We start from the raw sequence: 56775 nt of genomic DNA on the forward strand, positions 1-56775 counted from the left end.
GGGTCCGACCGCTGCCAGCGTAGCCGACGCTTCTACCATTCCTAACCGTGATGCGCGCAATATTCCGCTGCGGGTTGAACTGAGCCGCGACGGCAAGCAGTGGCAGGATGAAGTGCTGATGATCCACCAGGGCAGTTGCTGGGTAGTCGATGATGTTCGCTATATGGCGAACCCGGCACATGCCGAGGGTGGCAGCCTGAGTCAGATGCTTGAAAAATCAAAAAAATAATCACCCGTTCGGCGAGTGATAAAAAGCGCGAGGTACTGATACCCGCGCTTTTTTTGTTTCCGCTAGCCCGGCATTCGTCGGGTCATCCCGCCGGACAGCACATGATATTGTGCTAAGCTTTAGCGGTTTTCCCGGCTGTTTCATAAATTTTAACCCACCTCAATTGCATAACTATTCTGGTGACGTTAAAATCCGCGACACTAATAGCTATTCAAATCTGGCGCATGAGTATTCAACTAAACGCAATAAACTGCTTCTACGGTGCTCATCAGGCGCTGTTCGACATTAATCTTGAGTGTCCGCAAGGCGAGACACTGGTATTGCTGGGTCCCAGTGGTGCCGGTAAGAGTTCGTTGCTGCGGGTGCTGAATTTGCTGGAGCAACCCCGTTCAGGTCAGTTGCAGATCGCCGGTAATCATTTCGATTTCAGCCAGAAGCCGGCTGAGGCCGCGATCCGTGAACTGCGCCAGAACGTCGGAATGGTGTTCCAGCAATATAATCTCTGGCCGCATCTGACCGTGCTGCAGAACCTGATGGAAGCGCCCTGCCGGGTGCTGGGTCTGAGCAAGAGTGACGCGCGTGCCCGGGCAGACAAGCTGCTCGATCGTCTGCGTCTGACGCCCTACAGCGACCGTTTTCCGCTGCATCTCTCCGGCGGTCAGCAGCAGCGGGTGGCGATTGCCCGCGCCCTGATGATGGAGCCGCAGGTGCTGCTGTTTGATGAGCCGACCGCTGCGCTCGACCCGGAAATTACCGCTCAGATTGTCACCATTATTCGCGAACTGGCCCAGACCCGGATTACGCAGGTGATCGTTACCCATGAAGTGGAAGTGGCGCGTAAAACCGCCAGCCGCGTGGTCTACATGGAAAATGGTCACATTGTGGAACAGGGTGATGCCAGCCGCTTTACACAGCCGCAAACCGAGGCGTTTGCTCACTATCTTTCGCACTAAGTCAGGATGCTAACAATGAAAAAAGTCGTACTTGCTGCACTGCTTGCTGGTTTTAGCCTGAGCGCCACCGCGGCGCAGACCATTCGTTTCGCGACCGAAGCCTCTTACCCTCCGTTTGAGTTCGTCGATTCAGACAACAAGATTCAGGGCTTCGATGTCGATCTGGCGAATGCATTGTGTAAAGAGATTGATGCGACCTGTACTTTCACCAACCAGGCGTTCGATAGCCTGATCCCCAGCCTGAAATTCCGTCGCTTTGATGCGGTGATGGCCGGCATGGATATCACCCCTGAGCGTGAAAAACAGGTGCTGTTCAGCAAGCCTTACTACGACAACTCGGCGCTGTTCGTGGCGCAGAAAGGGAAAGTGGCCAGCATTGAGGCGCTGAAAGGCAAGCGCGTCGGCGTACAAAACGGCACCACTCACCAGAAATACCTGACCGAAAAGCACAGTGAAATCACTACCGTGCCGTACGACAGCTATCAGAATGCGGTGCTGGATCTGAAAAATGGCCGTATTGATGCGGTATTCGGCGATACGGCGGTGGTTAATGAGTGGCTGAAGCAGAACGCGACGCTGGCGCCAGTGGGCGAGAAAGTCACCGATAAAGCCTACTTTGGTACCGGTCTGGGCATTGCAGTGCGTACCGGCAATACCGATCTGCAAACCAAATTCAACGGTGCGCTGGATAAAATCAAAGCCGACGGCACCTATAAGACGCTCTACAGCAAATGGTTCCCGCAGTAATTTCTGATGAATGAAATGATCCCACTCGCAAGCGCCGCCGGCATGACCGTCGGCCTTGCCGTTTGTGCGCTTATCGCCGGCCTGGTGCTGGCGATGATTTTCGCTGGCTGGGAGTCGCTGCGCTGGAAACCGCTGGCGTGGATCGGCACCGGTCTGGTCACCCTGATCCGCGGTCTGCCGGAAATTCTGGTGGTGCTGTTTATCTACTTTGGCGCCTCTCAGCTGCTGCTGACCCTCTCCGACGGTTTCACCCTCAATTTCGGCCTGTTTCAGTTACCCATTCAGGTAGAAATTGAAAACTTCGACGTCAGTCCGTTCCTGTGCGGCGTGATTGCGCTGGCGATGCTGTATGCCGCCTACGCCTCACAAACCCTGCGCGGGGCGCTGAAAGCAGTGCCGATCGGCCAGTGGGAATCGGGTCAGGCGCTGGGAATGAAAAAATCGGCGATATTTCTGCGTCTGATTATGCCGCAGATGTGGCGGCATGCCCTGCCAGGACTCGGCAATCAGTGGCTGGTACTGCTGAAAGATACCGCACTGGTGTCGCTGATCAGCGTCAACGACCTGATGCTGCAAACCAAAAGTATCGCCACCCGAACTCAGGAGCCGTTTACCTGGTTCCTGGTGGCTGCGGCTATCTATTTAGTGATCACCTTGTTCAGCCAGGCGGTATTGCGCCGCATTGAGCTGCGCACCACCCGATTTGAACGGGGGAACAGCTGATGCTGGCGTATCTGCCCGAATTACTGAAAGGATTACACACCAGCCTGACGCTGACCGCGGCCTCGCTGGTGCTGGCGCTGCTGCTGGCGCTGCTGTTCACCGTGGTGCTGTCGCTGAAAACGCCGGTGCTTAATCCGCTGGTAAAAGGCTTTATCACATTGTTTACCGGCACGCCGCTGCTGGTGCAGATCTTCCTGATCTATTACGGTCCGGGACAGTTTCCGTCGATCCAGCAGATCCCCTGGCTGTGGCACCTGCTGTCGCAACCGTGGCTGTGCGCCATGCTGGCGCTGTCGCTCAATAGCGCGGCTTACACGACCCAGCTGTTTTACGGCGCGGTGCGGGCTATTCCGTCCGGTCAGTGGCAATCCTGCGCTGCACTCGGCATGAACCGCAAAGATACGCTGCGTATTCTGCTGCCTTATGCATTTAAGCGCGCCCTCTCCTCTTACTCCAATGAGGTGGTGCTGGTGTTTAAAGGCACCTCGCTGGCCTATACCATTACCCTGATGGAAGTGATGGGCCACGGTCAGCTGCTCTACGGTCGCACCTATGATGTCACGGTGTATGCCGCCGCCGGGCTGGTTTATCTGTGTGTTAACGGGGTGCTGACGCTGATGATGCGGCTGATCGAGAAACGCGCACTGGCCTTTGAACACCGTAACTGATGGTCAGGCGAGCCTGCTCGCCTGATACGCCTGGACAATCACAACGATTGCATAAAAATTCATTATCTGGCAGGGTAAGCAGCTCTCAGAGTAGTGAACAGGTTGTGATTACAGGAGTCGTATAATGAAAAAATGGATTGTTGCCGCCACGCTGGCTTCGCTGGCCCTCAGCGCCCAGGCCGCTGATAAAATTCGCTTCGCCGCCTCGGCGACTTATCCGCCGTTTGAATCGCTGAATCGTGAAAATCAGCTGGTCGGTTTCGACATCGATCTGGCGAAGGCGCTTTGCCAGCAGATGAAGGCCGACTGCACCTTCACCAACAATGCGTTCGACAGCCTGATCCCTTCGCTGAAGTTCCGCCGCTATGACGCGGTTATTTCCGGTATGGACATCACCACCGAACGCAGCAAGCAGGTCGATTTTACCCAGCCCTACTACGCCAACTCCGCAATCGTGATCGCCCGCAAAGGCCAGTTCAGTGATTTTGCCGCCCTGAAGGGCAAGCGTCTTGGTGTCGAGAACGGCACCACCCATCAGAAATACCTGCAGGAAAAACATCCTGAGGTGACGGTGGTGGCGTATGACAGCTATCAGAATGCGATTCTGGATATGAAGAATGGGCGTCTGGATGGGGTGTTTGGTGACAGCGCCGTGGTGAATCAGTGGCTGAAGACCAACAGCGATCTGGCAACCGTCGGCGAGCACGTTACCGATGCAGACTACTTTGGCACCGGCCTCGGCATTGCGGTGCGCAAAGGCAACACCGAATTACGCGATCGCTTTAATCATGCCCTCGCCGAACTGAAAGCCAATGGCCGCTGGCAGCAGATTAACCAGCAGTGGTTCCCTGAATAAATGCAGATGCGGGCTCAGTGTCTGAGCCCGTCTTACGCTTAGCGCGGCTGGCGGGTTAACAACGCCAGCACTTCAAAATGGGCGGTGTGCGGGAACATATCAAACAGCTGCACCTTGCTAATCTGATAATCATTCAGCCGGGCTACGTCTTCTGCCAGCGTCTGTGGGTTACAGCTGGAATAGAGCAGATAATCGGGTGCCATCTGACTAAGAAAATTACACAGTTCAGCGCCAATGCCGCGTCGCGGTGGGTTAACCAGCACCAGCTGTGGCACCGCGTCCCGGCCGGTGGCAAATTCGGTCGAGTCCAGCGCAGCAAACTGCACTTTTTCCAGTCCCATCATCTGCGCTGAACGCTGGGCGCATTTAATCGCCTCGGCGCTGATTTCAATGCCGGTCAGCGTCATCTCTGGCGTGGCGCAGTGCAGGCCAAATCCCCCTACGCCGCAGAACAGATCCCACATGCTGGTGACCGGCAGCTGCTGCACCCATTGCCGGGCGGTGGCGTAAAGCGTGCTGGCAACCTGTGGATTGGTCTGGAAGAAACTTTGCGGACGAATCCACAGCGGCACGCCGTTAAAATTTTCGGCCAGCGACTGCGCTGGCGTCAGCGCAATCTCCTGCTCCCCTTCCAGAATCGCCATATGTACCGGCTGAATATTGGCGGAGATCACCGTCAGCTGCGGCAACTGCTGTTGCAGCTCCGGCAGTGCCGCGCGCAGCTGCGCCAGCTTGGTGGTCGAACGCAACACAAAGCGCAGCATCATGCCGCCCTGACTACTGCCGGTCAGCAACAGATACTTCAGCTCGCCCCGTTTGCGCGCCACGTTGTACGGCGTCAGCCCGGCGCGGGCGATAAACGGCCGCAGCGCAGCAAACACCGGCTGAAAACTGGCTGGATAGAGCGGACAGTCGCACAGATCAACCGCCTCGCCATTGCGCTGAACCATGCCGAACACCGGACGCTCCACGCTACCGCTGACCACCATCTTGGCTTTATTACGAAACGCCTGCTGCGGCGAGGTGATCGGTGGCAACCACTGCGCCACCGGCCGATCGGCCAGCAGCTGTTCCAGCCATGACTGTTTGTCAGTCAGCTGTTGGGTATAGGGTTTTTCCAGCCACTGGCAGGAGCGGCAACGGTTAGCGTCATAGAGCGCGCAATGCATGGGAAAGCCTGTATTCACGGTGGAGAGGTCGGGCGGAGCGCGATTGTATCATCGCTTGCTGAAAAATGCGCGACTGCTGAGCGGCAGAAACAGCAGCAGCAGTACCAGCAGATCCGGCAGCTTTTGCAGCAGGGTGTGATGGACGATCTGGACATTATTCGCGCCATCAATGCTGAATATCTCCGGATAGATCCAGCCCATGGAGGCCATCAGCATATAACCCAGCACAATCACCTGGGTGGCGACATAGCCCCAGCGTCCCCGGTTGCTGCCGCGCATCAGGGTAAAGGCGCAGCGCAGTTCGAACAGAAAGATCAGCTGGCTGGCGACAAAGATAAAGGTTGAGTCCCAGGCCTGGGCGCTGCGGTGGACAAAGTTGGCGAGCTCGCTGTAGCCAAGCTCATTTGCCAGCATCAGCACGCTCAGGCAGCGCGTCGCGATAATGGCAATGCCCGCCACGGTGACCGGAACCGGTGCCTCGGTCAACGTGCGGCTGCTTTTAAGGATTTCTGACATAGTCCGTGACTCCACCTGATCAAAAAACGGGCCGGTAAAACCAGCCCGTTGTTATAGTGGCAAATGTTACGGATTTCAGCCACGTTTAGCTTTCTGAATATCGCTTAAACGTTGTTTTTCTTCATGTGCCATCACCCGCCAGGCGATAAAACCGACTAAACCGACCACGAACAGGATCAGTGAGGCGAGCGCGTTGATTTCCGGATTGACGCCACGCCGCACGGTGGCAAAAATCGCCATCGGCAAGGTGGTCGCGCCAGGGCCGGTCACAAAGCTGGAAATCACCAGATCGTCGAGAGACAGCGTAAACGCCAGCAGCCAGCCGGTGACGATAGCCGGAGCAATCATCGGCACGGTAATCACGAAGAACACTTTGAGCGGCGTTGCGCCCAGATCCATCGCGGCCTCTTCAATCGAGCGGTCCAGTTCGCGCAGGCGCGAGTTGATCACCACGGCGACATAGGCGGTACAGAACGTAACGTGCGCCAGCCAGATGGTCAGCATGCCGCGCTCGCTCGGCCAGCCAAAGGCGTTGCCCATCGCCACAAACAGCAGCAGCAGCGACAGCCCGGTGATCACGTCGGGCATCACCAGCGGTGCGGTCAGCATAAACGCAAAGCCGTTATGGCCACGGAAACGGCCGAAGCGCACGATAATCACCGCCGCCAGGGTTCCCAGCACCACCGCCATGGTGGCGGAGAGCGCGGCGATACTCAGACTCAGCATCACCGCGTCAATCATCGCGCTATCCTGAAACAGCACCCGGTACCAGTGGAAGGAGAAGCTGTCCCATACCGTCACCAGCTGTGAGCTGTTGAAGGAGTAAACCACCAGCAGCAGCATCGGCGCATAGAGGAACAGGAAACAGCAGACCAGAATCCCGGTACGCCAGGGCGAGCGAATGGTCGGCAAATTGTTCATGCCTTCTCCCCCATCTCACGGTTTTGATGCTTATGGAACCAGATGATCGGCAGAATCAGGATCAGCAGGATAATGACCGCCAGCGCCGACGCGACCGGCCAGTCACGGTTATTAAAGAACTCCTGCCACAGAATACGGCCAATCATAATGCTGTCCGGACCCCCGAGCAGTTCCGGGATCACGTACTCACCGACTGCCGGAATAAACACCAGCATCGAACCGGCGATTATCCCGCCTTTGGTAAGCGGAACGATCACGCTGAAAAAGGTTTTCAGCGGACGCGCGCCCAGATCCAGCGACGCTTCAACCAGCGAGTAGTCGATACGCGTCAGCGCGGTGTAGATCGGCAGCACCATAAACGGCAGATAGCAGTAAACGATGCCGATATAGACTGCGGTATTGGTGTAAAGGATCACCAGCGGATGATCAATCACGCCCAGCCACAGCAGAAAACGGTTGAGGATACCGTTATTGTTCAGCAGCCCCATCCAGGCGTAGACCCGCACCAGAAAGGAGGTCCACGACGGCAGGATCACCAGCAGCAGCAGGATAGTGCGCATCGACGGCTTGCTGTGCGCCACCGCCCAGGCCAGCGGATAGCCCACCAGCAGGCAAATCACCGTCGAGATGGCCGCTACTTTCAGCGACTGCAGATAGGCGTCGACGTAGAGAGGATCGTCGGTCAGCGTCAGGTAATTGGCAAAGTTCAGCACAATACTGAACTGATCGTCCGCCCAGCTGACCAGTTCGGTATAGGGTGGAATGGCGCGCGCAATGTCAGCGAAGCTGATCTTTAGCACCGTCAGGAACGGCAGCAGGAAGAACAGCACCAGCCAGACATAGGGTAAAGCGATCACCAGTTTGCGGCCGTGCTGCATTTTAATTCGCGTAGCCCAGCGTTGCAGCGGCGTGCCGACCAGCCGGGCCGGCGCTTTGCTGCGTTGGAAAATCTGGCTCATGGCGCCTCCTTAAACCGTCAACACCACGCAGCTGTCGCTCTCCCAACAGAGGCGGACTTCATCGCCCCAGGTCGGCAACCCTTTGCGGTAGCGATGCGCGTTTTGCAACTGTGCGCTGATCATCTGTCCGCTGTGCAGACGGACATGGAAAATCGAAAGGTCACCGAGATAGGCGATATGCACCACTTCACCGACGGCAAAGTTGCAGCCATCGGCTGGCACCTCATCGCACAGCATCACTTTTTCGGGACGCAGCGCGACGTGAACCGGCAGGTTATCCACCACCGAGACATCGGAGTCGACCTTCAGCGGGTGCATCAGCCCTGGGCTGTCGATAACCAGACCATCCGCCTGACGTTCGCGCAGCAGCCCTTCAAACACGTTCACCGAGCCGATGAATTCGGCACTGTAGCGGCTGGTCGGATGCTCGTAGATCTCTTCCGGCTCGCCAATCTGCACGAACTTGCCGCGATTCATGATGGCAATGCGGCCCGCCATGGTCATCGCCTCTTCCTGATCGTGGGTAACCATGACGCAGGTTGCGCCCACCCGCTCGAGGATATCAACCACCTCCAGCTGCATGCGATCGCGCAGCTTCTTGTCCAGCGCGCCCATCGGTTCATCCAGCAGCAGCAGCTTAGGCCGTTTCGCCAGGCTACGCGCCAGCGCCACACGCTGACGCTGACCACCGGAGAGCTGATGCGGCTTACGCCTGGCAAACTCCTGCATATGCACCAGCGCCAGCATTTCCGCCACCCGACTGGTGATTTCGCCCTTCGGCAACTTATCCTGCTTCAGACCAAAGGCGATATTCTGCTCCACCGTCATGTGCGGAAACAGCGCGTAAGACTGGAACATCATATTGATTGGCCGCTGATAAGGGGCGACGTGCGACAGATCCTGGCCATCCAGCACAATCTGGCCGCTGGTCGGCGGCTCGAAACCCGCCAGCATCCGCAACAGCGTGGATTTGCCACAGCCCGACGCGCCCAGCAGGGCAAAAATCTCGCCTTTGTAAATGGTCAGACTGACATCATCGACAGCATGCTGTCCGTCGAACGATTTTGTCAGATTGCGAATTTCCAGCAGCGGCGTTAACGCCTTTGCGGTTTTATTTTGAGGACGGGGAATGGCATCGTTCACTAACGTATCTCTCCGGAGCCAGGCGGAACATCGCGGCAAAATCCGCCGCTAAAAATGGCACAACAGAGGCCGACACTGCGCCTCTGTTGCTGATGCGTAATCAGTCAATCCGTTCAGAACGAATTACTTACCACTTTTTACTTTAGTCCATGCACGGGTACGCACACGATCCAGTTTCGGATCCTGAACTTTGAGCACGAACAATTTCGACATCGCTTCTGGCGTCGGGAAGATGCCTGGGTTGTTGCGGACGTCAGCATTGATCAGCGGCAGCGAAGCTTTATTGCCGTTGGCGTAGTTCATCTTGTTCGAGACATCCGCGATCACTTTTGGATCCATGATGTAGTTCAGCCAGGCGTAGGCACCATCAAGATTCTTCGCGTCTTTCGGAATTGCCATCATGTCGAAGAAGGCCAGAGCGCCCTCTTTCGGCACGCTGTAACCGAGATGCACGCCATTTTTGGCTTCATCGGCCCGGTTTTTCGCCTGCAGAATGTCACCTGACCAGCCAATCGCCACACAAATATTGCCGTTAGCCAGATCGTTGATGTACTGCGACGAATGGAAATAACGAATGTTCGGACGCAGTTTCAACAGCAGATCGGTGGCCGCGCCTGAATACTCTTTGGCGTCAGAACTGTTCGGATCTTTACCCAGATAGTTGAGCACGGTAGCGAAAATTTCTTCCGGCGCATCAAGGAAAGAGACGCCACAGCTTTTCAGCTTCTCCAGATTTTCTGGCTTCATCACCAGATCCCAGCTGTTAACCGGTGCATCTGCGCCGAGTACCGCTTTGACTTTATCGATGTTGTAGCCGATACCGGTAGTGCCCCACAGGTAAGGAATGGCGTATTTGTTGCCCGGATCGTGCTGCGCCACTTTTTCCATCAGCGCCGGATCGAGGTTTTTATAGTTAGGCAGTTTGCTCTTATCCAGCGGCTGGAACACGCCGGATTGCAGCTGACGCGCCAGGAAGCTGGAGGATGGCACCACCACGTCATAGCCGGTGCTGCCAGCCATCAGTTTGCCTTCCAGCACTTCATTGGAGTCAAACACGTCGTAAACCACTTTGATGCCGGACTGCTTTTCAAAGTTCGGCACGGTATCTGGCGAGATATAATCAGACCAGTTATAAACGTGCAGCGTTTTATCTTCCGCCATGGTGCTGGCAGACGCGGCCATCAGCACGCCAGCTACCACACCTGACAACCATTTCTGACGTTGGTTGAACATGTTTTCCATCCTCCTGAGCGGGTCATCACAACGCTGCAAACCAGTGATCCATACGTTGCGTTCTGTGTGTAAGGTCAGTGACACAATGAATCATTATTCAGCGGAAGTGTAATAGCAAAAACCATTAGCTGTGGCGCAGTTACGCGGCTGTCACAGCCCCGCAAGAATAGCCCCCCGACTCAGACTGCACCAGACCTCAGCGTAAAAAACGCCTAAACGCGATATTTTATGCATGTTTAAGCTATGAGGTTCGGCTTTACTGGCATAAAGAACGACAAATATCTGGCACTAAAGGGCAAAGTGCAGAATAAAAAATTATAGCTATCCGGTGCGACGGACATAAAAAAAGCCGTCACAGGGACGGCTTAACGGGCAATCGGGTCTGATCAGTGCAGCACGGAGTGCACGCTGGTCACCGGCACATGCTCTTCCTCTTCACCAATCATCAGCAGATTGTTAGCAAACGCCTCAAGGATCACCATTGAGATCTGCTCTTCACTCTGTTTCATAAAGTGAGAGAACTGACCAAAGGTTAACCCTGCGGTGATGGTCATTGACTGACAGACAATCAGCTTCGGCAGGTTATCATCCTGAATGTCGATGAACGCTTTCACCGTCAGCGAACTGGCATTAATTTGCGACAGGTCGCCTACCAAAGGAATCAGCGCCGTGGGCTTCACTTCAGCCAGCGCCGAAAACAGAATGACGTTGTCGACCAGATCGATTTTGGCGTCAAACACCCCGTCGAAGTTTTGCATATGCGGCAGATGTAGTGCCTGACAGGCATCGCATTCGAACCAGGTGATATTTTGCTGATCCAGCCAGCGACGCAACAGGTCGATATCCGGAACGACAAGAGAATCCATCGTAAAATCCCATGGGGTGATAAACAGGCGACTTAGCTTACGGAAAAATGCGCGTCGATGCCACGAAAACCGCTGAAAAGCGCGTGTCAGCCCGCGGTTTTAGGACGGAGCCCGGGGATAGCCTGCTGCTCAATCCAGCCAATCATCAGCCCGGCAATGTCCAGACCGCTGCTGGTTTCGATCCCTTCGAGACCCGGCGAGGCATTGACCTCCATCACCAGCGGACCCCGAGCGGCACGCAGGATATCGACCCCGGCGACGTCCAGCCCCAGCGTGGTCGCCGCTTTGACGGCAATGTGCCGCTCCTGCTCAGTGATAGTGACCGGATACGCCTTGCCGCCACGGTGCAGATTGGAGCGAAAGTCGCCCTCTTTTGCCACCCGCTCAATCGCCGCCACGACCTGATTGCCAATCACCAGACAGCGAATATCACGGCCGCCCGCCTCTTTGATGAACTCCTGCACCAGAATATGGGCATTCAGACCGCGAAACGCATCGATAACGCTTTCCGCCGCCTGGCGCGTTTCGGCCAGCACTACGCCGATGCCCTGGGTGCCTTCCACCAGTTTGACCACCAGCGGCGCGCCGCCGACCATGGCGATCAGATCCTCGGTATCGTCCGGCGAGGAAGCAAAGCCGGTGACCGGCATATCGATTCCCTCGCGCGCCAGCAGCTGCAGCGATCGCAGCTTGTCACGTGCGCGGGTGATCGCTGCCGACTCATTCAGCGGGTAACTGCCGCTCATCTCAAACTGACGCAGCACCGCCGTACCGTAAAAGGTGGTCAGAGAGCCGATGCGCGGAATGACCGCATCAAAGTGGCCGAGCGGTTCACCGCAGTAGTGCACGGCGGGCGAGGCGGGATTGATGTTCATGTAGCAGGAGAGCGGATCGATGATTTGCACCTGATGGCCACGGCCTTCGGCCGCCTCACGCAGCCGCCGGCTGGAGTAAAGCGTTTCATCGCGCGACAGAATGGCTATTTTCATCGTCCGTTCTCCGCCGTTAGCTTAGCGCGTTGCCCAGCCCTGCTGATGCAGATAATCCAGCATAAACGGGCGCGTTTCTTTGATAATCAGGCGCTGAATCAGTTCGCTCCAGGTTTCGCTGCGCTGGTTGCTGTCACGATGCTGATAGTAAAGCTCGGTGCGGCTGTCATAGTCCGCCAGTACCGCCGGATCGAGCGGCTGGTAGCGGTTTTCATGCACCAGCATTGCGTGCGGCATGCGCGGTTTCACATCCGGGCGGGTTTCAGGATGGCCCAGGCAAAAACCAAACAGCGGCAACACAAATTTTGGCAGGCCGAGCAGAGTGGTTACCTCGGCGATGTTGTTACGGATACCGCCAATGAACACCCCACCCAGATCCAGCGATTCGGCCGCCACCATGGCATTCTGCGCCATCAGCGCGGTATCGACACAGCCGAGCAGCAGCTGTTCAGCGCGGCCCAGCTGGGCATCCGGACAGATCTGCAGGTGACGATTAAAGTCAGCGCAGAACACCCAGAACTCGGGTGCATCTGCCACCCACGACTGACCGCCGGTCAGGGTGACCAGCTGGTCGCGCAGCGCACGGTCAGTGATACGAATAATAGAAGAGCACTGTAAAAAACTGGATGTGGACGCCGATTGCGCCGCATTAATAATCGCTTCACGCTGCGCCTCGCTGACGGGCTGGTCGGTGAAGGCGCGAACAGAGCGGTGGCTGCACAGTAAATCAATGGTCGGTGTCATAAAGTCTCCAGCAACATTATCTTTTTTTGTCAGTGTGATTAAACAACTGCGGCGCGATCGCTTTTGCGGTGCGCCACATTAATAGCCAGGCGGCGGGCAGCATCAAAACAATACCCGCGATAAACAGCCCGGTCGCCAGCGTCCTGACGTTCAGCGTGCCGGGCGCGGGCAGCCAGCGGTTCACCAGCAGCAGTGCGGCCAGAATCATCAGGCCGCCAAGCGCTTCCAGCACCAACACCGTGCGGGGTAATCTGGCGACATTCTGCATCGTCCTCTCCTGCCTTAGCCGGTTATTGAGCGTCAATTATGGTTAACAACCCGCAAATTGCCCACCGTTCAGGGTGAGCCACGGACAGAAAAAACCCCGCCCGGCTGATAACAAGGTTCCAGCCGCTATAGGTGGCGGGCATCAGACTAACAGGCAAATCCTGCTTCCTTTAAGCGATACGAGCGGGCATCATGATTGCCATTCTCAGTTTTATTGTGTGATGTAGATCACGCACCACGCTGCAAGGAGTTCTTCATGATTGCTGTAATTTTTGGTCGTCCGGGCTGCCCATATTGTGTCCGTGCTAAAGAGCTGGCGGATAAACTCACTGCTGAGCGTGATGATTTTAGCTATCAGTATGTGGATATTCAGGCAGAAGGCATTACTAAAGCCGATCTGGAAGCCAGCGCCGGTAAGCCAGTCACCACCGTGCCGCAGATTTTCCTGGATGATAAACACGTCGGCGGCTACACCGAATTCGCCGCATGGACCAAAGAAAACCTGGGCTTTGTCGCTTAATTAGCGGTTGCAGGCTGGGTAATGAAAAAGGCGAGACGCGGTTACCGGTCTCGCCTTTTTGCTGGGCAGCGTCTGACTGTTTCTCAGCCCCGGCCCTTTATGCCGGGCCGGGGCGCTTTAGTTCAGCGAGGCCATCACTATCTGCATCAGGCGCACCAATAGCGCGCCGCAACCAGCCCAGAACATGGCGCTCACACTCCAGGCGACCACAAACAGCCCGCTGGCATGGACCAGCAGCGTATTATTTAACAGCAGCACGGCCACCAGGGTGCCCCACAGCGCCATCAGCAAGGTACTTTTTAACGGACTTTCCACCTGCATCAAGGCCATCACGATACCAGGCAGCATAAACAGCAGCAGTTCAGGCTGACCATGCAACGGGCCAGGACCGGTTTGCCAGAAGTGGCAGGTAAAAACAAACACCAGACTATAAAGCACCACCCCACACAGGCGGATCGTCCAGAGATAAGAACGCTGCGGCATAACACCTCACTGACTAAAAATTACCCGGATAAAACTTGCCTGTATCCCTGCTGCGTTCAGGTGGAAATAAAAAGAAACAGTTCGTTTTGATAACGAATGAAATTAGCCAATGGCTGAGGAAGATTTTTCTGATTAGAATAGCCGCCGTTACAACGGTCGCATTTGCAGCACTGATACAACGCACCCCCGACGGCTTGCTCAAGATAGCGAAAAACAAGCCTCTCTTCAACAGGTTACACGTAAACAAGAAGTTAAACAGTGAATATTAACGTCGCAGAATTGTTAAGTAGAAATGACGTTTTGTTATTATTTGTCGTTTTGGCGCTCGGGCTCTGCCTGGGGAAATTGCGTCTTGGCTCGGTTCAGCTGGGAAATTCGATCGGCGTATTAGTGGTTTCCCTGTTATTAGGCCAGCAGCACTTTACGATCAATACCGACGCATTAAGTCTCGGCTTTATGCTGTTTATTTTTTGTGTTGGCGTCGAGGCCGGTCCCAACTTTTTCTCGATATTCTTTCGCGACGGCAAAAACTATTTCATGCTCGCTATCGTGATGGTGGTCAGCGCGCTGATTATGGCACTGGGGCTCGGTAAGCTGTTTGGCTGGGATATCGGCCTGACGGCGGGCATGCTGGCGGGCTCAATGACCTCAACGCCGGTGCTGGTCGGTGCCGGCGATACGCTACGGCAAAGTATCAGCGACAGCAAACAGCTGGGATTGATGCAGGATCAGCTCAGTCTCGGCTATGCCGTGACCTATCTGATTGGCCTGGTCAGCCTGATCTTTGGCGCGCGTTACCTGCCGCGCCTGCAGCATCAGGATCTGCCCACCTGTGCGCAGCAGATCGCTCGCGAGCGCGGGCTGGATGCTGACAGCCAGCGCAAGGTGTTTTTACCGGTGATCCGTGCTTACCGCGTCGGCCCGGAACTGGTGGCGTGGAGCGGCGGCAAAAACCTGCGTGAACTCGGTATCTATCGCCAGACCGGCTGCTACATTGAGCGCATCCGCCGTAATGGTATTCTCGCCAGCCCGGATGGCGATGCGGTACTGCAACTCGGCGACGACATCTCCCTGGTCGGTTATCCCGATGCGCACGCCCGTCTCGACCCCAGCTTCCGTAACGGCAAAGAGGTGTTTGACCGCGATCTGCTGGATATGCGAATTGTGACCGAAGAGATTGTGGTGAAAAACCACAATGCAGTGAACAAACGGCTCAGCAAACTTAATCTCACCGATCATGGCTGCTTCCTTAACCGGGTGATTCGCAGCCAGATTGAGATGCCGATTGACGACAGCATCATGCTGAATAAAGGCGATGTATTGCAGGTCAGCGGCGAAGCGCGACGGGTTAAAAGCGTGGCGGATCGCATTGGCTTTATCGCTATTCACAGCCAGATGACCGACCTGCTAGCCTTCTGCGCCTTCTTCATCGTCGGCCTGATGATTGGTCTGATTACCTTTCAGTTCAGCAACTTTAGTTTTGGCCTCGGTAACGCTGCCGGCCTGCTGTTTGCCGGCATTATGCTCGGCTTCCTGCGCGCCAACCATCCGACCTTTGGCTACATCCCTCAGGGCGCACTCACCATGGTGAAAGAGTTCGGGCTGATGGTGTTTATGGCCGGCGTGGGGCTGAGCGCTGGCAGCGGTATCAATCACGGCGTCAGCAGTGAGGGTGCGCTGATGCTGCTGTGTGGACTACTGGTCAGCCTGATCCCGGTGATTATCTGCTATCTGTTTGGTGCGTACGTACTGCGAATGAACCGCGCGTTACTGTTTGGGGCCATCATGGGCGCCCGCACCTGCGCGCCGGCGATGGAGATTATCAGTGACACCGCGCGCAGCAATATTCCGGCGCTGGGCTACGCCGGAACTTACGCCATTGCTAACGTGCTGTTGACGCTGGCGGGTACGCTGATCGTGATTATCTGGCCGCTTTTGCCCTTATAAAATTTTTTTGTATACGTCCAGAACTTTTTTGTTAAGGGGTAGTCTGAATAAGTGCCACTGCTTTTCTTTGAAATCCCCAAATTGTGGAGCCCGCTGGTCTTTTTCCCGGCGGGTTTTTTTATGCCCTTTTTTCCGCCATGACGCCCCCACTCCGGATTAAGGCGCGGCCGTCCGGCTGTCAAACTTAAACAGTCAGGCAACCCGTGAGCAGATTAAGAGCCTTGCTATGGACGAAACCCAGGGTAAAAAGCAGGATAGTGCGCCGGTGCTGTTAGCAATTTGTGCTGAATATTTTGGTTAGCGCGTTGTCGCTGACGTTTGATTTGCCGCTGTAGTCAGTCTGTGTCTGCCCGTGCGGGTAGCGTAGCCGTTGACTGGCGGCCTGTTTGCAGAGGAATGTCCCCCATAATGGAAGAGTTAAACCGCTCATTGTTTATCGCCATCAATGCCACGCCTGCGTCACCCGCCTGGCTGCTGCAACTGGCAACCTTTATCGCCAAAGATCTGATTGCCATCGTGCCGCTGTTAATCGTCGCGCTGTGGCTGTGGGGACCACGCGACCAGGTCTCTTCACAGCGGGTGCTGGTGCTAAAAACCGGCATGGCTTTACTGTATGCGCTGGCGATTTCCTGGTGTGTCGGCCAGCTGTTACCGCACCCTCGCCCGTTCGCGATTGGACTCGGCCATCAGTTCCTGCACCACGCAGCGGATGATTCCTACCCCAGCGATCACGGCACCACTATCTTCACCTTTGCGCTGGCCTTTATTTTCTGGCATCGCCTGTGGTCAGGGGTGATTCTGATGCTGGCCGGTATCGCCATCGCCTGGTCGCGCATCTACCTTGGCGTCCACTGGCCAATGGATATGCTGGGCGGTTTCCTGGTTGGCTTACTGAGCTGTCTGGCCTCCCATCTGGCCTGGCAGATCTACGGCGAGCGGATGCTGGCGGTGATTAATCCGCTCTACCGATCGCTGTTTGCCCTGCCGATTCGTAAAGGCTGGACTCAGGATTAAAAAGAAGGGACGCCGCGGCGTCCCTTCTTTTTATCAGAATTATGAGAACCACTTCCCGAACCAGCCGTTGAATTTCATCATTACGAAATCCACCATCCGGCTGAAGAAGCCTCCTTCCGGCACCTCCTGTAATACCACCAGCGGACGCTGGTCGACGGTTTTGCCATCCAGCTGGAAATCAATGGTGCCCACCACCTGATTCTTCTTCAGTGGCGCTTCGAGCTGCGGCGAATTGAGCTTAAAGCTCGCCTTCAGATTTTTCATCTGCCCTTTCGGGATGGTCAGCGCGGCATCTTTCGACACGCCAAGGTTGACCTGACTCTTATCGCCAAACCAGACCCGCTGCTGCGCAAACGGCGCGTCGGCCTTAATCGGCGTCACGGTTTCATAGAAGCGGAAGCCCCAGGTGAGCAATTTTTCGCTTTCGCGGAAGCGAATCGCATCGCTGGCAGTGCCCAGCACTACCGAAATCAGTCGCATATCGCCTTCGGTTGCCGAGGCCACCAGGTTATTACCGGCACCGGAGGTGTGGCCGGTTTTGACGCCATCTACCTTAAGATTGGTGCTCCACAGCAGACGGTTACGGTTCATCTGGCGGATTTTATTGAAGGTGAACTCTTTCTCTTTATTCAGCGCATACTCTTCCGGTACGTCGCGAATCAGCGCCTGGGCAATTAACGCCATATCCCGCGCCGTGCTGTACTGTCCCTCAGCATCCAGCCCGTGAACCGTCATAAAGTGGGTGTTCTGTAACCCCAGCGCTTTAACGTAGTTGTTCATCAGGCCGATAAACGAGTCCTGGCTGCCCGCCACGTAATCCGCCAGCGCGATACAGGCGTCGTTACCGGACTGGATCACAATGCCCTTGTTCAGCTCATGGACCGGAATACGGTCACCCGGTTTTAAAAACATCAGCGACGAACCGCGCAGCTTAGGGTTGCCGGTCGCCCAGGCATCCTGCCCTACCGTAACCAGATCGTCCGGCTTAATTTTGCCGGCTTTGATCGCCTGACCCACCACGTAGCTGGTCATCATTTTGGTCAGACTGGCGGGATCGAGACGCTGATCGGCGTTTGACTCGGCCAGCACTTTGCCGCTGGCATAATCCATCAGTATCCAGGCTTTGGCATCAATGCCAGGCGCGGCAGGCGCCTGTTCAGCAAAAGCGCCGATCGGGGCGATAAGAAGTAAAGAGGTGGCAGCGAGTAGCCGCAGGCGAGAAGCAACGCGAGTGTTTGTCATGGGCTTGACCGGATTGTCCTTGTTAAATCGGGATTCTGGAGGCAGAAAACCTCCACTCAGAACGCTAACCGTTGGAGGCAGCGAAAAAAACCGCCGAATCGTAAAGTTTTTTAGAGTTTAGTAGAGTAACCCTGGCATCCCCAACGCGCGCGTGCCAGTTTCGCCCCCTGCTGTCGCCACCAAAAATGCGTGCAATTCCGATTTTTCGCAGAACAGTTAAGCCGGTCACAATTATCAGCTAACCTGAAAGCCAGTCAGCCGAGGAGACCGACCATGGACTTAGCCCTATTTGATCTGGATGAGACGCTTATTAGTGAAGACAGCACTGGCCTGTGGTTACGCTGGCTGGTATCGCAGGGCTTCGCCCCCCGCGAGCTGATCGACCAGGAACAGGCCCTGATGGCGCAGTATTATGCCGGCACGCTATCGATTGAAGAGTACATGAATACCACCCTGGCCCCGCTGGCGGGCATGGCAACCCTGACCGTTGAAGGCTGGGTCCGTCGCTTTATTCATCGCGACATTATGCCGCGCGTCTATCCTGCTGCACGTGAGCGTATTGAGTGGCACCAGGCGCGTGGCGACAAGGTGATGATTATCTCCGCCAGCGGCGAGCATCTGGTACTGCCGATTGCCGAAAAGCTGGGTGCCTGCGGAGCGCTGGCGATAGGCGTCGAGATCGTCGATCAGCGCTACAGCGGTAAAACCTACGGCACCATGACCTACAAAGAAGGCAAAGTGACGCGACTGGGCGACTGGAAAGCGCTACAGCAGGGTGAAGCCTTCGGTCACACCTGGGCCTACAGCGATTCGATGAACGACCTGCCGTTACTGGAACAGGCCGATCACGCGCATGTAATTAATCCTGACAAACTGCTGCACCAGGAGGCATTAAACCGGGGATGGCAGGTCTGCCACTGGGCTCGCTAAGCTAGCCGCGGGACGCAGTGGCGTCCTGCGCTAACCCGACTTTCAGCAATTTGCCGTTAGCTTCATCGGTCAGCACATAGAGATAGCCATCCGGCCCCTGACGCACATCGCGAATACGTGCGTTCTGATCGCCGAGCAGACGCTGCTCTTCAACGACCTTCTCCCCGTTTACGCTCAGCCGGATCAGGTTTTTCTCTTTCAGCGCGCCGATAAACAGCGAATTTTTCCACTGCGGGAAGCGGGCACTGTTATAAAACGCCATGCCGCTGATGGCGGGCGAATCTTTCCAGTAATAGACCGGCTGTTCGGTTCCGGCTGCATGACTCCCTTTCGATTCCGGTACTTTGTCGCCACTGTAATCGATACCGTAGGTCGCCAGCGGCCAGCCGTAGTTTTTACCTTTACCGATGATGTTGACCTCGTCACCGCCACGCGGACCATGCTCGCTTTCCCACATCGTTCCGGTCCACGGATTAAGCGCCAGGCCCTGCGGATTACGCAGGCCATAAGCCCAGATCTCCGGGCGCGCCCCGCTCTGCTTCACAAACGGATTATCGTCAGGCACGCTGCCATCCGCATTCAGCCGCAGCAGTTTGCCCTGCAGCTTATCGAGATGCTGCGCTGTGCTGCTGGCAAAGTTATCGCCAAACGCGATCCACAGAAAACCCTGCTTATCGAATGCCAGGCGGGTGCCGATATTATTGCCGCTGGAGAGCATAGGCGTCTGGCGAATCACCACGCGGAAATCGCGCAGTTGCCGGTTATCCTCGCTCAGCGTCCCGACACCCACCACCGCACCGGCCTTCCCGCTGCTGTTGGCTTCGGTATAGCTCAGCCAGACGCGTCGGCTGCTGGTGAAATCGGGTGCCAGTACTACGTCCAGCAAGCCGCTCTGGCGCTGTGCCCAGACCGGCGGCACGCCAGAAATCGGCTGTGACAAGCCATCCTGCGGGCTCCAGCTGCGCAGCTGGCCGCTGCGTTCCGTAATCAGCAGAGTCTGGTTGTCGGGCAGAAACGCCACGGACCATGGATGTTGTAACTTATCCTGCAATAGCTGGACCTGTACCTGTGGTTCTGCGGCCAGCAGCGGCGTGGCACACAGTAGCGAACCACTGAACAACAACGCGTGAGCGAAACGAGCCATAGCGATCTCCTGACGGGATGGGATGCCCTTAAGCGTAGTCAGCCACTCTGCGGTGATGTTGAGGATTTACAAAAGATTAAACAGGGCGACGCCCTGAAGATGTGGGGAACAGGCTACCAGCAATGCCAGCCGTAGCCCGGTTTTCGTTTCATCTTCGGAGACACAGAGAACACTTCACGAGGCAAGCAGCATCAATCCTGAATCGTGGGTCAGTAGCTGAAACCGGGTTGCTCTCACTGAACAGCCCTGGGCGAGCCTGAGAGATTTCCACTAACCGCAGCTCAGTAAATCATCATCTTATGCCGGTATGTGTCGGCAAGATGATAAGGAGTTCATCCGGCAATCACTGTCTTAAGGCCCGCGAACAGTGCCTGAGGATGTTATTCGCCAGGGTCAGGCAGGAATCCGCCGCAACGTCACCCTGTTTATCCGACATCACAGCTATAACTTTTTTTCAGCCTGATAACCCAGCCATTACGTTACGACTGTGCTCAGCGGGGCCAGCAGGTTCACTACCCGTCGCCTTCCAGCCAGTCGGCTGGCACTGAGGATAGCGGGCGGTAAATGACAGGTATAAAAAAACCCGACGGGTGAGATCGGGTTTTATTAGTTTTCCGGTATCAGCTTAACGCTCTGACCGGCGAAAAACGGTCCGCATCTGGCGCGTTTAATTTTTGCTGTTACCGCTGATAAATTCATCATAAATCTGACCTTCCTTACCCAACCGTTCGGCAGGTTTTAGTGTCGGATTTGGGCCAACTCGTCTGCTGAGAGGCCGGTCATTTTCATGACGGTGTTACGGTCAATGCCGTTCTGCAGCATGGTGCGGGCAATTTTCAGCGTGGCTTCGCGCTCGCCTTCGGTACGGCCTTCCTGCTTACCAAGCTGAATGCCTTTCTCAATACCTTTTTCAATACCTTTCTCGATGCCCTTCTGCTCCAGCTGCTGTGCGATGGTCATAAGTGCCTCTCCGTATTGCGGCACACGCTGTGCCAGTTCGCGAACAAAGGCTTCGGAGTCAGCTGACTCGCCTGCCTGCAGTAAATAGTGTATCAGCGCTGTTACCTGGGGTGAAGAAAGATAATCCGCCATCAGTAACGTGGCCAGACGATCGGTCAGGCTGGCGATGTCTCGCTGATGAATATGCTTTTGTAACAGCGTCAGCGCCGCCATGCTGCGGTGTTCCATAATCTCATCGTCCGGAATGACCGTTACATCGACCAGGGGAAAGGCGCTGTTGTAGAGACTTTCCGCCAGCACCGGATCACTGAATTCATCGAGCCAGCGCGTTGAGTACGGATACGGACTGCGCTTGCCGGTATAAAACAGGACCGGTATCACCAGTGGCAGCGTTTTATGACCAGCCTCAAGATGCCGCTGCATAGCAGCCACAGCGTAACGCAGGAGCCTGAACGCCATATGCCTGTCCGGAGTGGATTGATGTTCAATCAGCACATGAATGTACCCGTCGCCGGCAGTAGTCTTCAGGCTGTAGAGAACGTCGCTAAAGTACTGGCGCAGATCGTCTTCAACGAACGAGCCGGATTCCAGCTTCAGAGTACTGAGGTCACAGATAGCACGCAGTTATGCGGGCAGGTGCAGTTCCATAAAGTCACGGGCAATATCCGGCTGGGTGAGAAACTGCCGGAAAGTGGCATCGTGAGGCGTAGGCGTGCTGTTCTTTTTTTTCATCGTTCCTGACTCTGACAATCACCGGTGCAGGGTACCACAGACCCGATCCAACACCACCGCAGCGGTGACCGGACCAAATGCCAGACCGAGGGAGGAACAGGGTCGGACGGCCTTTTCAACGTCAGTTCGGTAAGCCGGTGATCGGCAGCAGCATAAATGATGACGGTGATCTCCGCTTACATGGGGAACAGCCGCGCTGACGGCCGTTTAAAAGCCGAATACCAGCCGTTAAACTCGCCGGGTCACGGCGCGTTAAAGCTTACCGTGTCACGCACCATGATATTGATACCCGGCTTCAGGTCTTCAAAAGTGATCGGCGTATTGCTGTTGCTGACCGTTTTGCCAAACGCTTTGCGCACTACCCGGATCAACGGTTTCCCGGTCACCGCGTCACTGGCTTCTATTTCCAGAAACAGCTCGCTGTTCTGGGTACGGTGTCCCGACGCCGCCATGGTGGTCGCCACCACCGCCGCAACTGGCACCACCTCGTAGAATTGCACGCCTTCATTCTCTGCAGATACAGCCGTGATGGCGGCCCGCACTTTCAGGGTGTGCGGCGTAGCCTGATTAGTCAGCGGCCGACGGGTGGCGATCGCGCCTTTTAACTGAATGTCGGTATAGCTCAGCACCTGATCCAGCGTTTGCTGGCTGACACGTGCGGTAGGATGGGCTGCCGGATAGTAGACCAGCGGGGTATAGAGCACATCTTTATACTGGCTACTTTTGTAATCGGGCGATATCCAGCGCAGGGTCGGTTGACCGCTGGCCGACTCAGTCGGCTGCAACTGGCTGTAATCGCTTAAGAAACCAGAGTATTGCTGCTTCTCTGTGACGTGAGAAGTGCAACCGCTGAGCAGCAGGGCAGAGACCGCCAGCAGAGCAGCAACAGATGTTTTACGCATTATCAACTCGCTTATGTCGGAAGGTTTAAGCAAGCATAGATAAGCCTGACGGGAAATGCTGAAAAATAAGTGTGCTTCTAATGGGTTATGTGCGCGGGGCCGGAATAACCCGCTGCAGCGCAGCGGGTGCAACGGCTTACTCGAAACAGGTGTCCGGATTTTCAGACAGGGTAATAAACTGTTTACCGCCGTGGGTCAGCGCCATGATGGTGCCGGTTTCAATATCGTAAACCCAGCCATGCAGACGCAGTTTACCGTTACGCAGCGCCACCGATACGGAAGGATGGGTTTTCATGTTGTTAAGCTGGGCGATGACATTCTCTTTCACCATCTCATTCAGCTTTTTCTCTGGCGATTCATATTCGCGCTGCTCTACCACCGCTTTCGCCGCATCGGCATAGCGCAGCCAGTGTTCGACCGCTGGCATGGTGTCCATGCAGGCGCAGGATGCGATGGCATTCATCGCGCCACAGTTGGAGTGCCCACAGATGATAATGTCGGACACGCCCAGCGCGACCACGGCATATTCGATGGTAGCGGAAACGCCGCCTGGCTCCGGACCAAATGAAGGCACGATGTTGCCCGCGTTGCGGATAACGAACAGCTCTCCTGGCTCCTGCTGCGTCACCAGTTCCGGTACCAGTCGGCTATCAGAACAGGAGATAAACAGCGCTTTGGGATTTTGATTTGACGCCAGGCTTTTGAAAAGATCCTTCCTTTCAGGAAACACATTCTGCTGGAAATTCAGAAATCCATTGATGATCTCTTTCATTATTTAGCTCTCACATTATCCACGTCGTTACCTGAAGGGCATAGCCCCTTCAGTGTTGATTTGCCCGTTTATTATTAATGAAAACAAGTGAATATCAACCAGCGATTTCCTAAGGGTGCGGTCTGACCCGCTGTGTCAGCGTTTCGCTTTGATGATGATGCGCATGGCAAAAGCGGAATTTCTTTTTATAGCACGGTCAGTTACTGGAAAATGACAGCGCCAATCAGACGCTGTTTCTGGCCCGGTCAGCGGCCGCGATTTTACCGGTTTTTTCATACCTTTACACGGCGCTAAACCCTTACAGATAACGCTACAATTTTTTCAGCAACACAGGTAAAATCCCGCGCCATCGCTGTGCTGAACCGGAAACAGAGCTATGTCTACTACAACAAAAACTTTGCCGCCACGGGTCGGATTCGTCTCGCTCGGCTGCCCAAAAAACCTCGTTGACTCCGAGCGCATCCTCACCGAACTGCGCACCGAGGGCTATGATGTGGTGCCGCGCTATGACGATGCTGAAATCGTGATTGTAAACACCTGCGGATTTATCGACAGCGCGGTTCAGGAGTCGCTTGAGGCGATTGGCGAAGCGCTGAATGAAAATGGCAAGGTGATTGTCACCGGTTGTCTCGGCGCTAAGGTTGATCAGATTCGTGAAGTGCACCCGAAAGTGCTGGAAATTACCGGTCCACACAGCTATGAGCAGGTTCTGTCGCACGTGCATCGCTACGTGCCAAAGCCTCAGCACAACCCGTTCCTCAGCCTGGTGCCGGAACAGGGCGTGAAACTGACGCCGCGTCATTATGCTTATCTGAAAATTTCCGAAGGCTGCAACCATCGCTGCACCTTCTGCATCATCCCATCAATGCGTGGCGATCTCGACAGCCGCGCCGTCGGTGAGGTACTGGATGAGGCCAAACGGCTGGTCGAAGCGGGCGTTAAAGAGCTGCTGGTGATCTCGCAGGATACCTCAGCCTATGGCGTTGATGTGAAACACCGCACCGGTTTCTGGAACGGCTCGCCGGTAAAAACCAGCATGGTCAGCCTGTGTGAGCAACTGGCGAAGCTCGGCGTGTGGGTGCGTCTGCACTACGTCTATCCCTACCCGCACGTCGACGAAGTTATTCCGTTGATGGCGGCCGGCAAAATCCTGCCCTATCTCGATATTCCGTTGCAACATGCCAGCCCGCGCATTCTGAAGCTGATGAAGCGTCCTGGCGCGGTGGAACGCACGCTGGAGCGGATTAAGCGCTGGCGTGAAATCTGCCCGGAACTGACGCTGCGCTCCACCTTCATTGTCGGCTTTCCCGGCGAGACCGAAGAAGATTTCCAGATGCTGCTCGACTTTATCAAAGAGGCGCGTCTCGATCGGGTAGGCTGCTTCCAGTACAGCCCGGTGGAAGGCGCGACCGCCAACCAGCTGCCCGATCCGGTCGACGAGGCGGTGAAGCAGCAGCGTTACGATCGCTTTATGCAGCTGCAACAGCAGATCTCAGCTGAACGCCTGCAGGAGAAAGTCGGACGTGAGATTCTGGTGATGGTTGATGAAGTGGACGAGGAAGGCGCGATTGGCCGCAGTATGGCTGATGCGCCGGAAATTGACGGCGCGGTCTACCTTAACGGCGAGCGTAACGTTAAACCGGGCGACATGCTGCGGGTCAAAGTTGAGCATGCCGATGAGTACGATCTCTGGGCGAGCCGCGTTTAATCCCGGCATTGAATGGCGGCGCGCAGTGATGCCTGTTGCCGCATCGGGCCTTATTCGCGCTTAACCATACTGCTGCTGATGCGCTTTCTTGCGTGTCAGGTAGTCCTCATCGGCCCGGATCCGATCCCAGTAGCCTTTAAAGATGGCCGCCGCCGCGGCCTTTTCTTCATTCACGCCACGCGGTAATTCTTTACCGTCAGCATCATATTTTCGTCCGCCCTGATGATTGCTGTAGCGACGTGCGCGGGTGTAGCCCATCTGAATAAACTTACGCGCCATATCCATGCCGACAAAATCATCCTGCTGACGATACGCCTCAAACAGCGCCATGATTTTCTCCGCCGACGCTTCGGCAATCGGTACGGTACGAAAACGCCAGTGCGGCAGGATTTCGCTCTTATAGGGCTCGACCATCAGCACCCCCTGCTCCCCACGTCCGACCTGATAACGTTCGGGATGCTGGCGGAAGTCGATGGTGCTGAAGTCCTGATCATAATCGAAAGGTTTCATGTCTTGAGTTTAGGATCCAACGCGTCGCGCAGCCCGTCTCCGAGTAAATTAAATGCCAGAACGGTGAAGAAGATCGCCAGGCTGGGGAAAATCGCCACGTGCGGCGCAATCACCATATCGGCACGCGCCTCGTTCAGCATGGCGCCCCATTCTGGCGTCGGCGGCTGCGCGCCCAATCCGAGAAACGACAGGCTGGCGGCAGTAATGATAGAGGTGCCGACGCGCATGGTGAAATAGACCACAATCGGTGAGACGGTACCCGGCAGAATATGCCGCATGATAATGGTCCAGTCAGAGGCGCCAATACTGCGTGCTGACTCAATGTAGGTCTGATGCTTCAGCACCAGGGTATTACCGCGCACCAGGCGGGCAAACGCCGGAATGCTGAAAATCGCTACCGCCACAATCACGTTGCTCATTCCGCTGCCCATGATCGCCACCACCGCAATCGCCAGCAAAATACCGGGAAAGGCAAACAGCACGTCGCAAACGCGCATGGTAATGCGGTCCCACCAGCCTTCGTAATAGCCTGCTAACAGACCAAACAGCGTACCAATCAGCGCGCCGATAGCCACCGAGAAGAAACCGGCAATCAGTGAAATGCGGGTTCCCACCAATACCCGGCTGAAAATATCGCGGCCGAGTGAATCGACACCAAACCAGTGCAGCAGTGAAGGCCCGTCATTCAGCCGGTCGTAATCGAAATAGTTTTCAGCATCAAACGGCGCCACGTAAGGGGCGATAAACGCCAGCACAATCAGCAGCAGCACAAACAGTCCGGCCAGCAACGCCACCGGCTGCTGCCGGAAACGCCGCCAGAACTCGCGCCACGGCGTGCGTACCCGGTTCTCCTTGATCAGCGGCAGGGTTTTCAGTGCCGCATCGCGTCGCCAGTTTTTCATCGCGATTCCTTAAAGCGAATGGCGGGATTGATCACCGCATACAACATATCAACCATCAGATTGATCAGAATAAACTCCAGTGAAAACAGCAGCACTTCCGCCTGAATCACCGGATAGTCGCGCATTGACACCGAATCGACCAGCAGTCGTCCCAGGCCTGGCCAGTTAAATACCACCTCAACCACGATCGATCCGCCCAGCAGGAAACCGAACTGCAGGCCCATCATGGTCACCACCGGGATCATCGCGTTACGCAGTCCGTGTTTCACCACCACCAGCGACTCGCGCACCCCTTTCGCGCGCGCGGTACGCATATAATCTTCCTGCATCACTTCGACAAACGAGGCGCGGGTGAAACGCGCCATCACTGCCGCCACCGCCGCACCGAGAGTAATCGACGGCAGAATATAGTGTTGCCAGCTTTCTGCCCCGACCGTCGGCAACCAGCCCAGCTCCACCGAGAAAATCTGCATCAGCAACATGCCAAGCGCAAAGGCCGGAAACGAAATGCCGGAGACCGCCAGCGTCATGCCGAGGCGATCGGGCCAGCGATTGCGCCAGACGGCGGAAACAATGCCGATCGCCATACCAAAAATCACGGCCCAGACCATGCTGGTCAGGGTCAGCCATAAGGTCGGCATGAAGCGCGAGGCGATCTCATCCGCCACCGGCCGTTTTGATACCATCGACTGACCGAAATCGCCCTGCAATGCATTGAGAATAAAGTGCCAGAACTGCTGCGGCAGCGGCAGATCAAGTCCAAGCTCCTGACGCACCAGCGCTACCACCGAGGCATCCGCCTCCTGTCCGGCAATCAGACGCGCCGGATCGCCCGGCAGCAGGTGAACAAACAGAAACACCAGCACCGCAACAATCAGCAAGGTGGGGATCAGCCCCAACAGCCGTTTAAGAAAATAGTTAAGCATGCAACATCCTGCAGCTGCGGCCAGCCGCGTGGGCTGGCCGGCTCCGTTACTTCAGACTGGCCTCATCAAAATTGAATGAGGTATCGGGCATCACATAAAAACCGCTGAGGTTTTTGCTGTTGGCGGACACCAGTTGCTCAACCACCAGCGGGATCCACGGATGATCCTGCCAGATGGTGTCCTGGGCATCTTTATACAGCTGGGCCTTCTGCGCGCGATCGGTGGTTTTCAGCGCATACGCCAGATCCTTATCAACCTTAGGATTGCTGTAAAACGCGGTGTTGAAGATCGCAGGTGGCCAGGCGGCAGTGGCAAACAGCGGCGTCAGTGCCCAGTCGGCTTCACCGGTTGAGGCGGACCAGCCGGTGTAGAACATCCGCACGCCGCTCTCTTTCTGGCCTTTGCCTTCAACTTCGGCCGCACGCTGTCCCGCATCCATCGCGGTGACCTTAACCTTTACGCCGACCTGCGCCAGCTGCTGCTGCGTGAACTGCAACACTTTCTGCGCGGTGCTGTGATTGTGTGATGACCAGAGGGTGGTTTCGAAGCCGTTGGGGTAGCCCGCCTCTTTTAGCAATGCTTTGGCTTTAGCCGGATCGTAGCTGATGGCCGGATAGTGTTGAGCGAAGTCGATGGACGGCGGGACGATACCGGTGGCCGGAGTGGCATAACCAGCAAAGGCCACCTTCGCCAGCGCCTGGCGGTTGATGGCATACTCCAGCGCCTCACGTACTTTCGGGTTGTCGAACGGCTTCTGGGTAACGTTGAGGCTGATGTAACGCTGCATAATCGACGGTGTGGTTACCACCTCGAGCTTGCTGTTTTTCTCCAGCAGTTTGGCCTGCTCATAAGGGATCGGGAAGGCAAAGTTGGCTTCCCCGGTTTGCAGCATCGCCGCACGGGTATTGTTATCCACGATCGGTCGCCAGGTAATGCTGTCCAGCTTCGGATAGCCCGGCTTCCAGTAGCCGTCCCACTTCTTCACCTTGACGAAGTCGGTCTGGTTCCAGGTTTCAAACACAAACGGGCCGGTCCCGACCGGATGGAAACCGATATCCTTGCCATATTTTTTCAGCGCGGTCGGTGAAATCATCGCCGCCGCCGGGTGGGCCAGAATGTTAATGAAGGCCGAGAACGGCTGCTTCAGGGTCACTTTCACCGTGGTCGGATCGATCACTTCGGTAGTGGCGATCTGCTTAAACAGGTTATAGCGTTTAAGGTGGTTATCCGGGTTGCTGGCGCGGTCGAGATTGACCTTGACCGCTTCGGCGTTAAAGTCGCTGCCGTCCTGGAACTTAATTCCCGGGCGGAGCTTGATGGTGTAGGTCAACCCATCCGGACTGGCCTGATAGCTCTCCGCCAGCACGTTGGTCAGCTTCATCTGTTTATCAAAACCAAACAGCCCCTGATAAAACGATTTGGCGACCGCCTGCGACAGCGTGTCGTTGGCGTCATACGGATCGAGGGTGGTGAAGTTGGACGCGACGGCAATCACCGCATCCTGCGCCGCCCAGGCGGGCAATGTGAGGGCGCTGCTTAATACGCCAGCCGCCACTAACCCTTTACGCATCGTCATCTGCATCTTGTTCTCCTGTAATCCCTGTCGGGTGGGTCGCCGAAGCGATATCTTCACTATTCAGGTCGCGCTGATAACGTGGCGGGCGACAAAGTGCCCCGGCGCCACTTCCATCAACGGTGCCACTTCAGGTTCATCCCCTAACGCATGGATTGGACTGGGGATCTCATCAACCATTAACGCGCGTTCCCGGCGATGGTGCGCCGGATCGGCAACCGGGACGGCGGCCATTAGTTTTCGGGTATAAGGATGCTGTGGCTGCTCAAATACCGCCTGACGCGGCCCCATCTCAACAATCTGGCCGAGATACATCACCGCCACGCGGTGACTGATGCGTTCCACCACCGCCATATCATGCGAGATAAACAGAAACGCGATACCAAATTCGCGCTGTAAATCGAGCATCAGGTTGATGATCTGCGCCTGGATCGAGACATCGAGTGCCGAGACCGACTCATCCGCAATCACCACCTTCGGATTAAGTGCCAGCGCACGGGCAATACAGATGCGCTGCCGCTGGCCGCCTGAAAATTCGTGCGGATAGCGCTGCGCGTGCTCCGGCAGCAGCCCGACCTTTTCCAGCAGCCAGGCCACTCGCTGTTCCGCTTCACGACGCGGCATCACCTTGTGCACCAGCAGCGGCTCCATGATCGAGAAGCCTACCGTCAGCCGCGGATCGAGCGAGGCGTAGGGATCCTGAAAAATAAACTGAATGTCACGCCGCAGATGTGCCAGCGCCGCGCCGCTGAGGTTATCGATGCGTTGACCGTTGAAGGTCAGCGTCCCGCCCTGGCTGGCCACCAGCCTGAGCAGTGAACGGCCGGTGGTCGACTTACCGCAACCGGACTCGCCGACCAGCGCCAGCGTCTCACCGGCATAGAGATCGAAACTGACTTTTTCGACTGCGTGCACCCGGCTTTTCACCCGGTTAAACAGCCCACCGCGAATATCAAACCGCGTCACCAGATCGCGGACCTGCAGAATCGGCGGCTGGTCACGGCGCACGGTATCCTGCGGCGTCTGCTGCTCTTCCCCGCCGTGCAGCAGCGGGAACTTAGCGGGCAGTGGCTGACCGTGCATCGAGCCGAGCTTAGGGACCGCCGCCAGTAACGCCTGGGTGTAAGGCTGGCGGGGCGCGCTAAACAGCTGGGCTGCCGGCGCATTTTCCACCACTTCGCCGCGATACATCACCTGCACCCGATCCGCCATTTCCGCTACCACGCCCATATCGTGGGTGATAAAGATGACGCCCATCTGCATCTCTTTTTGCAGTACGCGGATCAGTTGCAGGATCTGGGCCTGAATGGTGACGTCGAGCGCGGTGGTAGGCTCATCGGCAATCAGTAACGCCGGTTTACAGCAGAGCGCCATGGCGATCATCACTCGCTGACGCATCCCGCCGGAGAGCTGATGCGGAAAGCGGGACAAAACATTTTGTGCATCCGGAATACGCACCAGGTCCAGCATATGGCGTGCTTCTGCCAGCGCCTGGGCGTGGCTTTTGCCCTGATGCAAGCGAATCGATTCGGCGATCTGTTCACCAACGGTAAACACCGGATTGAGCGAGGTCATCGGCTCCTGAAAAATCATCGCCATATCCGCGCCGCGTACCCGCCGCATCTGACCGGCCGGGGCGCGCATGATATCCAGTACCTCACCGTTGCGGCGGCGCAGCTGTACCTCACCGCGAACCGTTGCGCCGTTTTGCTCAATCAGCCGCATCAGCGCCAGCGAGGTGACAGACTTACCGGAGCCTGACTCGCCCACCAGCGCCAGGGTTTCGCCGCGAAAGAGATCGAGGGAGAGATGGCGTACCGCCTCGGTCACCGTGCCCTGATGCTGAAAATGCACACTGAGATCGCGTACCGCCAGCACCTGGTCGGGCGCCAGTGAGGGTAACGCCTGCCGATCGCTCATGCCTGCTCCTTAACTGTCACGGTAGATGGCCACATCGGCCGCCTCGCCGACCCGTGCCACCGCCCGGTACATTCCTTCGCTATTGAACGGCAGCGCTACGTTACCTTCGCGATCGACCGCAATCAGGCCGCCGCTGCCGCCCAGCTCCAGCACGCTATCGTGAATCACATTGACGCTGGCCTGCTGAAGCGTGCGGCCGGCGTAACGCATCTGCGCCGCCACGTCGTAGGCGGCCAGAGTACGGATAAAAACTTCGCCGGTGCCGGTACAGGAGACCGCCACGCTATCGTTGCTGGCGTAGCAGCCCGCGCCCGGCAGCGGGGAATCACCAACCCGTCCGGCCTGTTTATTGGTCATGCCGCCGGTCGAGGTCGCCGCAGCCAGATTGCCATTAAGATCGAGCGCCACGGCACCCACCGTGCCAAATTTGCGGTCCGGGTCGAGCGGATCGCCACCGCTGGCAGCGCCATCGTGATCCAGCACCGTTTCGTCGCTGTTTAGTGCGCGCTGCAACTGCTCCCAGCGTTCTGGCGTCGAGAAGTAATCTGCCGCCACCGGCTGCAGGCCCTGCGCCTCGGCGAACTGCTCAGCACCTTCGCCGATAAACAGCACATGCGGACTCTGTTCCAGTACCGCGCGCGCCGCCAGCACCGGATTGCGTACCCGACTGACGCCCGCCACGGCCCCGACATCCAGCGTGCGGCCATCCATCACGCAGGCGTCCAGCTCATGGGTGCCCTGATGGGTAAACACCGCGCCTTTGCCGGCGTTGAACAGCGGACACTCTTCCAGCTGGCGTACCGCTTCTGTTACCGCGTCGAGTGCGCTGGCACCCTCAGCCAGCATCTGCTGACCGTGCGTCACAATATCCAGCAGGGCCTGGCGATAGTGCTGCTCCTTTTCGGCGCTCATCGCTGAGCGCGTAATTGCGCCCGCTCCCCCATGAATGGCGATAACTGCTTTGCCCATAACGCTCTGCCCTGTGGTTGCATCAGCACGAAAAACACTGATTTAGAATGGTTTTCATCCATTTTCGGTAATTTTTGACTATAGAAAGCCTGCTAAGTGTTGTAAAGAAGAAACTGTTCCGATGGTTATAACCTTTTCACCCGGCCATATTTCACTTTAGTGGCAGACGCGTGCCTGGCAGAGAGCAGAGCGCGGATACCGATGTGACTCAGCGGACAAATCCCACCATAATAAGCAGCATCTGAGATAACCCAACTGGAATAACCATGGAAAGCTTTACTGCAGGATTGATCTCCCTTGAGGAGGCACAACAAAAAATGCTGGCGCAGCTGACGCCGATCACTGACACGCTGAGCGTCCCTTTGACCGAAGCGGCCGGGCGGATCACTGCCGTGGCCGTCACCTCACCGATTGCGGTACCGCCGTTTGATAATTCAGCGATGGACGGGTACGCGGTGCGGCTGGCGGACGTCAGCCGCGGTGAGCCACTGCCAGTTGCCGGTAAAGCGTTTGCCGGCGCGCCGTTCAGTGGCGAATGGCCGCTGGGCAGCGTGGTGCGGATCATGACCGGCGCCCCGCTGCCGCCAGGCTGTGAAGCGGTGGTGATGCAGGAGCAGACCGAAACCCGTGGCGATGCGATTGTGATTACCGCGCCGGTGCGCGCCGGACAAAATATTCGCCTGACCGGTGACGACATCCAGCCCGGCCACGTGGTGCTTGAAGCCGGTGTGCGGCTCGGCGCGGCTGAACTGCCGCTGCTGGCTTCACTCGGTATTGCGCAGGTTGAGATCGTGCGCAAACTGCGGGTGGCGATCTTCTCTACCGGTGATGAGTTGCAGCCGGTTGGTCAGCCGCTGGCGGCCGGACAAATTTACGATACTAACCGCTTCGCGGTGTCGCTGATGCTGCACAAACTGGGCTGTGAAGTGATCGACCTCGGCATTATTAAGGACGATCCTGCGGCGCTGCGTGCAGCGTTTGAGGAAGCCGATCGTCAGGCTGACGTGGTCATCAGTACCGGCGGCGTGTCGGTCGGCGAAGCCGATTTCACCAAAAGCATGCTGGAGCAGCTCGGCGCCATCAGTTTCTGGAAGCTGGCGATCAAACCTGGTAAGCCGTTTGCCTTTGGTCGACTCGCCAGTAGCTGGTTCTGTGGGCTGCCGGGCAATCCGGTTTCCGCTGCGGTCACTTTTTATCAACTGGTACAACCGCTGCTCGCCGCTTTAACCGGGCAGAAGAAAGCGGTGCTGCCACCGCGTCAGAAGGTGCGTAGCGCGTCGCGTCTGAAAAAAACGCCGGGCCGGCTCGATTTTCAGCGTGGGGTGCTGCAACAGAATGCTGAGGGCGAACTGGAAGTGCAGACCACTGGCATGCAGGGCTCGCACGTCTTCAGCTCATTTGTGCAGGCTAACTGCTTTATCGTGCTGGAACGCGATCGCGGCAACGTTGAGCCGGGCGAATGGGTCGAGGTAGAGCCGTTTAATGCGCTGCTGGAGGGGTAAATGCTGCCTGAGCTAACCGATGAAGAGATGCTGCGCTACAACCGGCAGATCGTGCTGCGGGGCTTCGATTTTGACGGCCAGGAACGGCTGAAAGCCAGTCAGGCGCTGATTGTCGGTTTGGGTGGACTGGGCTGTGCCGCCGCGCCTTATCTGGCATCGGCCGGGGTCGGCAGGCTAACGCTGCTCGATTTCGACAGCGTGTCACACTCTAATCTGCAGCGGCAGATCCTGCATCATGATGCGGATATAGGCCGTGCCAAAGTTGAATCCGCCGCTCAAAGCCTGGCCGCGATCAATCCCCACTGCCAGCTGCAGCCAATCCACGGCCAGCTGGACGATACGGCGCTGCTGGCGCTCATCGCTCAGCAGCAGGTGGTGCTGGACTGTACCGATAATGTGGCGGCACGTGAGCAGCTTAACCGGCTGTGTCGTCAGCAACGGGTGCCGCTGGTATCCGGCGCGGCGATTCGGATGGAAGGCCAGATCAGCGTGTTTAACTGGCAGCCAGGTACGCCCTGCTATCGCTGCATCAGCCGGCTGTTTGGCGAACAAACCCTGAGCTGTGTCGAGGCAGGCGTAATGGCGCCGCTGGTTGGCGTGATAGGTGCGATGCAGGCCATGGAGGCGATTAAGCTGTTGGCGGACTACGGCACGCCCGCCACCAGCCGGTTGCTGATGTACGATGCGTTAAGCGCAGAGTTCCGGAGCATGAAGGTGGCGCAGGACGCGCAGTGCGAAGTGTGTGGCGCGCAGCACCGATGAAAAAACGGGGTAGCCTGCGCTACCCCGTCCGGTATCAGACGATGCCCTGACTACGCAGGTAATCTTCGTAGTTGCCGGTGAAGTCCACCACCCGATCCGATTTGATTTCCATCACCCGGGTCGCCAGCGAGCTGACGAATTCACGGTCGTGTGAAACGAAAATCAGCGTCCCTTCGTACATCTCCAGCGCCATATTAAGTGACTCAATCGACTCCATGTCGAGGTGGTTAGTCGGTTCATCCATAATCAGGATGTTCGGTTTTTCCATCATCAGCTTACCGAACAGCATGCGACCTTTTTCACCACCGGACAGCACTTTGGCCGGTTTCTTAATATCATCCTGCGAGAATAACAGGCGGCCAAGAATACTGCGCACGCTCTGCTCATCGTCGCCAGCCTGTTTCCACTGACTCATCCAGTCAAATACTGTCAGGTCATTGGCGAAATCTTCGGCGTGATCCTGAGCGTAATAACCGATGCGTGCATTTTCTGACCATTTAACGCTGCCGCTATCGGGGTTCAGTTGGCTGACCAGCGTTTTAAGCAGGGTCGATTTACCAATACCGTTGGCACCGATTATCGCCAGTTTTTCGCCCACTTCCAGCAGCAGGTTTAAATTCTTAAACAGCGGACCGTTATCAAAGCCTTTGGTTAAGCCTTCCACTTCCAGCGCATTACGGAACAATTTCTTGTCCTGTTCAAAACGGATAAACGGGTTCTGACGGCTGGAGGCTTTTACCTCATCCAGTTTAATTTTATCCATCTGTTTTGCGCGCGAGGTTGCCTGACGGGATTTAGAGGCGTTGGCGCTAAAGCGGCTGACAAAAGATTGCAGATCGGCAATCTGCGCTTTTTTCTTGGCATTATCGGCTAACAGACGTTCACGCGCCTGGGTCGCTGCGGTCATATATTCGTCATAATTGCCGGAATAGACCCGCAGCTCGCCATAATCCAAATCAGCCATGTGGGTGCAGACCATATTAAGGAAGTGACGGTCATGCGAAATGATAATCATGGTGCTGTCACGTTCGTTCAGCACCTGCTCCAGCCAGCGGATAGTATCGATATCCAGGTTGTTGGTCGGTTCGTCCAGTAACAAAATATCAGGATTAGAGAACAACGCCTGCGCCAGCAGGACGCGCAATTTAAAGCCTGAAGCAATTTCACTCATCGGGCCATAATGTTGCTCAACCGGAATACCGACGCCGAGTAATAACTCACCGGCACGGGATTCGGCGCTGTAGCCGTCCATTTCACCGTAAACTGCTTCGAGGTCGGCAACTTTATAGCCTTCCTCTTCGCTCATTTCCGGCAAAGAATAAATACGATCGCGTTCCTGCTTAACTTCCCATAATTCATGGTGACCCATAATCACGGTGTCCAGCACGCTATATTGTTCAAAGGCGAACTGATCCTGACGTAACTTACCGATACGCTCATTGGGATCGTAAGAGACGTTGCCGCCTGAAGGCACCAGATCGCCACCCAGAATCTTCATGAAGGTGGATTTTCCGCTGCCGTTCGCACCGATTAAACCGTAACGATTACCGCCGCCAAATTTAACGGAGATGTTCTCGAACAGTGGCTTACTGCCAAACTGCATGGTGATATTGCTGCTAACTAACACGGCATTGACCTTTGTGAAGAGAGTGGATAGAAAAACGGCAGCTATTATGCCAGATGTGACGCAGCGCACGCCAGTCTAAGCCGCGGATTGCGGGTGGGATGATTGATATCGCGGCAGAAATAAAAAAGCCGGAGGGCCATTAAGGCCCCCCGGCTCCCACTTACAAGGATTGTGTTGATCAATCGATCAGGAAGCTGTCCAGGCTTTTACCGGCATCCAGCGCTTTTTTAATCGCTGCCGGGGTACGGCCCTGGCCAGTCCAGGATTTTTTCTCGCCGTTTTCGTCGGTATAAGAATATTTAGCCGGACGCGGTGCACGCTTAGCGCGTTTTTTACCGGTTTCCAGCGCACCTAATAATTCATTAGGATCGATGCCGTCAGCCAGCAGCATTTCACGATATTTCGACAGTTTTTCTTCTTTTTCGCGATTCTGCGTCTCTTCCGCTTCCGCTTCTTCACGGCGCTCGGTGACCACAACGTTTAATTTTTCGAGGATCTCTTCAAGATCGCTCAGTGGCAGTTCACGGGCCTGGGCACGTAATGTGCGAATATTGTTCAGAACTTTAAATGCGTCACTCATCACAATGTCCTTGTTTAAGGGGGTTAATAAAACTGTAGCGACAAGATTACCTAATTCAAATAAAAAAATAAATTATTTTTACGCTCCAGATAATTCTTAGATGTTATTTCAAAAACGCTGGCTGAATTTGAGCGGCTAATTCCTGACGTTTTATTAACGCTGAATTAACACTGAACGGCGTCTTACTTCCGTCACTGGAATCGATTACAGGCATCCTTCGCCCGCTGTGACGGGCAAAAAACACCGATTTAAAGAGTCTGACGCCCTGTTTTTTATTTGGGGTCCGCTGCATACCAGGGCGAGATTAAACGCGCGATAAATTTCGATCTCAGTCACAATAGTTTACAGATTAACGCGAAAAGCCCCCGCCGCGACGCACCGTAATAGCGCAAAAGGTTCACCGTGCTGGCGCATTTTTATTAATGCCTGTGGATGGTTTAAAAATTTCGCCGTGCAGGCGCAGTTCGTCAGATAAACCTCAGGCGGACTGCGGCCGGTTAACCGATTTAACCGACGTATCGGGCCTATTAAGCAGACACATCGGCAGATGGCATACCCGACGCCGATAAACCTGGCTGTGAATAAAAACAGAAAACCCCCGCGCGGCTAACCGGGCGTTGCTAACGCTATTTATCCTGTTCAGGTAAATAATAGCCGGCGCGGTGCCCGGCCTTAGCTGAATAATAACCCTGATATTAATCCTGGTTTATTCCCGCTGACGCGCGGCCGGTAAAAATGCAGTGAACGGTGATGATTCAATGAGTTATCAGAGCGAGAAACGCGCAATGTGGGGAGGAACAGTGACTGGCAGGGTCGGTGTTGCCGGTGTAAAAAATTGCGGCGATGGCAGCCGGGTCTCTGCCACCGCCTGAAGGTTAATTCACCTCTGTCGCCGGACCAAATACCGAATACTGCGGCAGTTCGACGTTTTGATAGGTTTCCCAGCCGCCGCCCAGCGCTTTATACAGCGCGACTAAATCCAGCGCGCTCTGCATCCGCGCCTGAGTAGCCTGCTCTTCAGCCTGCGCCAGCTGACGCTGTGCATCCAGCACCTCAAGGAAGGTTGAGAGTCCCTGACGGTAGCTATCGCTGGCCAGATCGAAGGCGCGCTGCAACGAACCGGTGGTCTGATCCAGCGCGGTGACCCGCTGCTGATCGGCGCGGTAGCTGACCAGCGCATTCTCCACGTCCTGTAAGGCGGTCAGTACCGTCTGACGATAGTCGAGTGCGGCACTGGCCTGCTGCGCCCGCGCCAGTTTGACGCTCGACACCAGCCGTCCGCCCTGGAAAATTGGAATCGATAATGACGGGCCGTAGCTGTAGAAGTGACTGCTCCAGTTATCGAGATAGCTGACGTCGGTGTTGCGCACGCCAAGCTGGCCGGTCAGTGACAGGCTGGGGAACAGCTGCGCGACGGAAACGCCAATCTCCGCCGTCTGTGCATGCAGCGTCGCTTCCGCCTGACGGATATCAGGACGACGTCGCGCCAGCGTAGAAGGGATCCCCACCGGGACAAACTGCGGCAGCGGCGGGAGTGCTTTCGGCGCACTCAGTTCAGCATCCAGCGAGCCTGGCGTTTTGCCCAGCAGCACCGCTAAGCCATTCATCGCCTGACGTGCCTGCGACTGATACTGCGGCAGCTGCGCCTGCAGGCTACTGAGCTGGGCGCGGGCATTTTCCACATCGGTCAACGGTGCCAGTCCGTTACGCTGCTGGCTCTGGGTCAGTTCGGTAGTCTGCTGCGCTACATCAATCTGCTGCTGCAGCGTCTGGATAGTACTTTGCGCGCCACGCAGTTGCAGCCAGGCACGCGCCACTTCCGCTTCCAGCGACACCAGCGCATCGTTGCGCTGCTCAATCGCCGCCTGCTGCTGGGCATTGGCGGACTCAACCTGACGGCGCACTTTGCCCCACAGGTCGAGTTCCCAACTGGCATCGAAACTGCCCTGATAGAGCGTGACCGGCTGGGTCAGCCCATTGAGCTGGCTGGCGACATTGCTGTCGAGCTGATCGGTCGCGCCATTGGCTTTCAGCAAGCCTTCCAGCCCGAGCTGTTGGCGGTTGACTTTGGCCGAACCGTTGAGGCTGGGAAACAGGCCGCCCTGCGCCTGGCTCAGTTGCTCACGCGCCCCGGCAATGCGCAGCACCGCCTGTTGCAGCGTCAGGTTGCCTTCAATTGCTCGGGCGATCAGGCTGTCGAGTTGCGGATCGTTGAAGCTGCGCCACCAGCGGGAGTTGATCGCCGCACTCTGCGGCTTAGACGCTTCCTGCGAATCCAGGCTGTTGTAGCTGCCGGGCACCGCCGGCTTCGGTGCCTGGTAATCTGGCCCGACGGCGCAGCCGGCCAGCGAAAGTGCCAGCGTAAACAGGCTCAACGGTTTCAGGCCGCGAGAAGAAATAACCTTCATGTCAGTGTGCTCCTGCACTGCCTTCGCTCTTAATCGGCGACAGCAGCCAACAAAATGGAATCAAAATCAGGGCGACAATACTCAGGCCTGAGAAGACATCGATGTAAGCGAGAATGCGCGACTGGGCGATCATCTCCTGATAGAGCTGACCGCTTGCCAGGGTGATGGGATCGCCTACCGCTGAGGTAAAGTCGCGAATTGCCTGCGCCCAGTGCTGAACGGTGATGTTGAACGGCTCGTTGAGCGGCGTCATGTTATGCACCATATGCGCCGAGCGCACCTGCTCACGTTCGGTGATGGCGGCGGTCGACAATGAAATACCAATCGAACCGGCGACGTTTCGGAACATGGTAAACAGCGCCGAGGCGTCAGCATTGAGCCGCTGCGGAATAGTGACGAACGCGATAGTGGTGAGCGGCACGAACAGGAAACCGAGCCCGATAGACTGCGCGCTACGCATCAACACCAGCGTGGTGAAATCAACGTCGGGTGTCAGGGTCGAAGAGTAGAGGAACGCGACCGCCAGACAGCTGAAACCAAACGCAATGATGTAGCGCGTCTGCACAATCGGCATCAGTTTCAGCACCAGCGGGATAGTCAGCACGATCAGCACCGCCCCGGGTGACAGCACCAGTCCGGACCAAGTGGCGGTATAGCCCAGATCCTGCTGCGCCAGCTGCGGCAGAACCACGGAGCTGCCGTACAGGATCATTGCCATCCCGGCCATCAGCAGCCCGGCCACCCAGAAGTTCCGGTCTTTCATCACCAGAATATCGACCACCGGCTTGCGGGCATACATCAGCCAGTAGACCGCCCCGACAATACCGATCACCGCCAGAATGGCGAACAGCACAATAAAGTGCGAGGCAAACCAGTCTTCGTCTTCACCGCGATCCAGCATCACCTGCAGACAGCCGAGTCCGAGGGTAATTAAGCTGATACCGATGTAATCGATCTTCAGTTTGCCCTTGGCCCATTTGCGCTCCCACGGCGGATCTTCCAGCAACTGATAGATCGCCAGTACGGTGAGCACGCCGACCGGAATGTTTATAAAGAACACCCAGCGCCAGCTGTAATTATCGGTGATCCAGCCGCCCAGCGTTGGCCCGATAACCGGTGCCACGATGATGGCGATGGAGGAGAGACCAAACGCCTTGCCGCGATCTTCCGCCTTAAAATAGTCCAGCAGCACCGACTGCTGCACCGGCTGCAAGCCGCCACCAAAAAAGCCCTGCAGGACGCGGAACAGAATAATTTGCCACAGCTCAGTGGCGATGCCACACAGGAAAGAGCAGATGGTGAACATCACAATGCAGATCAGGAAAAACTGCTTACGGCCAAACAGTCGGCTGAAGAAGGCGGAGATCGGCAGCACAATGCCGTTTGCCACCAGATACGAGGTCAGCACCCAGGTTGACTCGTCATAGCTGGAAGAGAGCGAACCGGCGATATGCGGCAGCGCCACGTTAACAATCGTGGTGTCGAGGATCTCCATGAACACCGCCAGGGTGACCGTGACCGCTACCAGCCACGGATTGCTGGCCGGTTTCCAGCTCTGCGGGGCACTCATTCCACCGTCACCTTCGGTTCAACCGACAGGCCGAGCGGCAGCGGATGATTCGGGTCCAGACCTTTATCAATCACGATCTTGACCGGTACGCGCTGCACGATTTTGACGTAGTTACCGGTGGCATTTTCTGATGGGAAAGTGGAGAAGCGTGAACCGGAGCCCATCTGAATACTGTCGACGTGCCCTTCCAGCTTCATATCCGGCCAGGCATCAACGGTGATCGCCACTTTGTCGCCTGGGTTCATGCGCTCAAGCTGCGACTCTTTGAAGTTGGCGGTAATCCAGATATCCGGCGACACCAGCGAGAACAGCGAAGATCCTGCCTGTACCAGCGTGCCGAGCTGCACATTACGCTTGGTAACAAAGCCGTCGTACGGAGCGCGCACCTGGGTGTAGGAGAGATTAAGATCGGCGGTGTTGAGCTGCGCTCTGGCCTGTTCAACCTGTTGCTGACGCGCTTCAACGTTGGTTTCCTGCTGGCGAATCTGTAACTGCACCTGCGACGCTACTTCCACCTGCGCTTTCGCGCTCTGCAACTGGGCCTGAGCAGAACGTAACTGTGCCGCCGCGGTGTCAATATTGCGCTGGCTGGTGGCGCGTGGATCGACGCCGCGCTGGCGACGGTAATCCGCCTGCGCGTTAAGCAGATTCGCTTCCGCTTTGGCCTGATCGGCTAACGCCTGATCGCGCTGGGCCGGATACTGTACCCGCGACAGCGCCAGTTGCGCCTGCGCCTGGTGCAACTGAGCGACCGCCAGGCCGAGTTGGGCTTTGGCCTGATCGCGCTGCGCCTGATTATCGCTGGGATCAATTTCGACCAGCAGATCGCCCTTCTTCACCCGCTGGTTATCTTTAACCAACAGCTTAACCACATAACCGGATGCCTTCGGTGCGATGGTCACCGCATCGCCTTCGGTAAAGGCGTCATCGGTGGTCTCCTGGTTACGGGTTGAGAACCAGAACCAGAAACCGACAATCAGCATCACCACTACCACAATTGCCAGAATTATCAACGGTTTCTTGCCGGGGCGTTTGCGTTCAGGCTGCTGATCGTTATCCTGGTTATCATCAGACTGACTGTTCTTATCCGGCGCATTTTCTGCGTCCTGCTGGTGTGGATCGCGTTGGTTGTTCTCGCTCATAGTTCCCATCACTGGCTAAGGCCCTAATTCCCGGGCATAAAAGGTCTCGTTAACCTTAGATCGAAAACTGACAAAATCCAGCATAACTTTACCTAACCTGAGGAAAGGCGCACATCCTGCTACCTGGGATTGGCAGCAGGATGAAGTGGACTTATTTGAGCAACTGCAGCAACAGCCAGCCGCTGGCCATTGACCAGCCGAGTAATGGCAGGGAGAAGAGATGGAAACGCCACCAGACCGCACGATCCTGCGCCATTCGCAAGGCGATCAGGTTAGCGAGCGAGCCGGGCAACAGGCCGAAGCCGCCGATATTCACCGCCCAGGCGAGCACCTCAGACGGCGGGACTTTTTGCAGCAGCAGAATCGTGGCCGGCACGTTGCTGATCACCTGTGACAATCCAATCGCCAGCAGGTAGAGCTGTCCCTGACCGAGCTGGGCAATTGCATCAAAGTGCGCCTGCATTACCGGCAGGCGCGTTAGCAGCCAGACGTCGATGAACATAGCGATAAACACCGCCAGCAGACTCCAGTCGATGCGCAGTAACACCGGGCGCGCCATCAGCAGGAAGCTGGCGATGATCAACAGCAGCACCCAGCCGGTCACCTGCCACTCCAGCCCGGCGATAAACAGCAGATAGAGCAGCACGCTGACTACAAACAGCGGCTTCTGCCACTGCGGCTGGTGCGGATTATCGTGTTTCTCAATAGTGCGCTTCGAAAAGCTAAACCAGGTTAACAGCACCAGGCTGAGCAACAGCCAGACCGCCAGCGGCAGCATCTGCACAATAAAGCCGGCCACGCTGAGCGAGCCGTGACTCCATAACAAAATGTTTTGTGGATTGCCGACCGGCGTCAGCAGCGATCCGGCGTTAACCGCCAGCGCTTCAAAGATAATCAGCCGTGAAATCGGTAAGCGCGAGAACTTACGCAACGTCAGGGTCAGCGGCACCAGAATGAACAGCGCCACATCATTAGTCAGAAAGGTTGAAAGCAGCGCCGCCGCCAGCACCATAAACAGCGCCAGCGCGCGTTCATGGCGAAAGCGGGCGATCAGCCGTCCGCCCAGCACATCAAAATAACCGCTGGTTTCCAGACCTTTAGTCAGGATCAGCAAGCCGGTGAGGGTAATAATGGTGTGCCAGTCCACCGCACCAGGCAGATCCGGCCAGCGAAAGTCAGCCAGAAATGCCAGCACCACACCAATAACGACGAGTAAATGCAAAATCGAGTCATGCAAAAAAGATCGAAACAGCTGCGGCATGATGGCATTGCGCCTTAAGAGTTAACGGGTTTCACAGAACTTCTGGAACACGGCCAGGGTTTCATCACTGACGTGATGCTCAATACCTTCTGAGTCACGGCGGGCAGTTTCCGGGCTGATCCCCAGCGCCAGCAGGAAAGTTTCAACAATATGATGACGGGCACGGCTCTCCTCAGCCAGCTTCTCGCCCTCGCTGGTGAGAAATACGCCGCGATAAGGCACCTGCTCAACCAGTCCGGCGCTGCCGAGACGTTTCAGCATTTTTGCCACCGTTGGCTGGGAAACGCCCAATCGCGCCGCCATATCAACCTGACGGGCTTCGCCAAATTCACCAATCAAATCAGAGATTAACTCAACGTAGTCATCAATTAATTCACGACGATGCGCTTCGCGCACCTGCCGAAAACCTTCGACATGCTCTTCAATATCTTTCAGTGGTCCTGGCGGGGCAGAAACCACGCTTTTGGCACGACGACTCATTCAGCTTCCTCTTTATTATGTCCGTACTGTCACTGCCGTACGGATGTAGCTGCGCTCATTGTAAACCAGGTGCAAAGAAGCTCAAATTTTTCGTCATTAGCCTTGGCTAAATGATATAGCCAATGCTATATTTGTTGATAATGTAAGCAGCCGGTGATCAAGATCATGATCGATCCCTATCTGTTACTGTTGTTGTTTATGGGTTACGTCGCCGGACTCTGCTTACTTTTACATCGATACTGATTGGGAGGTGATTCTATGAGCACCCTGAAATGCTGTTTAGATTGCAGCAAATGCTTCCAGGCTGAAAAGAGAACAACCACGGAGATGAAATCCTGGCTGTGCCTGCTGACGCGTTCCCCATTCACACTGCGTCTGATGTTGATTGAAAAACTACTCGGCAAAAAGCCCGAAGATCGTCGCTGTCAGAATCTGATCTGGCGCGGATAATTCTTCACCTGCCCGTTTACAGCGCCTTTCAGTGAATCACTGGAGGGCCACTTCTCTGTTTCGCTCAGATAATATTCTTCTCAGGCAACCTACCCTTCAGATAATGTTCTCTTCAGCTGTTATGCAGTTCAGATAACGTTCGCTTCAGGTAAGCTTTACTTCAGCGGTCACTGCCGCCAGACAATGTTTCCCTTGCCCCTTTCCCTGGCTGATAACCTGACACCACGCCACGTCAGATCAGGCGCGATTCGGCCTGCGGCATTGTGCTCGCTGGACAGCAGAAGCCCGCGTTAAACGGGCGGAGTGTCCCGCTTCTGCACAAGCCGTCTGGCAAGCGCGCAATAAAAAACGGCCCATAAAGGGCCGTTTTTTGGCAGGTCGTCTAAGCTAAACTTAGAAGCTGTAACCTACGCCAGCAATCCAGGTGCCAACGTCAACGTTACGGATGCGGCTCTGCTCGTAGCCCACGTCCAGTGCAACGTTTTCGATTGGGTTGAACTGCATACCAGCGCCGTATGAGAAACCTACGTCGCTGCTATCAGATTTGTCACGTGAAGCGGTGTCGTTCTGCTGGAATTTACCATAGCCGATACCCACAACACCGTAGATGCTTGCCCAGTCGTTCAGACGGTAAGCAGGACCACCAGTGATGCCGTAGTATTGACCTTTGTTGTAAAAGCCATCTTCGGTACGATCTTTTTCGGTGTAGGTGAATGAGCCGATCCAACCCAGTGGGTTAGAACCGTCTTCATAGCGGTATTTCAGGTTGAAGCCGTTAGCTTTGTTAGCCACGCCCTGGTAATCGCTCTGAGCATAGCCACCAGTTACGGTGCTCTGTGCCATTGCTGAACCTGCAGATACTGCCAGTACACAGGCTAATGCTGAAAGACATGCAATTTTTTTCATAACCACCTCAAATGTGAAAATACTTCTCTCCTGACAACGCTGAAAATATAACAAAAAATAGCGAGAAACTCTGCCCGCATTTTGTTGTCTAACAGAATGTTTGGTGTAACAGGAAGTTAATGCAACAACCTATGTCATTCATTTTTCTTATAAAAACCGTCATCTTCCTGCAATAAATTTTTTTTCATGTTTTCGGTCTTTAAGTAAAATCCTAAAAAAACCTGACGTTTCTTTACCAAATTGGTCCTGAATCTGGCCAGAATTTGCGCAGTTAACGCAAATTTAAACGCCACTCTGTCATTTTTTTGCTCGCCATTTCCTTTACACTGACTGACTCATCGCGCTTATGACCAGGAAATGTATACAGGATGTCTGCCTCTTCAGCTCAAAAAAGCCTTACGCCCGTCTTGTTACCGATCGCCGTGCTGCTGATTGCGATGTTATCGCTGCAGGGTGGTGCCTCTCTGGCCAAAACACTGTTCCCGAGCGTCGGCGCGACCGGCATCACTGCCCTGCGTCTCGGCTTCGGCACCCTGATTCTCTGCCTGATCTTCAAACCATGGCGCTTACGCTTCAGCCGCGAACAGCGGATGCCGCTGTTGATGTATGGGCTGGCGCTTGGTGCGATGAATTTTATGTTCTATCTGGCGATTCGTACCGTGCCGCTCGGGGTAGCGGTTGCACTGGAGTTTACCGGTCCGCTGGCGCTGGCGCTATTCGGATCGCGCCGCCTGCTCGATTTTGTCTGGGTGCTGCTGGCGGTGGTGGGATTAGGCTTCCTGCTGCCGTTCGGTGCTGGCATGGCATCGATTGACCCGCTGGGTGCCGCGCTGGCGGTGGGTGCAGGCGCCTGCTGGGCAATCTATATTCTGGCTGGCCAGCGCGCCGGTGCGGAGCACGGTCCTGCCACCGTGGCGATTGGCTCGCTGATCGCATCGATTATTTTTGTTCCGCTCGGCCTGACGTTTGCCGAAAGCGGCATCTGGCACTGGAGCGTGCTGCCGGTGGCACTGCTGGTAGCGTTGCTTTCCAGCGCTATCCCCTATTCGCTTGAGATGATCGCGTTAACGCGCTTACCGGCACGCATCTTCGGCACGCTGATGAGCCTGGAGCCAGCGATGGCGGCTTTTTCCGGCATGCTGTTTCTCGGCGAAACCCTGACGCCGCTGCAGTGCCTGGCGCTACTGGCGATCATCACTGCCTCAGCCGGTTCCACCCTCACCATGAAGCCAAAAAAGAGTCAGTTAAGCGAAGTGGAAATTAACAGCAGCGGGACCAAATAAACGATAAACAGGATTTTGATCAGCCGCTTAAATAACAATCATACTCAACGTGAGAATTATTCTTAACTAAATCAAGCGACTGTCTTTCGTATTTTGAAACAGTCGCTTATCTGTTATTTACATTAACATTTAACAATCTGATTTATAAACAGTTTAACCTTCCATTGTATTTTAACATGGCATTAACCCTTCCCGCCTGGCGCGGCCTGTGCTGAAGATACGCACTATTTCAGCCATCGACACAGCCGTTAATGCAAAGCTGAAAACCGCTGCTATACTTATCCGGTACTTGATTAGGACAACCATCAAAGAGAGGACTGAAACGATGAGTACCGCTAAATTGGTTAAAACTAAATCTTCCGACCTGATTTATACCCGCAACGATGTGGCAGATGATGAGAAAAAAGCCACCATTGAAGTGTTGAACCGTCTGGTTGTCGAGTTTATTGATCTGTCTTTGATCACCAAGCAGGCCCACTGGAATATGCGTGGCGCTAACTTTATTGGTGTTCACGAAATGCTGGACGGCTTCCGTACCACAATTACCGATCATCAGGACACCATTGCTGAGCGTGTTGTACAGCTGGGCGGCGTTGCGCTGGGTACCGCGCAGGTAGTTAATGATAAAACACCCCTGAAAAGCTACCCGCTTAACATCCACAGCGTGCAGGACCACCTGAAAGCGCTGGCCGATCGTTATAGCGTCGTTGCCAACGACACCCGCAAAGCGATTTCAGAAGTTAAAGATGAAGATACTGCTGACATCTTTACTGCCGCTTCACGTGACCTGGATAAATTCCTGTGGTTTATCGAAGCTAACATTGAATAACAGCCATTGATTTATCAATGAGACAAAACTGGCGGGGAGACCCGCCTTTTTTACGTCTGTGTTACCGCAATTTTATGACCCTGTTAACAGTTCTTCCCTCCTCCGCTTCACAGCCTTTACAACTGAGGCACACTACCGGTTGCACCAAAACAGCAATCTGCACCAATCTGGATCACCAAAATAGTGCAGAGGCAGATATTCCTGCAAAATCGTGTCAGCTGGGTTATTTAACCCACTGATTTGGTGTATTTTGCAAAGTTGGCATAATTCTTTCATATGACAAGCCGCAAACACAGGCCCTGCCGCCTGGTAGTAATAAGGAAAAATGATGAAGTCACTGTTAAAAGTTTCTGTGGCCGCGCTGGCGCTGGCCTTCTCCCTCTCTTCCACCGCAGCAGAAAAGAAACTGGTGGTCGCTACTGACACCGCCTTCGTTCCCTTTGAGTTCAAACAGGGCGACAAATATGTCGGCTTCGACGTTGACCTGTGGGATGCGATTGCTAAGCAACTGAAACTCGATTACACCCTCAAGCCAATGGATTTCAGCGGCATTATCCCGGCACTGCAGACCCGCAACGTCGATCTGGCGCTGGCAGGGATCACCATTACCGAAGAGCGTAAAAAGGCTATCGAGTTTTCTGATGGCTATTACAAAAGCGGTCTGCTGGTGATGGTGCGTAACAATGAGAACGACATCAAAGGCATCAGCGATCTCAGCGGTAAAGTGGTCGCCGTGAAGAGCGGCACCGGCTCGGTTGATTACGCTAAAGCCAACATCAAAACCAAAGATCTGCGTCAGTTCCCGAACATCGACAACGCCTACATGGAACTCGGTACCAATCGCGCTGACGCGGTACTGCATGATACGCCAAACATTCTCTACTTCATCAATACCGCCGGTAAAGGCCGCTTCAAAGCGGTAGGCGAATCAATTGAAGCGCAGCAGTACGGTATCGCCTTCCCGAAAGGCAGCGACGATTTGCGTGAAAAAGTGAACGGCGCGCTGAAAACCATCAAAGAGAACGGCACCTACAATCAGCTGTATAAAAAATGGTTCGGTACCGAACCTAAATAACAATTTTCAGCAGCACTAACTTTTCAGCAGGGAAACTTTTTCCCTGCTTTTTTCCATCGCAACATATCTGGAGTCACACCATGGAGTTTGACTGGAGCGTCATCTGGCCCGCCATGCCGGCGCTGCTTGAAGGCGCAAAGATGACCTTAATCATCTCAATCATCGGCCTGGTTGGCGGGTTAATTATCGGCCTGGTGGCCGGTTTCGCCCGCGCTTACGGCGGCTGGATCACCAACAACATCGCGCTGGTGTTTATTGAAATTATCCGCGGCACCCCGATTGTGGTGCAGGTGATGTTTATCTATTTCGCCCTGCCGATGGCCTTCCCTGACCTGCGTATCGATCCGTTCAGCGCGGCGGTGGTGACCATTATGATTAACTCCGGCGCCTACATTGCGGAAATTACCCGTGGTGCGGTGCTGTCGATCAACAAAGGCTTCCGCGAAGCGGGGCTGGCGCTCGGTCTGTCGAGCCGCGAAACGCTGCGCTATGTGATTATGCCGCTGGCGCTGCGCCGCATGTTGCCACCGCTGGGTAACCAGTGGATTGTCAGCATCAAAGATACTTCGCTGTTTATTGTTATCGGTGTCGCTGAACTGACGCGTCAGGGTCAGGAGATTATCGCCGGTAACTTCCGCGCTCTGGAGATCTGGAGCGCCGTCGCGATCATCTATCTGGTGATTACGCTGGTGTTGAGCTTTGTGCTGCGCCGTGTTGAGAAAAGGGTGAAAATCCTGTGATTGAATTTAAAGATGTTTCGAAGCATTTTGGCCAGACCCAGGTGCTGCATAATATTGACCTGAAGATTAACCGGGGCGAAGTGGTGGTGATTATCGGGCCGTCCGGCTCGGGCAAATCGACTCTGCTGCGCTGCATTAACAAGCTGGAAGAGATCACCAGCGGCGAGCTGATCGTCGACGGTCTGCGGGTCAACGATCCGAAAGTAGATGATCGCCTGATCCGTCAGGAAGCGGGCATGGTCTTCCAGCAGTTTCACCTGTTTCCACAGATGAGCGCGCTGGATAATGTGGCTTTTGGTCCGATCCGGGTGCGTGGCGCCAGCAAAGAGGCGGCCCGCCAGCTGGCGAAAGAGCTGCTGGGCAAAGTGGGGCTGGCTGAGCGCGCGCACCACTTCCCGTCTGAGCTTTCCGGCGGTCAGCAGCAGCGGGTAGCGATTGCCCGGGCGCTGGCGGTGAAACCCAAAATGATGCTGTTCGATGAGCCTACCTCGGCGCTGGACCCGGAGCTGCGTCATGAAGTGCTGAAAGTGATGCAGGATCTGGCAGAAGAAGGCATGACGATGATGATCGTGACCCACGAAGTGGGCTTCGCGCAGAAGGTAGCATCGCGTCTGATCTTCATCGACAAGGGTCGTATCGCGGAAGATGGCGATCCCGACAGCCTGATCAGCAATCCGCCCAGCGATCGTCTGCGCGAATTCCTGCAGCACGTCTCCTGATGACGGGCGGGCCGCCCTGCCGGCCCGCTTTTCCTGCCTGTCCCGCGCCGTCGCCGCGGCAGATTAATCCTCATTAACCACGTTAATATCAATCGCCTGACTATACTTTCCCTCTTGTGAAGCACGCGCGTAGCTAAGGAGAGAGCCATGTCGTCAGCCTGCCCACCCCGCCCCGTTGTGTGGCGCTGGATCCTGCTGTTCCTGATGTTATTTAGCCTGGCACCACAGGTTCCGGCGGTCACTTTACCGCAGGCGGCAGTTGCCGCGCAGCAAACCAGCAAAGGGTCAGGCGATCAATCCAGCCAGCCCGATCCCGACCAGCAAAAAGCGGCATACGCCGCACTGGCCAATATCCTTGAGAATGAACAGTCACGGCAGGCGCTGATTGAGCAGTTGCGTCACGTCTCGACCTCGCCGTCTGCCAGCGCTGCGCCGGAGTTGCTGCCGCCCGTTGCGGAGCAGGAAGATAAAACGGTGTTGCAGGGGCTGACCGAGGTTACCCGCGAGTACGGCGGCGTGGTCGCCTCGCAGTTCGTGCGGCTGCATGACAATATTGTCAAAGCGCCTCATAAGACCTTTAATCCCACCACCTTTATCAACGCGCTAAACCATTTTGCGGGCCTGGCGCTGGCGATGTTCGCCTTCTACTGGCTGCTGCGCCGCCTGGTCTATCCGATCTATCACCGGCTGGGCGTCTGGGGACGGCATAAAAACCGCGATCACCGTAACTGGCTGCAGCTGCCCGCCGCCATCGGCGGTGCATTTATTATCGACCTGCTGCTGCTGGCGCTGGCGCTGTTTGTCGGTCAGATCATCAGCGACAACTTTCACAGCGACAACCGCACCATCGCCTATCAGCAAGGGCTGTTCCTCAACGCCTTCGCCCTGATTGAGTTTTTTAAAGCACTGCTGCGCCTGATTTTCTGTCCGCACTTCCCGGCACTGCGCTTTTTCCATCTTACCGACAGCCGCGCTGCGTACTGGAATACCCGGCTGAGCTGGCTGAGCGGGGTGATGGGCTACGGCCTGCTGGTGGTGGTACCGATTGTCAGTAATCAGGTCAACGTGCAGATTGCCGCACTGGTCAACATCATCATCATGGCGATCATGACCAGCTGGGCACTGTATCTGATCTTCACCAACAAGCGCAGCATCCATAACGCGCTGATCGGGCTGGCCGACCGCAGCATGGCGTTCTTCGCGCTGTTTATCCGCGCCTTCGCCGTGATCTGGCACTGGCTGGCCAGCGCCTATTTTATTGCGCTGTTCCTGTTCTCGATTTTTAATCCCGGCGACAGCCTGAAATTTATGATGTCCGCCACGGTACGCAGCCTGGCGATCATCGGTATCGCCGCCTTTGTCTCCGGAATACTGACCCGCTGGATTAGCAAAACCATCATCCTGTCGCCCGATTTACGGCGTAACTACCCGGAACTGCAAAAGCGCGTCAACGACTGGGTCAAAGCATTGCTCAAGCTGGCGCGCGTGCTGACGGTGTTCGCCACCCTGCTGCTGCTGCTTAACGCCTGGAACCTGTTTGATTTGTGGCACTGGCTGACGGTCGGGGCCGGGGAAAAAATGGTGGATGTGCTGATCCGCATCGTAATGATTGTGCTGCTGTCGGCCGTTGGCTGGACCGTGCTGGCCAGCCTGATTGAAAGCCGGCTGGCTTCGGATTCACATGGCCGTCCGATGCCCAGTGCCCGTACCCGCACCCTGCTGACCCTGTTCCGCAACGCGCTGGCGGTGGTGATCAGCACCATCACCATTATGATCCTGCTTTCTGAGATTGGGGTGAACATTGCGCCGCTGCTGGCTGGCGCCGGTGCGCTGGGGCTGGCAGTCTCTTTCGGTTCACAGACGCTGGTGAAAGATATTATTACCGGTATCTTTATCCAGTTCGAAAACGGCATGAATACCGGCGATCTGGTGACCATCGGCGCGATTACCGGCACGGTAGAGCGGATGTCGATTCGCTCGGTCGGCGTGCGCCAGGATACCGGTGCTTATCACATCATTCCGTGGTCATCGATTACCACTTTTGCCAACTTTGTGCGCGGCATCGGTTCGTTTGTCGCTAACTATGATGTGGATCGCAATGAGGATAGCGAACGCGCTAATCAGGCATTGCAGGCAGCAGTGAAAGAGTTACTGGAGAATCCGGACATTCGCGGCATGGTGATTGGTGAGCCGGGCTTTGCCGGTCTGGTGGGACTGACCAACCAGGCGTTTACGGTACGCGTCTCGTTTACCACTCAGCCGCTCAAACAGTGGACGGTGCGTTTTGCGCTGGATGATAAAGTGAAGAAGCACTTTGACGCCGCCGGAATTAAAGCGCCGCATCACACGGTGCAGGTGATGCAAACCGCCGGTGATGTTGCCGGGGCCGCCGCGTTACCGGCGTTGCCGTCACCGCCATAAGTTCAGCGCGGGCCATCCGGCCCGCCCTGCGGGTTAACGACTTAACACTTTGCTGCGCTGCGCGGCAGGCATAAAACTCCACGCCAGGAAACGGCTCTGTTTCTGGCCCTGCGCCATATTCACCACCCGGACCTCAGCAACATCAAGCGCCCGCAACTGCTTTTCCAGCGTGGCCAGATTCTCTTTACGCGACACCAGCGAGGTGAACCACACCACCTGACGGCCCAGCGCCACGCTTTCGCCGATCATCTTACCGACAAACGCCTTTTCGCCGCCAACGCACCAGAGTTCGTTATGCTGACCGCCGAAGTTAAGCGGCGCAGCTTTATCGAGTCCGAGATTGCGCACTTTACGCTGCGATCCGGCCGCCGCTTCCTCTGCCGAGGCGTGGAACGGCGGATTACACATCACCGCGTGGAAAAATTCGTTTTTGCTGACCACGCCGGCCAGCACCGCATCGCTGTTTTTCTGACGACGCAGGCGGATCTGGCGTGCCAGGCCAGGATTAGCCGCGACAATCCGGTTAGCCGCTTTGATCGCCGCCTCATCAATTTCGGTGCCGGTGAAGCGCCAGCCATATTCTGCTGCGCCGATCAGGGGATAGATGCAGTTTGCGCCACAGCCAATATCCAGCACGTCGACGGTCGGAATCGCCCCGTGGTTATCCAGCGCCAGCAGATCGGCCAGGTAGTGCAGGTAATCCGCCCGTCCCGGCACGGGTGGACAGAGCGATCCCGGCGCCAGCTGCCAGTCGATGCCGTAAAACAGCTTAATCAGCGCCTGATTGAGCAACATCACCGCATCCGGGTCCGCAAAGTCGATTGAATCGACGCCATAACCGTTAGGCCGCACTTTGGCCGCCAGCGGCGGATGCGCAGCGGTTAACGCGGCAAAATCGTATTCGCCCTGATGGCGATTGCGGGCGTGGAAAGGCGACGAGCTGGCTGACTTTTTCATACGTTCTCTCAATTATTCAGGCGCGCGTACAATACGCTGTGAGCGACGGAAAATAAACCCGCACAATCCGCTTACCCGATTCGGCTGCCGCCAGACGATGCTGTCGGGCTAAGATGGATAAAATCCCCACCGGAGAGGTTATGACGCATAAACGCTATTCCTATCAACCGCGTGCCGGCCACGGTCTGCCGCACGATCCCCTGAACGCCATCATCGGCCCGCGTCCGATTGGCTGGATCAGTTCGATCAGCGCCAGCGGCCAGCGCAATCTGGCGCCCTACAGTTTTTTTAACTGCTTCAACTACCATCCGCCGATCATCGGTTTCGCCAGCAGCGGCTGGAAGGATAGCGTGCAGAACATTGCGGATACCAAAGAGTTTGTCTGGAACCTGGCGACCCGGCCACTGGCTGAAGCGATGAATGAAAGCTCAGCGTCGCTGTCAGCCGATCAGGATGAGTTTGCCTATGCCGGACTGACGCCGTTACCGGCATCGCAGGTCAAAGCCAGCCTGGTCGGCGAAAGCCCGGTTAACTTCGAATGCCGGCTGACCCAGCTGATCCAGTTACAGGATGCGCAGGGAAAGCCGATTGAGAGCTGGCTGGTGCTCGGCGAAGCGGTGGCGATCCACATCAGTGAAAACCTGCTGGAAGCGGGCATTTATCAGACCGCCAAAGCCGAGCCGATTCTGCGCGCCGGTGGGCCCAGCGCCTACTACGGCATCAGTGAAGCGCAGCGCTTTGATTTAGTCCGTCCGGACGCGCGCCGCGGCTGATGATCACAGCGCATCGACCGGATGCGCTTTGATTTCGCTCACCGCCCGGGCGATGTCCGGTGCCAGCCAGCGGTCCTGCTGCCAGCTTGCCACGCTCTGCCGCAGTCGTCGCCAGGCATGTAAGGTGCCACTGGCCAATCGCGCCTCGCCGTGAAATTCCAGCGCCTGCGCGGCCAGCAGATATTCGATAGCGATAATGTGATCAACATTACTCACCAGCTTCAGCAGTTTCAATGCCGAGCCGGTGCCAAGGCTCAGATGATCTTCCTGCAATCCGGAGGTGACGTAGTTGTCCAGCACCGCCGGTTGTGCCAGCTGCCGGTTTTCAGCACAGAGTGATGCGGCGACATACTGCGCAATCATCATGCCCGAATTAACGCCCGGCTGTGCCACCAGAAACGGCGGCAGGCCACTCACCAGCGGATTCACCAGCCGATCGAGCCGCCGCTCAGCAATACTGCCCAGCTCCGCCAGCGCAATCGCCAGTACGTCACAGGCCATTGCCACCGATTCACCGTGCGGATTGGCCTGCGAAATGACCCGCCACGCCTGCGGTGTGCCGAGCACCAGCGGATTGTCGGTGCAGGCATTCAGTTCAGTCTCCACCTGACGCTGCGCGTGATCGAACTGATCGCGACAGGCACCGTGGACCTGCGGCATCGCGCGCAGACTGAGCGCGTCCTGGGTACGAATGCCCTGACTCTCGTTTAAAACCGCACTGTCCATTAACAACCGGCGTAAACGTTCGCCGCTGCGCTGAATACCGGGACTGGCTTTCAGCGCCAGCACCTCAGGATCAAACGCCGCCAGCTGACCGCGTAACGCCTCGAAACTCATCGCCCCGGTGATATCCGCCCAGTCCAGCAGACGTTCTGCATCGTCGAGCGCCAGACAGGCCAGACCGGTCATGCACGGCGTGCCGTTGACCAGGCTCAGCCCCTCTTTTGCACCTGGCCGGAAAGGGGCCAGTCCATTGCGTTCCAGCGCCTGCTGCGCCGGCATCAGATGCCCTTCCCACTCCACCTCACCCACACCCATCAGCGCCAGGCTGATGTGTGCCATGTGAGTCAGATAGCCCACCGACCCCTGCGACGGCACCTGAGGCGTAATCTGCAAATTGAGCAGCGCCAGCAGCTGCTCCACCAGCGCCACCGACACGCCCGATTTGCCATGGCTGTAGTTGGCGATCGCGGCGCACAGAATGGCGCGGACTTCCGGTTTGCCAAGCGATGGCCCGACACCACAGGCGTGACTGAGTAAAGTGTTGCGCGACAGCTGGCTCAGTTCATCGTCCGACAACGTGATGTTGCATAGCGCCCCCAGGCCGGTATTAATGCCGTAGGCCACCTGACCTGCCGCCACGATATTGCCGACGATTTCCCGGCCCTGCGCAATGCGCTGCCAGGCACTGTCGCTCAGCGCTAGCGTGGTGCCCTGCCGCGCCACCTTAACCACATCCCGCCACTGTAACGGCGTATCGCCCCAGACAAGGGTCTGACTCATAGCACCGGCTCCACCTGATGATGACTGGAAATAAACTGTTTAAACCGCGCCGAGCCTTGTTCGCCGAACATTTCCTGCGGCGTGCCCTGACAATCGATGGTGCCCTGATGCATAAACACCACCCGGTTAGAGACGTTGCGTGCAAATCCCATCTCATGGGTTACCACCAGCATGGTGCGTCCCTCCTCCGCCAGGCTGCGCATGACTTTCAGGACTTCCCCGACCAGCTCCGGATCGAGCGCCGAGGTCGGTTCATCAAACAGCATCACTTCCGGATCCATGGCCAGCGCGCGGGCAATGGCGACTCGCTGCTGCTGCCCGCCGGAGAGCTGCGCCGGATAAAAATCCTTGCGGTTCAGCAAGCCGACGCGGTCCAGTAGCTTTTCGGCTTCAGCGATGCAGGCTTTTTTGCCACGCTTCAGCACGTAATGCGGCCCTTCAATCACATTTTGCAGCACCGTCAGGTGCGACCAGAGATTAAAGCTCTGAAACACCATGCCGAGCCGTGAGCGCAGCCGCTCAATCTGGCGCGGATTCGCCGCCAGCTGATGACCGCGGGCATGACGTTTCATCTCAATGGTTTCGCCGCCGACGCTGACCACACCGGCATCGGGCGTCTCTAACAGGTTAATGCAGCGCAGCAGGGTACTTTTTCCCGAGCCGCTGGCACCCAGAATCGAGATCACGTCCCCCTGATGCGCCTGCAGCGAGATGCCTTTCAGCACCTCCATTGCGCCAAAGGATTTATGGATATCGCTGGCCGACAGCGTGATGGGTGGCAGGGTTGACATTTTATTCTCCTCCGGGGATCGGCTTAGCGACCGGTAACGGCTTTTTTGCCGGTTTATGCACCGGCGTCAGACGCCGTTCCAGCAGGGCATACAGTTGAACAATAATGAAATTGAGGATCAGGTAGATCGCAGCGGCACAGAGAAACACCTCCATGGTGCGGTAGGTACGCTGAATGATCTGCTGCGCCACGCCGGTGACGTCCCACACCGTGACCAGGCTGGCCAGCGCGGTCGATTTGACCAGCAGAATCGCCTCGGTCGAGTAGGCTGGCAGTGCGTAACGCAGCATCACCGGCGCGATAATCCTTCGCAGCAGCAGGCCGCGCGACATGCCACAGGCCATGCCCGCTTCCACCTGACCTGGCGGCACCGCCAGCAATGCGCCACGCAGAATCTCGGCGGTGTAAGCGGCGGTACAGAGCGACAGCGCCAGTACCGCGCAGCTAAAAGGTTCCCGCAGGAATGGCCAGACGAAACTGTGGCGGATCACGCCAAACTGCCCGAGTCCGTAATAGATCAGAAACAGCTGAATCATCAGCGGCGAGCCGCGAAACACCAGGATGTAGCCGCGAGCAAACGCGCTCAGCAGTCGCCAGCGGCTCATCCGTAACGCCAGAATACCGACCGCCAGCACCCCGCCACACAGGAAGGCGCTGATAAACAGCCCCAGCGTCACCGGCAAGGCGGCGCTCAGCCGAAGAAAGGTGTCACTGAGAAAGGCAAAATCGATCATGATCAGGCTCCTTAATGCTGGGCAGCGGTGCGGCTTTGCCAGGCACGCCCAAGGCGGGATTCGGCCCGCAGGAAGGCGCGGTTCGACAGCAGCGTCAGCGCCAGATAACAGGCGCCGCCGACCAGG

At 56.2% G+C, this 56775-nt stretch carries 56 protein-coding genes and 1 pseudogene (2 of these 57 cut by a window edge); 21 read left to right on the forward strand and 36 right to left on the reverse strand.

The window, feature by feature from the left end; all coding sequences use genetic code 11:
- The 6 genes from ACLIBF_RS14435 to ACLIBF_RS14460 all read left to right on the forward strand — a co-directional run.
- A protein-coding gene (locus ACLIBF_RS14435) for a lipoprotein (protein ID WP_279809379.1) crosses the window boundary here: on the forward strand, positions 1-229 show its 3' end. The gene continues 311 nt to the left of window position 1, outside the view; only the last 229 of its 540 coding nucleotides appear in the window; its start codon lies off the left edge, out of view; the stop codon is at positions 227-229.
- A 224-nt stretch (positions 230-453) separates the two neighbouring features.
- Entirely contained in the window at positions 454-1182 is a 729-nt protein-coding gene (gene artP / locus ACLIBF_RS14440) for an arginine ABC transporter ATP-binding protein ArtP (protein WP_069728086.1), read from the forward strand.
- Between the two features lie 15 nt (positions 1183-1197).
- On the forward strand, positions 1198-1929 hold the full coding sequence (gene artJ, locus ACLIBF_RS14445; protein WP_089561102.1) for an arginine ABC transporter substrate-binding protein: 732 nt from the start codon (positions 1198-1200) through the stop codon (positions 1927-1929).
- A gap of 6 nt (positions 1930-1935) precedes the next feature.
- Positions 1936-2652 (forward strand): arginine ABC transporter permease ArtQ, encoded by a 717-nt coding sequence (gene artQ, locus ACLIBF_RS14450; RefSeq protein WP_046288421.1) that lies wholly within the window; start codon positions 1936-1938, stop codon positions 2650-2652.
- Positions 2652-3320 carry an arginine ABC transporter permease ArtM gene (gene artM / locus ACLIBF_RS14455; RefSeq protein ID WP_031376995.1) on the forward strand — a complete coding sequence of 223 codons (669 nt, stop codon included), beginning with the start codon at positions 2652-2654 and terminating at the stop codon, positions 3318-3320. Before artQ ends, artM begins: the two co-directional genes overlap by 1 nt.
- 124 nt (positions 3321-3444) lie before the next feature.
- Positions 3445-4176 (forward strand): arginine ABC transporter substrate-binding protein, encoded by a 732-nt coding sequence (locus tag ACLIBF_RS14460; protein ID WP_279809380.1) that lies wholly within the window; start codon positions 3445-3447, stop codon positions 4174-4176.
- 38 nt (positions 4177-4214) lie between these two features.
- Here ACLIBF_RS14460 and rlmC read toward each other — a convergent pair whose 3' ends face one another.
- From rlmC to ACLIBF_RS14510, 10 genes are all read right to left on the reverse strand, one after another.
- Complete coding sequence (rlmC, locus tag ACLIBF_RS14465) at positions 4215-5345, reverse strand: 23S rRNA (uracil(747)-C(5))-methyltransferase RlmC (RefSeq protein WP_279809381.1); 1131 nt, start codon at positions 5343-5345, stop codon at positions 4215-4217.
- Between the two features lie 48 nt (positions 5346-5393).
- On the reverse strand, positions 5394-5861 hold the full coding sequence (locus ACLIBF_RS14470; RefSeq protein ID WP_031376998.1) for a YbjO family protein: 468 nt from the start codon (positions 5859-5861) through the stop codon (positions 5394-5396).
- Between the two features lie 75 nt (positions 5862-5936).
- The gene (gene potI / locus ACLIBF_RS14475) at positions 5937-6782 is read right to left on the reverse strand and encodes a putrescine ABC transporter permease PotI (protein ID WP_031376999.1); all 846 of its coding nucleotides are present in this window, start codon (positions 6780-6782) and stop codon (positions 5937-5939) included.
- Entirely contained in the window at positions 6779-7741 is a 963-nt protein-coding gene (potH, locus tag ACLIBF_RS14480; RefSeq protein WP_031377000.1) for a putrescine ABC transporter permease PotH, read from the reverse strand. Before potH ends, potI begins: the two co-directional genes overlap by 4 nt.
- Before the next feature lie 9 nt (positions 7742-7750).
- Positions 7751-8884 (reverse strand): putrescine ABC transporter ATP-binding subunit PotG, encoded by a 1134-nt coding sequence (gene potG, locus ACLIBF_RS14485; RefSeq protein ID WP_031377001.1) that lies wholly within the window; start codon positions 8882-8884, stop codon positions 7751-7753.
- 123 nt (positions 8885-9007) lie between these two features.
- Positions 9008-10117 (reverse strand): spermidine/putrescine ABC transporter substrate-binding protein PotF, encoded by a 1110-nt coding sequence (potF, locus tag ACLIBF_RS14490; protein ID WP_031377002.1) that lies wholly within the window; start codon positions 10115-10117, stop codon positions 9008-9010.
- Between the two features lie 386 nt (positions 10118-10503).
- Positions 10504-10983 carry a YbjN domain-containing protein gene (locus ACLIBF_RS14495; protein WP_031377003.1) on the reverse strand — a complete coding sequence of 160 codons (480 nt, stop codon included), beginning with the start codon at positions 10981-10983 and terminating at the stop codon, positions 10504-10506.
- A gap of 86 nt (positions 10984-11069) precedes the next feature.
- Positions 11070-11972 carry a 30S ribosomal protein S6--L-glutamate ligase gene (gene rimK / locus ACLIBF_RS14500; protein ID WP_279809383.1) on the reverse strand — a complete coding sequence of 301 codons (903 nt, stop codon included), beginning with the start codon at positions 11970-11972 and terminating at the stop codon, positions 11070-11072.
- Between the two features lie 21 nt (positions 11973-11993).
- The gene (gene nfsA, locus ACLIBF_RS14505; protein WP_031377004.1) at positions 11994-12716 is read right to left on the reverse strand and encodes an oxygen-insensitive NADPH nitroreductase; all 723 of its coding nucleotides are present in this window, start codon (positions 12714-12716) and stop codon (positions 11994-11996) included.
- A 16-nt stretch (positions 12717-12732) separates the two neighbouring features.
- Positions 12733-12984 (reverse strand): DUF1418 family protein, encoded by a 252-nt coding sequence (locus tag ACLIBF_RS14510; RefSeq protein ID WP_031377005.1) that lies wholly within the window; start codon positions 12982-12984, stop codon positions 12733-12735.
- A 255-nt stretch (positions 12985-13239) separates the two neighbouring features.
- Between ACLIBF_RS14510 and ACLIBF_RS14515 the strand changes: the two genes are divergently transcribed.
- Positions 13240-13503 (forward strand): GrxA family glutaredoxin, encoded by a 264-nt coding sequence (locus ACLIBF_RS14515; protein ID WP_031377006.1) that lies wholly within the window; start codon positions 13240-13242, stop codon positions 13501-13503.
- Positions 13504-13620: 117 nt separating this feature from the next.
- On the opposite strand, the gene ybjM is transcribed toward ACLIBF_RS14515, so the two are convergent.
- Positions 13621-13986, reverse strand: a complete 366-nt coding sequence (gene ybjM / locus ACLIBF_RS14520) for an inner membrane protein YbjM (RefSeq protein WP_046288423.1) — start codon at positions 13984-13986, stop codon at positions 13621-13623.
- A 258-nt stretch (positions 13987-14244) separates the two neighbouring features.
- Between ybjM and ACLIBF_RS14525 the strand changes: the two genes are divergently transcribed.
- Both ACLIBF_RS14525 and ybjG read left to right on the forward strand, forming a co-directional pair.
- Positions 14245-15933: an aspartate:alanine antiporter gene (locus ACLIBF_RS14525; RefSeq protein ID WP_448310022.1), complete on the forward strand. Its 1689-nt coding sequence runs from the start codon at positions 14245-14247 to the stop codon at positions 15931-15933.
- A 408-nt stretch (positions 15934-16341) separates the two neighbouring features.
- Entirely contained in the window at positions 16342-16947 is a 606-nt protein-coding gene (gene ybjG / locus ACLIBF_RS14530; protein ID WP_031377009.1) for an undecaprenyl-diphosphate phosphatase, read from the forward strand.
- A gap of 39 nt (positions 16948-16986) precedes the next feature.
- Here ybjG and ACLIBF_RS14535 read toward each other — a convergent pair whose 3' ends face one another.
- Complete coding sequence (locus ACLIBF_RS14535) at positions 16987-18189, reverse strand: serine hydrolase (protein ID WP_031377010.1); 1203 nt, start codon at positions 18187-18189, stop codon at positions 16987-16989.
- Positions 18190-18462: 273 nt separating this feature from the next.
- Between ACLIBF_RS14535 and ACLIBF_RS14540 the strand changes: the two genes are divergently transcribed.
- The gene (locus tag ACLIBF_RS14540; RefSeq protein ID WP_031377011.1) at positions 18463-19119 is read left to right on the forward strand and encodes an HAD family hydrolase; all 657 of its coding nucleotides are present in this window, start codon (positions 18463-18465) and stop codon (positions 19117-19119) included.
- A 1-nt stretch (position 19120) separates the two neighbouring features.
- Here ACLIBF_RS14540 and ACLIBF_RS14545 read toward each other — a convergent pair whose 3' ends face one another.
- The 5 genes and pseudogenes from ACLIBF_RS14545 to ACLIBF_RS14565 form a co-directional block, all read right to left on the reverse strand.
- Positions 19121-20263 carry a PQQ-dependent sugar dehydrogenase gene (locus ACLIBF_RS14545; RefSeq protein WP_448310024.1) on the reverse strand — a complete coding sequence of 381 codons (1143 nt, stop codon included), beginning with the start codon at positions 20261-20263 and terminating at the stop codon, positions 19121-19123.
- Positions 20264-21001: 738 nt separating this feature from the next.
- A pseudogene (locus ACLIBF_RS14550) lies at positions 21002-21955 on the reverse strand (Rpn family recombination-promoting nuclease/putative transposase).
- A complete protein-coding gene (locus tag ACLIBF_RS14555) occupies positions 21952-22125 on the reverse strand; it encodes an Hha/YmoA family nucleoid-associated regulatory protein (RefSeq protein ID WP_122983603.1) in 174 nt (57 codons plus the stop codon). The pseudogene ACLIBF_RS14550 and the gene ACLIBF_RS14555 overlap by 4 nt, the downstream one beginning before the upstream one ends.
- Before the next feature lie 72 nt (positions 22126-22197).
- Positions 22198-22857 carry a DUF3313 domain-containing protein gene (locus tag ACLIBF_RS14560; RefSeq protein WP_031377014.1) on the reverse strand — a complete coding sequence of 220 codons (660 nt, stop codon included), beginning with the start codon at positions 22855-22857 and terminating at the stop codon, positions 22198-22200.
- A gap of 136 nt (positions 22858-22993) precedes the next feature.
- A complete protein-coding gene (locus ACLIBF_RS14565) occupies positions 22994-23629 on the reverse strand; it encodes a carbonic anhydrase (RefSeq protein ID WP_031377015.1) in 636 nt (211 codons plus the stop codon).
- A gap of 376 nt (positions 23630-24005) precedes the next feature.
- Between ACLIBF_RS14565 and rimO the strand changes: the two genes are divergently transcribed.
- Positions 24006-25337, forward strand: a complete 1332-nt coding sequence (rimO, locus tag ACLIBF_RS14570; protein ID WP_279809387.1) for a 30S ribosomal protein S12 methylthiotransferase RimO — start codon at positions 24006-24008, stop codon at positions 25335-25337.
- A 60-nt stretch (positions 25338-25397) separates the two neighbouring features.
- Here the strand turns inward: rimO and ACLIBF_RS14575 are convergent, their stop codons facing one another.
- From ACLIBF_RS14575 to ACLIBF_RS14600, 6 genes are read right to left on the reverse strand one after another with little or no spacing between them, the layout of a single operon-like run.
- Positions 25398-25847 (reverse strand): DUF4385 domain-containing protein, encoded by a 450-nt coding sequence (locus ACLIBF_RS14575; protein ID WP_069728084.1) that lies wholly within the window; start codon positions 25845-25847, stop codon positions 25398-25400.
- On the reverse strand, positions 25844-26749 hold the full coding sequence (gsiD, locus tag ACLIBF_RS14580) for a glutathione ABC transporter permease GsiD (RefSeq protein WP_031377017.1): 906 nt from the start codon (positions 26747-26749) through the stop codon (positions 25844-25846). The genes ACLIBF_RS14575 and gsiD overlap by 4 nt, the downstream gene beginning before the upstream one ends.
- Positions 26746-27675, reverse strand: coding sequence for a glutathione ABC transporter permease GsiC (gsiC, locus tag ACLIBF_RS14585; protein ID WP_031377018.1), 930 nt, complete (start codon positions 27673-27675; stop codon positions 26746-26748). Before gsiC ends, gsiD begins: the two co-directional genes overlap by 4 nt.
- A 46-nt stretch (positions 27676-27721) precedes the next feature.
- Positions 27722-29257: a glutathione ABC transporter substrate-binding protein GsiB gene (gsiB, locus tag ACLIBF_RS14590; RefSeq protein ID WP_279809389.1), complete on the reverse strand. Its 1536-nt coding sequence runs from the start codon at positions 29255-29257 to the stop codon at positions 27722-27724.
- Between the two features lie 54 nt (positions 29258-29311).
- Positions 29312-31168 (reverse strand): dipeptide ABC transporter ATP-binding protein, encoded by a 1857-nt coding sequence (locus tag ACLIBF_RS14595; RefSeq protein ID WP_031377020.1) that lies wholly within the window; start codon positions 31166-31168, stop codon positions 29312-29314.
- Between the two features lie 9 nt (positions 31169-31177).
- Positions 31178-32137 (reverse strand): isoaspartyl peptidase/L-asparaginase family protein, encoded by a 960-nt coding sequence (locus ACLIBF_RS14600; protein WP_279809390.1) that lies wholly within the window; start codon positions 32135-32137, stop codon positions 31178-31180.
- Positions 32138-32403: 266 nt separating this feature from the next.
- Between ACLIBF_RS14600 and moeA the strand changes: the two genes are divergently transcribed.
- On the forward strand, positions 32404-33639 hold the full coding sequence (gene moeA, locus ACLIBF_RS14605) for a molybdopterin molybdotransferase MoeA (RefSeq protein WP_279809392.1): 1236 nt from the start codon (positions 32404-32406) through the stop codon (positions 33637-33639).
- Entirely contained in the window at positions 33640-34401 is a 762-nt protein-coding gene (moeB, locus tag ACLIBF_RS14610) for a molybdopterin-synthase adenylyltransferase MoeB (RefSeq protein ID WP_031377022.1), read from the forward strand.
- A gap of 34 nt (positions 34402-34435) precedes the next feature.
- Here the strand turns inward: moeB and ACLIBF_RS14615 are convergent, their stop codons facing one another.
- The 7 genes from ACLIBF_RS14615 to mntR form a co-directional block, all read right to left on the reverse strand.
- The gene (locus tag ACLIBF_RS14615; protein ID WP_448310025.1) at positions 34436-36028 is read right to left on the reverse strand and encodes an ABC-F family ATPase; all 1593 of its coding nucleotides are present in this window, start codon (positions 36026-36028) and stop codon (positions 34436-34438) included.
- A 178-nt stretch (positions 36029-36206) separates the two neighbouring features.
- Positions 36207-36608, reverse strand: a complete 402-nt coding sequence (locus ACLIBF_RS14620) for an H-NS family histone-like protein (RefSeq protein WP_031377023.1) — start codon at positions 36606-36608, stop codon at positions 36207-36209.
- 875 nt (positions 36609-37483) lie between these two features.
- Positions 37484-39016 carry an efflux transporter outer membrane subunit gene (locus ACLIBF_RS14625; RefSeq protein WP_159224035.1) on the reverse strand — a complete coding sequence of 511 codons (1533 nt, stop codon included), beginning with the start codon at positions 39014-39016 and terminating at the stop codon, positions 37484-37486.
- A gap of 1 nt (position 39017) precedes the next feature.
- Positions 39018-40586 (reverse strand): DHA2 family efflux MFS transporter permease subunit, encoded by a 1569-nt coding sequence (locus ACLIBF_RS14630; RefSeq protein WP_031377024.1) that lies wholly within the window; start codon positions 40584-40586, stop codon positions 39018-39020.
- Positions 40583-41728 (reverse strand): HlyD family secretion protein, encoded by a 1146-nt coding sequence (locus ACLIBF_RS14635; RefSeq protein WP_031377025.1) that lies wholly within the window; start codon positions 41726-41728, stop codon positions 40583-40585. The genes ACLIBF_RS14630 and ACLIBF_RS14635 overlap by 4 nt, the downstream gene beginning before the upstream one ends.
- A gap of 151 nt (positions 41729-41879) precedes the next feature.
- The gene (locus ACLIBF_RS14640) at positions 41880-42989 is read right to left on the reverse strand and encodes an SLC13 family permease (protein WP_031377026.1); all 1110 of its coding nucleotides are present in this window, start codon (positions 42987-42989) and stop codon (positions 41880-41882) included.
- Between the two features lie 21 nt (positions 42990-43010).
- The gene (gene mntR / locus ACLIBF_RS14645) at positions 43011-43469 is read right to left on the reverse strand and encodes a manganese-binding transcriptional regulator MntR (protein ID WP_279809399.1); all 459 of its coding nucleotides are present in this window, start codon (positions 43467-43469) and stop codon (positions 43011-43013) included.
- Between the two features lie 258 nt (positions 43470-43727).
- Here mntR and ACLIBF_RS14650 point away from each other — a divergent pair, with 258 nt between their 5' ends.
- The gene (locus ACLIBF_RS14650; RefSeq protein WP_031377027.1) at positions 43728-43919 is read left to right on the forward strand and encodes a hypothetical protein; all 192 of its coding nucleotides are present in this window, start codon (positions 43728-43730) and stop codon (positions 43917-43919) included.
- A gap of 393 nt (positions 43920-44312) precedes the next feature.
- Here the strand turns inward: ACLIBF_RS14650 and ompX are convergent, their stop codons facing one another.
- Complete coding sequence (gene ompX / locus ACLIBF_RS14655; RefSeq protein WP_031377028.1) at positions 44313-44825, reverse strand: outer membrane protein OmpX; 513 nt, start codon at positions 44823-44825, stop codon at positions 44313-44315.
- Positions 44826-45193: 368 nt separating this feature from the next.
- Here ompX and rhtA point away from each other — a divergent pair, with 368 nt between their 5' ends.
- The 6 genes from rhtA to ybiO all read left to right on the forward strand — a co-directional run bounded on the left by rhtA (position 45194) and on the right by ybiO (position 51892).
- A complete protein-coding gene (gene rhtA / locus ACLIBF_RS14660; RefSeq protein ID WP_031377029.1) occupies positions 45194-46108 on the forward strand; it encodes a threonine/homoserine exporter RhtA in 915 nt (304 codons plus the stop codon).
- Positions 46109-46433: 325 nt separating this feature from the next.
- Positions 46434-46937: a DNA starvation/stationary phase protection protein Dps gene (dps, locus tag ACLIBF_RS14665; RefSeq protein ID WP_031377030.1), complete on the forward strand. Its 504-nt coding sequence runs from the start codon at positions 46434-46436 to the stop codon at positions 46935-46937.
- Positions 46938-47265: 328 nt separating this feature from the next.
- Positions 47266-48012 (forward strand): glutamine ABC transporter substrate-binding protein GlnH, encoded by a 747-nt coding sequence (gene glnH / locus ACLIBF_RS14670; protein ID WP_031377031.1) that lies wholly within the window; start codon positions 47266-47268, stop codon positions 48010-48012.
- Positions 48013-48092: 80 nt separating this feature from the next.
- Positions 48093-48752 (forward strand): glutamine ABC transporter permease GlnP, encoded by a 660-nt coding sequence (glnP, locus tag ACLIBF_RS14675; RefSeq protein ID WP_031377032.1) that lies wholly within the window; start codon positions 48093-48095, stop codon positions 48750-48752.
- Complete coding sequence (gene glnQ, locus ACLIBF_RS14680) at positions 48749-49471, forward strand: glutamine ABC transporter ATP-binding protein GlnQ (protein WP_279809401.1); 723 nt, start codon at positions 48749-48751, stop codon at positions 49469-49471. The genes glnP and glnQ overlap by 4 nt, the downstream gene beginning before the upstream one ends.
- Positions 49472-49618: 147 nt before the next feature.
- A complete protein-coding gene (gene ybiO / locus ACLIBF_RS14685) occupies positions 49619-51892 on the forward strand; it encodes a mechanosensitive channel protein (RefSeq protein ID WP_448310027.1) in 2274 nt (757 codons plus the stop codon).
- Between the two features lie 33 nt (positions 51893-51925).
- Here ybiO and rlmF read toward each other — a convergent pair whose 3' ends face one another.
- A complete protein-coding gene (gene rlmF / locus ACLIBF_RS14690) occupies positions 51926-52849 on the reverse strand; it encodes a 23S rRNA (adenine(1618)-N(6))-methyltransferase RlmF (protein WP_031377035.1) in 924 nt (307 codons plus the stop codon).
- Positions 52850-52989: 140 nt separating this feature from the next.
- On the opposite strand from rlmF, the gene ACLIBF_RS14695 reads away from it, so the two are divergent.
- Positions 52990-53622, forward strand: coding sequence for a flavin reductase family protein (locus ACLIBF_RS14695; RefSeq protein WP_031377036.1), 633 nt, complete (start codon positions 52990-52992; stop codon positions 53620-53622).
- A 3-nt stretch (positions 53623-53625) separates the two neighbouring features.
- On the opposite strand, the gene ACLIBF_RS14700 is transcribed toward ACLIBF_RS14695, so the two are convergent.
- The 4 genes in view from ACLIBF_RS14700 to ACLIBF_RS14715 are tightly spaced (at most 11 nt apart) and all read right to left on the reverse strand, a layout consistent with a single transcriptional unit that may run on beyond the window.
- The gene (locus tag ACLIBF_RS14700) at positions 53626-55125 is read right to left on the reverse strand and encodes an HAL/PAL/TAL family ammonia-lyase (protein ID WP_279809403.1); all 1500 of its coding nucleotides are present in this window, start codon (positions 55123-55125) and stop codon (positions 53626-53628) included.
- Complete coding sequence (locus tag ACLIBF_RS14705; protein ID WP_448310030.1) at positions 55122-55916, reverse strand: ABC transporter ATP-binding protein; 795 nt, start codon at positions 55914-55916, stop codon at positions 55122-55124. The genes ACLIBF_RS14700 and ACLIBF_RS14705 overlap by 4 nt, the downstream gene beginning before the upstream one ends.
- A 1-nt stretch (position 55917) precedes the next feature.
- The gene (locus tag ACLIBF_RS14710) at positions 55918-56649 is read right to left on the reverse strand and encodes an ABC transporter permease (protein WP_031377039.1); all 732 of its coding nucleotides are present in this window, start codon (positions 56647-56649) and stop codon (positions 55918-55920) included.
- A gap of 11 nt (positions 56650-56660) precedes the next feature.
- On the reverse strand, positions 56661-56775 hold the 3' end of the coding sequence (locus ACLIBF_RS14715) for an ABC transporter permease (RefSeq protein WP_279809404.1). 605 nt of this gene lie beyond the right edge of the window; the window shows 115 of its 720 coding nt (coding positions 606-720); the start codon falls outside the window, past its right edge; its stop codon occupies positions 56661-56663.

Source organism: Pantoea sp. PGP6 (assembly GCF_053474785.1).

Bases quoted from the DNA above. Each gene is read 5' to 3' on its own strand.
- artP (WP_069728086.1), top strand. From the start codon at position 454: ATGAGTATTCAACTAAACGCAATAAACTGCTTCTACGGTGCTCATCAG.
- artJ (WP_089561102.1), top strand. From the start codon at position 1,198: ATGAAAAAAGTCGTACTTGCTGCACTGCTTGCTGGTTTTAGCCTGAGC.
- artQ (WP_046288421.1), top strand. From the start codon at position 1,936: ATGAATGAAATGATCCCACTCGCAAGCGCCGCCGGCATGACCGTCGGC.
- artM (WP_031376995.1), top strand. From the start codon at position 2,652: ATGCTGGCGTATCTGCCCGAATTACTGAAAGGATTACACACCAGCCTG.
- ACLIBF_RS14460 (WP_279809380.1), top strand. From the start codon at position 3,445: ATGAAAAAATGGATTGTTGCCGCCACGCTGGCTTCGCTGGCCCTCAGC.
- rlmC (WP_279809381.1), bottom strand. From the start codon at position 5,345: ATGCATTGCGCGCTCTATGACGCTAACCGTTGCCGCTCCTGCCAGTGG.
- ACLIBF_RS14470 (WP_031376998.1), bottom strand. From the start codon at position 5,861: ATGTCAGAAATCCTTAAAAGCAGCCGCACGTTGACCGAGGCACCGGTT.
- potI (WP_031376999.1), bottom strand. From the start codon at position 6,782: ATGAACAATTTGCCGACCATTCGCTCGCCCTGGCGTACCGGGATTCTG.
- potH (WP_031377000.1), bottom strand. From the start codon at position 7,741: ATGAGCCAGATTTTCCAACGCAGCAAAGCGCCGGCCCGGCTGGTCGGC.
- potF (WP_031377002.1), bottom strand. From the start codon at position 10,117: ATGTTCAACCAACGTCAGAAATGGTTGTCAGGTGTGGTAGCTGGCGTG.
- ACLIBF_RS14495 (WP_031377003.1), bottom strand. From the start codon at position 10,983: ATGGATTCTCTTGTCGTTCCGGATATCGACCTGTTGCGTCGCTGGCTG.
- rimK (WP_279809383.1), bottom strand. From the start codon at position 11,972: ATGAAAATAGCCATTCTGTCGCGCGATGAAACGCTTTACTCCAGCCGG.
- nfsA (WP_031377004.1), bottom strand. From the start codon at position 12,716: ATGACACCGACCATTGATTTACTGTGCAGCCACCGCTCTGTTCGCGCC.
- ACLIBF_RS14510 (WP_031377005.1), bottom strand. From the start codon at position 12,984: ATGCAGAATGTCGCCAGATTACCCCGCACGGTGTTGGTGCTGGAAGCG.
- ACLIBF_RS14515 (WP_031377006.1), top strand. From the start codon at position 13,240: ATGATTGCTGTAATTTTTGGTCGTCCGGGCTGCCCATATTGTGTCCGT.
- ybjM (WP_046288423.1), bottom strand. From the start codon at position 13,986: ATGCCGCAGCGTTCTTATCTCTGGACGATCCGCCTGTGTGGGGTGGTG.
- ybjG (WP_031377009.1), top strand. From the start codon at position 16,342: ATGGAAGAGTTAAACCGCTCATTGTTTATCGCCATCAATGCCACGCCT.
- ACLIBF_RS14535 (WP_031377010.1), bottom strand. From the start codon at position 18,189: ATGACAAACACTCGCGTTGCTTCTCGCCTGCGGCTACTCGCTGCCACC.
- ACLIBF_RS14540 (WP_031377011.1), top strand. From the start codon at position 18,463: ATGGACTTAGCCCTATTTGATCTGGATGAGACGCTTATTAGTGAAGAC.
- ACLIBF_RS14545 (WP_448310024.1), bottom strand. From the start codon at position 20,263: ATGGCTCGTTTCGCTCACGCGTTGTTGTTCAGTGGTTCGCTACTGTGT.
- ACLIBF_RS14560 (WP_031377014.1), bottom strand. From the start codon at position 22,857: ATGCGTAAAACATCTGTTGCTGCTCTGCTGGCGGTCTCTGCCCTGCTG.
- ACLIBF_RS14565 (WP_031377015.1), bottom strand. From the start codon at position 23,629: ATGAAAGAGATCATCAATGGATTTCTGAATTTCCAGCAGAATGTGTTT.
- rimO (WP_279809387.1), top strand. From the start codon at position 24,006: ATGTCTACTACAACAAAAACTTTGCCGCCACGGGTCGGATTCGTCTCG.
- ACLIBF_RS14575 (WP_069728084.1), bottom strand. From the start codon at position 25,847: ATGAAACCTTTCGATTATGATCAGGACTTCAGCACCATCGACTTCCGC.
- gsiD (WP_031377017.1), bottom strand. From the start codon at position 26,749: ATGAAAAACTGGCGACGCGATGCGGCACTGAAAACCCTGCCGCTGATC.
- gsiC (WP_031377018.1), bottom strand. From the start codon at position 27,675: ATGCTTAACTATTTTCTTAAACGGCTGTTGGGGCTGATCCCCACCTTG.
- gsiB (WP_279809389.1), bottom strand. From the start codon at position 29,257: ATGCAGATGACGATGCGTAAAGGGTTAGTGGCGGCTGGCGTATTAAGC.
- ACLIBF_RS14595 (WP_031377020.1), bottom strand. From the start codon at position 31,168: ATGAGCGATCGGCAGGCGTTACCCTCACTGGCGCCCGACCAGGTGCTG.
- ACLIBF_RS14600 (WP_279809390.1), bottom strand. From the start codon at position 32,137: ATGGGCAAAGCAGTTATCGCCATTCATGGGGGAGCGGGCGCAATTACG.
- moeA (WP_279809392.1), top strand. From the start codon at position 32,404: ATGGAAAGCTTTACTGCAGGATTGATCTCCCTTGAGGAGGCACAACAA.
- moeB (WP_031377022.1), top strand. From the start codon at position 33,640: ATGCTGCCTGAGCTAACCGATGAAGAGATGCTGCGCTACAACCGGCAG.
- ACLIBF_RS14620 (WP_031377023.1), bottom strand. From the start codon at position 36,608: ATGAGTGACGCATTTAAAGTTCTGAACAATATTCGCACATTACGTGCC.
- ACLIBF_RS14625 (WP_159224035.1), bottom strand. From the start codon at position 39,016: ATGAAGGTTATTTCTTCTCGCGGCCTGAAACCGTTGAGCCTGTTTACG.
- ACLIBF_RS14630 (WP_031377024.1), bottom strand. From the start codon at position 40,586: ATGAGTGCCCCGCAGAGCTGGAAACCGGCCAGCAATCCGTGGCTGGTA.
- ACLIBF_RS14635 (WP_031377025.1), bottom strand. From the start codon at position 41,728: ATGAGCGAGAACAACCAACGCGATCCACACCAGCAGGACGCAGAAAAT.
- ACLIBF_RS14640 (WP_031377026.1), bottom strand. From the start codon at position 42,989: ATGCCGCAGCTGTTTCGATCTTTTTTGCATGACTCGATTTTGCATTTA.
- mntR (WP_279809399.1), bottom strand. From the start codon at position 43,469: ATGAGTCGTCGTGCCAAAAGCGTGGTTTCTGCCCCGCCAGGACCACTG.
- ACLIBF_RS14650 (WP_031377027.1), top strand. From the start codon at position 43,728: ATGAGCACCCTGAAATGCTGTTTAGATTGCAGCAAATGCTTCCAGGCT.
- ompX (WP_031377028.1), bottom strand. From the start codon at position 44,825: ATGAAAAAAATTGCATGTCTTTCAGCATTAGCCTGTGTACTGGCAGTA.
- rhtA (WP_031377029.1), top strand. From the start codon at position 45,194: ATGTCTGCCTCTTCAGCTCAAAAAAGCCTTACGCCCGTCTTGTTACCG.
- dps (WP_031377030.1), top strand. From the start codon at position 46,434: ATGAGTACCGCTAAATTGGTTAAAACTAAATCTTCCGACCTGATTTAT.
- glnH (WP_031377031.1), top strand. From the start codon at position 47,266: ATGAAGTCACTGTTAAAAGTTTCTGTGGCCGCGCTGGCGCTGGCCTTC.
- glnP (WP_031377032.1), top strand. From the start codon at position 48,093: ATGGAGTTTGACTGGAGCGTCATCTGGCCCGCCATGCCGGCGCTGCTT.
- ybiO (WP_448310027.1), top strand. From the start codon at position 49,619: ATGTCGTCAGCCTGCCCACCCCGCCCCGTTGTGTGGCGCTGGATCCTG.
- rlmF (WP_031377035.1), bottom strand. From the start codon at position 52,849: ATGAAAAAGTCAGCCAGCTCGTCGCCTTTCCACGCCCGCAATCGCCAT.
- ACLIBF_RS14695 (WP_031377036.1), top strand. From the start codon at position 52,990: ATGACGCATAAACGCTATTCCTATCAACCGCGTGCCGGCCACGGTCTG.
- ACLIBF_RS14700 (WP_279809403.1), bottom strand. From the start codon at position 55,125: ATGAGTCAGACCCTTGTCTGGGGCGATACGCCGTTACAGTGGCGGGAT.
- ACLIBF_RS14705 (WP_448310030.1), bottom strand. From the start codon at position 55,916: ATGTCAACCCTGCCACCCATCACGCTGTCGGCCAGCGATATCCATAAA.
- ACLIBF_RS14710 (WP_031377039.1), bottom strand. From the start codon at position 56,649: ATGATCGATTTTGCCTTTCTCAGTGACACCTTTCTTCGGCTGAGCGCC.